Here is a 56,661-nt window from a genome sequence, read left to right on the forward strand (position 1 = left end):
GGGCCGGGGTTTTTTGGGGGGGGGGCGGCGCGGGGGCCACCCCCCCCGCCCCCCCCCCCCCCCCGGCGGCCGCCCCCGGGGGGGGGGGCCCCCCCCCCCCCGGGGGGCCGCCCCACCACCGCGTCGTGGTCTCCTCGCGTCCTCTCGGGTCAGCCGAACGTCGCCTTCTCCAGCCAGAGTTCCAGCAGCTCGCGGTCGCCGAGCACCTGGAGTCCGGGGGCGTCCGGCGGAAGCCTGCGGTAGAAGGCCAGTAGCACGTCCGTGAGCGGCCCGCGCAGTGCCACGGTCGCCTTCTCGTGGCCGCGGCGCCAGATGACGCCGTCCTCCGGAAGCTCGACCAGCCACTCCGCGTTCAGGTCGGCCGCGGTGTCCGTGGCGTGCAGGTGGATACTCCGGCCCGGCGCCCGCAGTTCCCTCGTCGGCCCGTCCGGAAGGACCCGCTGCACGAACCGCACGATGTCCAGCCACTCGTCGATCGCGTCCGCCGCCACGTCGGCCGCGACGGCTTCGAAGGGCCGGTCCGCCGCGAGTGCCGCGTCCGCCCCGTGGACGACGAGTTCGTGGGTCGTCCGGCGGGCCCAGAAGCCCGCGGTGTGGTTCCCGGACCACGACCACGCCCGCCCGTCCGGCCCGGCCTCGCGCAGCGCGCGCACGACCGCCTCGCCGGACTCCCCCAGCCATGCCTCCAGCGCGGCCGCGTCCCCCCGCGTCCCGGGTCCTTCCGAGCCCGGCGCCCGGTCCAACGGGACCTCCTCCCCGGCACGGGTGCGGACGATCAGTTCCGTCCAGCGCAGGGCCCGGCCGACGTGCCGCACCAGGTCCTCCAGGGTCCACTCCGGGCAGGTCGGCACGGTGGCGGACAGGTCGGCGCCGGAGGACAGCACGGACCCGAACCGGGCTACCTGACAGGCGATCTCGTCGCAGTAGCGGTCATGGGCGAGGAGTGTCATGCCCGTCACCCTACGAGCGGGACGATCCCTGGAGCACGGCGATTTCCGCCGCGTCGAACTCCACCCCGACGGCGTCCCCGACCTCCGGCGCCGCCCGCAGCGCGCACGCCGCCTCCAGGCGCGGCGCGTGCTCGGGCTGGAGGTGGACGGCGACGTGGGTGCCCCGGAAGGTGCGGGCGGTGACCGTGCAGCGCAGGCCCTCGTCGGCGGGCACCAGCCGGACCCCGGCGGGCCGTACGAGCAGGGCGTGCGTGCCCTGCGGGGCGTCGTCGGGGACCGGCACCTTGCCCCACGGGGTGTCCGCGGCCTGCCCGGCGACGGTCGCCTCGACGACGTTGTCGAAGCCGAGGAAGCGGGCCACGAAGGCGTCGACCGGCCGCTGCCACACCTCGAGCGGTGTCCCCGACTGGGCGATCCGCCCGTCCCGCATCACGACGACCCGGTCGGCGAGCGCGAAGGCCTCGCCCTGGTCGTGGGTCACGGCGAGCACGGTGGTGCCCAGTCGCCCGAACAGCTCCCGCAGCTCCACCACGAGCCGCTCCCGCAGCGAGCGGTCGAGCTGCCCCAGCGGCTCGTCCAGCATCAGCAGCCGGGGCCGGGGCGCGAGGGCGCGAGCCAGCGCCACCCGTTGCTGCTCACCGCCGGAGAGCGCGGCGACGGACCGGTGAGCGGCACCCGGCAGCCCGACCAGTTCCAGCAACTCCCCGACCCGATCACGCTGTTCGGTACGGGACGCGCCACGCATCCGCGGCCCGAAAGCGATGTTTCCGGCCACGTCCCGCTGCGGGAAGAGCTGGTGGTCCTGGAACATCAGCCCGACCTCGCGCTTGTGCGCGGGCACCCCGGACTGGTCCCGTCCGTCCAGCGTCACCCGTCCGGCGTCCAGCGGCTGGAGCCCGGCGACCGCCCGCAACAGGGTCGACTTGCCGCTGCCGCTGGGTCCGAGCACGCACACCACCTCGTGCTGGGCGACACCGAGGTCGACGGCGTCGAGCACGGCCCGCCCGCCGAAACGGACGGTCGCGCCCTCAAGGCTCAGCAGCATTCCCAGCACTCCCGCACTTCCAGAAACTCCCGCATCCCTAGAACTCCCCGCTCCGGTCGGTCCGCAGCCGCTCCAGCACCACCAGGGCCACCGCGCACACCAGCATCAGAATCGTCGAAAGGGCCATGGCCTGGCCGTAGTTCATGTCACCGGGCCGCCCCAGCAGCCGCGCCACGGCCACCGGCAGCGTCGGGTTGTCGGGCCGCGCGATGAACACGGTCGCCCCGAACTCCCCGAGCGACACCGCGAAGGCGAACCCGGCCGCGACCAGCAGCGCCCGCCGCACCATCGGCAGGTCGACCTCCCGCCACACCCGCCACGGCGACGCCCCGAGCACGGACGCCGCCTCCCGCAGCCGTGCGTCCACCGCCCGCAGCACCGGCAGCATGGTCCGTACGACGAAGGGGACGCCGACCAGCGCCTGCGCGAGCGGCACCAGGAACCAGGACGACCGGAGGTCCAGCGGGGGTTCGTCCAGCGCGATCAGGAACCCGAAGCCGACGGTCACCGCGGACACCCCGAGCGGCAGCATCAGCAGCGCGTCGAAGCCGCGTACGAAGCGGCCCGCGTCGCGGCGGGTGAGCGCGGTGGCGGCCAGCGCGCCGATCACCACGGCGATGGCGGTGGCGGCGGCAGCGTACTGGAGGGAGTTGCCGATCGCCTCGATGGGCGGGACGAGGAAGGTGCCGCCGTCCTCGCGGGTCAGCGCCCGGTAGTAGCCGAAGCCGGGTGCGCCCAGCGACCGCTCGACCAGCACGGCGAGCGGCAGCACCAGTAGCACGGCGATGGTGACCAGGACCCCGGCCAGCAGGGCCCACTGCCCCGTCCCGCGCGGCCGGCGCGCGGTCGCGGCCGCGTCCACCAGCCTCAGGGCCGTCTCCCGCCGCCGAACCGTCCAGGCGTGCACGGCGAGGACGGCGGCCACCGCGGCGAACTGGATCAGCGTCAGCACGGCGGCCGTGGACAGATCGAAGATCTGGGAGGTCTGCCGGTAGATCTCCACCTCCAGGGTGGAGAAGGCCGGTCCGCCGAGGATCTGGACCACGCCGAAGGAGGTGAAGGTGAACAGGAACACCATCAGCGCGGCGGCGGCCACGGCCGGTGCGAGCGCGGGCAGTGTCACCTGCCGCCAGGCTCTCAGCCGCGAGGCGCCGAGCATCCGCGCGGCCTCCTCCTGCCGCGGGTCGAGTTGCGACCAGAGGCCGCCGACGGTGCGTACGACGACGGCGTAGTTGAAGAAGACGTGCGCGAGCAGGATCGCCCACACGGTGGTGTCCAGCCGTACGCCCCACAGCTCGTCGAGCAGTCCGCCACGCCCCACCAGCGCCAGGAAGGCCGTACCGACGACGACCGTCGGCAGCACGAACGGCACGGTCACCACCGCCCGCAGCACCTGCTTGCCGGGGAAGTCGAAGCGGGCGAGGACGTAGGCACCCGGCAGGGCGATCAGCAGGGTGAGCGCGGTGGAGGCCAGCGCCTGCCAGGTGGTGAACCACAGCACGTGCCGCACGTCGGACTGCGCGAGCACCTCCCCGATCCGCCCGAACCGCCAGGTGCCGTCGATCTCCAGTCCGCGCGCGACGATCGCGGCGACGGGGTAGGCGAAGAACACCGCGAAGAACGCGACGGGCACGGCCATCAGGGCCAGCCGCGCCGCGTTCCCCGTGCGTCGCCGGCGCCCGGCTACTTGAGTACGAGTGAGGTCCACGACTTGACCCACTGGTCGCGGTTGTCGGCGATCTTCGCCGGGTCCATGGTCCGCGGGTCCTCGGCCTGCGGCCCGAACTTCCGGAACGCCTCGGGGATCTCCGCGCCCTCCCGCACCGGGTAGACGAACATGTTCAGCGGCATGTCGTCCTGGAACTCCTTGCCGAGCAGGAAGTCGAGGAGTGCCTTGCCGCCCTCGGGGTTCCCGGCGTTGCTCAGCAGACCCGCGTACTCGACCTGGCGGAAGCAGGTGCCGGTGGCGACACCCGTCGGCGCCGTGGCCGGCTGCGGATCGGCGTAGATGACCTCGGCGGGCGGGGACGAGGCGTAGGAGACGACGAGCGGGCGGTCGCCCTTGGCCTTCTTGCCGCCGGACGAGCCGGAGAACTCCTCGTTGTAGGCCTGCTCCCAGCTGTCGACGACCTTGACGCCGTTCGCCTTCAGCTTCTTCCAGTAGTCCTGCCAGCCCTCGTCGCCGTACTCGGCGGCGGTGCCGAGCAGGAAGCCGAGGCCGGGCGAGGAACTGCCCGCGTTCTCGGTGACGAGCAGGTCCTCGTACTCGGGCTCGACCAGGTCGTCGAAGGAGTCCGGCGGGGTCAGCCCGTGCTCGCTGAAGTACGCCTTGTCGTAGTTGACGCAGACGTCGCCGGTGGTGACGGGGGTGACCCGGTGCTCGTCCTGGTCGGCCCGGTACTCGGGGAGGACCAGGTCGGAGCCCTTCGCCTCGTACGGCTGGAACAGCCCGTTGTCGAGGGCGCGGGAGAGCAGTGTGTTGTCGACGCCGAAGAAGACGTCGCCCTGCGGGTTGTCCTTGGTGAGGACCGCCTTGTTGACGGCCTGCCCGGCGTCGCCGTCCTCCAGGACCTGGACCTTGTAGCCGGAGCTCTGCTCGAAGGCGGCGATGACGTCCTTCGACACGGCCCACGAGTTGTGGCTGACCAGGGTCACGGTCTCGGAGTCGCCGGCGCCCCGGCTGTCGCCGCCGGACGACGATCCGCACGCGGACAGGCCGGCGACCATGCCGAGGCCGACGGCCAGGACGGTGGCCTTCTTGGTGATGCTCACTGAATTCCTCCTGGGAGACCAGGAGAAGACGCGGCCCCGCCCGGGACCCCTGGCGAGGGTCCCGGGCAGGGCGCAACAGCTCGAGTGGTGACCGATCTCCCTACCCAGAATGACCTGGGCCAGGTTCGGAGGGTCTGCGGCCCGGTGCCGCACTCTCAGCGCTGTGGCGCTCCCCTGTCGGAATATGAAGATGTGGTTCTGTATGACGTACGCAGCTGTCGTACGACGAGGTGCTGACGTCGGTCAGGTTACCGCTCGCTCGCGGCGAGCTGACCACACGCCCCGTCGATCTCCTGCCCACGGGTGTCCCGGATCGTCACCGGCACACCATGCGCCGCGATCGCCTCCACGAACGCCTTCTCGTCCTCGGGCCGCGACGCGGTCCACTTCGAGCCCGGCGTGGGGTTGAGCGGGATGAGGTTGACGTGCACGGGCCTGCCCTTGAGCAGCCGCCCGAGCCGGTCGCCACGCCACGCCTGGTCGTTGATGTCCCGGATCAGCGCGTACTCGATCGACAGCCGGCGTCCGGACGTGGCCGCGTACTCGAACCCGGCGTCCAGCACCTCACGCACCTTCCAGCGCGTGTTGACGGGGACGAGGGTGTCGCGCAGCTCGTCGTCGGGCGCGTGCAGCGAGATGGCGAGGCGGCACTTGAATCCCTCGCCGGTGAAGCGGTGGATGGCCGGGACGAGACCGACGGTGGAGACGGTGATGCCGCGCTGGGAGAGGCCCAGCCCGTCGGGCTCGGGGTCGGTGAGGCGGCGGATGGAACCGACGACCCGGTTGTAGTTGGCGAGGGGCTCGCCCATGCCCATGAACACGATGTTGCTGAGCCGGGCCGGTCCCCCCGGGACCTCGCCGTCCCTGAGCGCCCGCATGCCGTCCACGATCTGGTGCACGATCTCGGCCGTCGACAGGTTCCGGTCCAGGCCGGCCTGTCCGGTGGCGCAGAACGGGCAGTTCATGCCGCAGCCGGCCTGGGAGCTGATGCACATGGTCACCCGGTCCGGGTAACGCATGAGGACGGACTCGACGAGCGTCCCGTCGAACAGCTTCCACAGCGTCTTGCGCGTGGTGCCCTGGTCGGTCGACAGATGCCGCACGACCGTCATCAGCTCGGGCAGCAGCGCCTCCTGGAGGCCCTGGCGCGCGCCGGCCGGGATGTCGGTCCACTGCTGGGGGTCGTGCGCGTACCGCGCGAAGTAGTGCTGCGAGAGCTGCTTGGCGCGGAACGGCTTCTCGCCGATCGCGGCGACGGCCTCCTTGCGCTCCGCGGGCGTGAGGTCGGCGAGGTGCCGAGGCGGCCGCTTCGCTGCGCGGGGCGCGACGAAGGTGAGCTCACCTGGGGCGGGACGGGCCACGGTTGGACAACTCCTCATGACGACGGGCCTGTGGCGAATCCCCGCTCACGCGGGGACGACGGCAGAGCCATGCCGAAGCCAGGAGACCTCACCGGACAACCCCCGCGTGGGCGGGGAAACACGAAAGGGCCCGCGACCGTGCGGGCCCTTCCAGACTACCTGAACGCTGTCAACCCGATCCGACGAAGATCACCAGCAGCAGCCACACCACCGGCGCCGTGGGCAGCAGCGAGTCCAGGCGGTCCATGATGCCGCCGTGGCCCGGGAGCAGCGTGCCCATGTCCTTGATGCCGAGGTCCCGCTTGATCATGGACTCGCCGAGGTCGCCCAGCGTGGCGCTGACGGCGACGACGAGGCCGAGCAGCAGGCCCTGCCACCAGGTGCCGCCGTCGATCAGGAACTGCATGCACAGCGCGCCCGCCACCATCGCGAACGCGACCGCGCCGAGCAGGCCCTCCCGGGTCTTGCCGGGGCTGATGCGCGGGGCGAGCTTGGTCCTGCCGAAGCGCCAGCCGACGGCGTAGGCGCCGGTGTCGCTGACGACCGTCAGTATCAGGAAGACGAGGACACGCCATGCGCCGTCGTCCGCCATGAGCATCATCGCGACGAACGTGGCCAGGAAGGGCACGTAGAACGCCGCGAAGAGGCCTGCCGTGACGTCCCTGAGGTAGCCCTCCGGCGGCTCGGTCATCCGCCATACGAGGACCGCGAGTGCCGTGAGCGCCATGGCGACCCACGCGCCCTCGGAGCCCCGGACGTACCCGGCGACCACCATCGCCGCGCCGCCGATCGCGAGCGGCACGAGGGGTGCCTTGATGCCCTTGCGCTCCTGGAGCCGCTTGGTCAGCTCCCACAGGCCCACCACGACGGCGACCACGATCACGCCGACGAAGACGGCCTTGACGACGAACAGCGACGCCACGATCACGGCGGCCAGTCCGAGGCCGACCCCTATCGCGGCACCCAGGTCACGCCCCGCGGTCTTCTTCTGCGGCTGCGGCTGCGGCTGCGCCGGCTGGGGGGCGTCGGGCATGGGCTCCGGATTCTGCGGCACCGCCGCATACGGCCGCGCCGACGGATTCTCACCGCGGTACGCGTCGTCGCGCGGCGGCTCGTCTCGGAACAGGGGACCGCTCAGCCGAGCGGTCCCCTGGTCGTCGTCCTGGTCTCCGCCGTGTTCAGGTACGCCGGGCACGATGGGCATGGGGCGAGTCTGCTGCGCGTAGTGCGCGTCGTACGTGGGACCCGCCGGGGCAGCGCCCCGGACAGGTCCCTGGTCGGACGGCCCCCAGTACCCGGCTTGTGGCGGCGGCGCTCCCCAGGAAGAGTCGTTCATCAGACCTCGAGCAGCTCCGCTTCCTTGTGCTTCAGGAGCTCGTCCACCTGGGCGACGTACTTGGCGGTGGTGTCGTCGAGTTCCTTCTCCGCGCGGCGGCCCTCGTCCTCGCCGACGTCGCCGTCCTTGACCATCTTGTCGATGGTGTCCTTGGCCTTGCGGCGCACGGAGCGGATGGAGACCTTGGCGTCCTCGGCCTTGCTCTTGGCGACCTTGATGTAGTCGCGGCGGCGCTCCTCGGTGAGCTCGGGGAACACCACCCGGATGATGTTTCCGTCGTTGCTCGGGTTGACGCCCAGGTCGGAGTCGCGGATCGCCTGTTCGATGTTGCGCAGGGCGCTCTTGTCGAAGGGGGTCACCACGGCCATGCGCGGCTCGGGCACGGAGAACGAGGCCAGCTGGTTGATCGGCGTCAGCGCGCCGTAGTAGTCGGCCACGATCTTGTTGAACATCGCCGGGTGCGCACGGCCGGTGCGGATCGCGGCGAAGTCCTCCTTGGCGACCACGACGGCCTTCTCCATCTTCTCCTCGGCCTCGAGGAGGGTCTCTTCGATCACCACTTGCTCCTGCGTGTCTTGAGTAGGCCCGGCTGCGGTTCCCTGTCGGGGCGGCGGCCGGCTGCGTCGCGTTCTTCCTGCACGGTTCCCGACCGTCGGGACATTGTCCATCCCCCGGCCCGGCCCCGTCCCGTCCGTCCCCCGGACAGGTGGCGTCCGCGGACGGGGGGTGGTTCGCCGGTCAGTCCCGGCTGCTTTGGTCACCCACAAGCGTGCCGATCTTCTCACCCTTGACGGCGCGGGCGATATTGCCCTCCTTCAGGAGCTCGAAGACCACGATCGGGAGGCTGTTGTCGCGGCAGAGCGTGACGGCCGTGGCGTCGGCGACCTTCAGGTCGCGGGTGATGACCTCGCCGTAGCCGAGCGCGTCGAACTTCACGGCGTCGGGGTTGGTCTTCGGGTCGGAGTCGTAGACCCCGTCCACGCCGTTCTTGCCCATGAGCAGGGCCTCGGCGTCGATCTCGAGAGCGCGCTGGGCGGCGGTGGTGTCGGTGGAGAAGTAGGGCATGCCCATGCCGGCGCCGAAGATGACCACGCGGCCCTTCTCCAGGTGACGCACGGCGCGCAGCGGGATGTACGGCTCGGCGACCTGGCCCATGGTGATGGCGGTCTGCACGCGGCAGTCGACGCCCTCCTTCTCCAGGAAGTCCTGGAGGGCCAGGCAGTTCATCACGGTGCCGAGCATGCCCATGTAGTCGGAGCGGGCGCGGTCCATGCCGCGTACCTGCAGCTCGGCGCCACGGAAGAAGTTGCCGCCGCCGATGACGATCGCGACCTGCGCGCCGTCCCGGACGACAGCCGCGATCTCGCGGGCGATGGCGTGCACCACGTCGGGGTCGACGCCCAGGCCCCCACCGCCGGAGAAGGCCTCTCCGGACAGCTTCAGCATGAAACGGCCGCGTACTTTGCCGTCGTCGCTCTTCTCGGCCTTGGTGGTGGTCATGGAGATCTCGCCTCTTTTACGTGGGTCACACACGAAGAAGGCCACTGCCGGTGGGGCGTGATTCGCATCCCATACGCGGCAATGGCCTCCTCGTCAGATCTGCTGTCGCCCGGCGCCACACGCGCGTACCCGAAGGCGTACGCGAACGGCGCCGACGACTGCTGTCGACCCTACCGGGGTCGCACGTCCGTCGCGGTACGGACTCAGATGCCGACCTTGATGCGCGAGAAGCGCTTCAGGGAGACACCGGCCTCGTCCAGAACCTTCTGGACGGACTTCTTGTTGTCGAGCGCGTAGGGCTGGCCCAGCAGCGTGGCGTCCTTGAAGAAGCCGTTGAGGCGACCCTCGACGATCTTCGGCAGGGCGGCCTCGGGCTTGCCCTCGGCGCGGGTGGTCTCCTCGGCGACGCGACGCTCGGACTCGACGACCTCGGCCGGGACGTCCTCCTTGGAGAGGTACTTCGGCGCGAAGGCGGCGATGTGCTGGGCGACGCCCTTGGCGATCTCGGCGTTCGGCTTGTCCAGCTCGACGAGGACACCGATCTGCGGGGGCAGGTCGGGCATCGTGCGGTGCATGTACGCGGTCACGAAGCCGCCGGAGAACTGCGCGAAGCGGTCCAGGACGATCTTCTCGCCGAGGTTGGCGTTGGCCTCGTCCACGAACGCCTGGACGGTCTTGCCGGGCTCGATCTCGGAGGCGAGCAGCGCCTCGAGGTCGGCCGGGGCGGCCTTGGCGACGTGCTCGGCGATGGCCTTGGCGACGTTCTGGAACTTGTCGCCCTTGGCGACGAAGTCCGTCTCGCACTTCAGCTCGACGAGGACACCGGAGGTGTTGTCGTCGGCGATGATCGAGACGACGGCGCCGTTCTCGGCAGAGCGGCCCTCGCGCTTGGCGACGCCCTTCTGACCCTTGATGCGGAGCGCCTCGACGGCCTTCTCGACGCTGCCCTCGGCCTCGTCCAGTGCCTTCTTGCAGTCCATCATGCCGGCGCCGGTGAGCTCACGAAGCTTCTTGACGTCGGCGGCGGTGTAGTTCGCCATGAGTCTGTGAATCTTTCTGGAAGTGTGGAAGATCGAAGATCTGCGGGATCACGGACCTGCGCGTGGAGCTGCGGGTCCATGACCTTCCACCGACCTACGGGTGGACGGCGGGAGCGGTTTCGATGTCACCGCTCCCGCCGTCCACTCCGACGGGACGGTCAGGCCTGCTCGCCCTCGGCGGCCGGAGCCTCGGCGGCGGGCGCCTCTTCGGCCGGAGCCTCGGTGGCCGCGGCCTCGGTGGCGGGGGCCTCCTCGGCGGGGGCGGCCTCGGCGGGGGCGGCCTCGGCGGCCGGAGCCTCGGCGGGCTTCTCGGCGGTCTCGGCGTCGGCCGTCTTCTCGGCCTTCTCGCCCTCGAGCAGGTCGCGCTCCCACGCGGCGAGCGGCTCGCCGGCGGCCTTGTCACCCTTGTCGCCGGCAGCGGCGCCGGAGCGGGCGATGAGGCCCTCGGCGACGGCGTCGGCGATCACGCGGGTGAGCAGGGTGACGGAGCGGATCGCGTCGTCGTTGCCCGGGATCTTGTAGTCGACCTCGTCGGGGTCGCAGTTGGTGTCGAGGATGGCGACGACCGGGATGTTGAGCTTCCGGGCCTCGCCGACCGCGATGTGCTCCTTCTTGGTGTCCACGATCCAGACGGCGCTGGGCACCTTGGACATCTCGCGGATACCGCCGAGGGTCTTCTCCAGCTTGGCCTTCTCGCGGGAGAGGACGAGCAGCTCCTTCTTGGTGAGGCCGGAGGCGGCCACGTCCTCGAAGTCGATCTGCTCGAGCTCCTTCAGGCGCTGCAGGCGCTTGTAGACGGTCGAGAAGTTGGTGAGCATGCCGCCCAGCCAGCGCTGGTTGACGTAGGGCATGCCGACGCGGGTGGCCTGCTCGGCGATGGCCTCCTGCGCCTGCTTCTTCGTGCCGACGAACATGACCGTGCCGCCGTGGGCGACGGTCTCCTTGACGAACTCGTAGGCGCGGTCGATGTACGACAGCGACTGGAGCAGGTCGATGATGTAGATGCCGTTGCGCTCCGTGAAGATGAACCGCTTCATCTTCGGGTTCCAACGACGGGTCTGGTGACCGAAGTGGACGCCGCTTTCCAGCAGCTCCCGCATCGTGACGACGGCCATGGCCGTATCTCCTCGAGTTCTCGGTTGTGCCGCGGAAGCCGGACGGCTCCCGCGCCTGACGCCCGCGATGCGCCTGCCGCAAAGGACCGAGGGGCGCTGACACCAGCCTGGACGGGCCTCGTGTCGGGGCGTGCGAAGTCGACCCGGTGACCCGGATCGCCATCAGAAGTGTACGGGACCCACGGGGTACCGGGTGACGCGGCTGTCCACAAGTGGGGAACGGTGCACAGGTCCGGGCGCGATCGGTGCCGGCGCGGGACGGTTCTCGCATGCGAGCGAGGCGATGTGCGGGTGCGTGTATGTGGGTGATCGTGCTGCTGGCCGTCCTGGCCCCGGGACCGACACCGGCCGTGTCGGCCGTGTCGGCCGTGTCGGCACCGGGGGCGGTGGCGGCGGACGCCGGGCCGGTCCCGGGCCCGGGCCCGGTGGTGCCGACGGTGGCCCGCCACTGGCCGGTCGGCGGCCGGCCCCCGGTCCTGCGGGGCTGGGAGCCTCCGGCGACCCCGTACGGCCCGGGCCACCGCGGCGTGGACCTCGCCGCGGCGGACGGTGCCCCGGTACGGGCGGTGGCGGCGGGGAAGGTGTCGTTCGCGGGGCGGGTGGCGGGGCGGGGCGTCGTCTCGGTGGAGCTGACGGGAACGGGTGACCCGCCCCTGCGGACGACGTACGAGCCGGTCGAGGTGGCGGTGAGGAAGGGCGACGAGGTGGCGGCGGGCGAGGTGCTCGGCACGGTGGAACCGACGGGCTCCCACTGCGCGGCCTGCCTGCACTGGGGCCTGCTGCGGGGCGACGTCTACCTGAACCCCCTGCGGGTGCTCCCACCGTGGCTGCTCGCCGGGGGCCCGTCGAGGCTGCTGCCGGTCCTGGGAGTCCCCCTGCCCGCCCCCACGCGGGCACGGACGGCTTCCCCGGCGCCCTGACGGCCTGGCCGCACCTTCACGGTCGGCACGGTGATCCCGAGGCCCCGTCCGCCCGGGCGGTCAGCCCCGCACGCCCCGCAACGCCATGGAGACCGCCGCCTCCGTGATGGCCGTCGGCTCCTCCGCCGCGCCCAGCTCGATCCGGCGCACGGCCGCGTCCACGACTCCCTGGAGCAGCATCGCCGCCAGCCGCGGCTGGGCGTGCCCCTTCTCCCCCAGCGCCTCGACGATCATCGCGATCAGCCCGCCGTGCGCCGCCCGGATCTTCTCCCGCGCGCCGGCGTCGAGCTCGCTGGCGGAGATGGCCACGACGGCCCGGTGCCGCCGGTCCCCTACCAGGTCGAGCTGCTTGCGCACATACGCCTCGACCTTGCCCTCGGGGGTCGCCTCGCGCTCCATCGCCGCCTCGACCTCCGCGGCCCAGACCGGGAAGTCGACGGCGCACAACTCCTCGACGACCGCCGCCCGCGACCGGAAGTACTCGTAGACGGACGACCGGGCAAGACCCGTCCGTTCGGCGAGGGCCGGGAAGGTCAGCGCCTCCGTCCCGCCGTCGGACAACAGGGAGCGTGCCGCGTCCAGCAGGGCGGCACGCTGCATCGACCGGTGCTCGGCCACGGAGGCCGCTCGAATCCTTGGCACGCCACCACTTTACGGACGCACCGCCCGGGACGGGAGTCACTCACCCGACCGCACGACCGCCGACTGTGTCACCAGTGGGGCCGACCGCGAGCCATAACACCAGGTCAGCGGCCGAAACTCGCCAGCTTCGCCCGCAGCTGCAACACCGACTTGGTGTGAATCTGGCTGACCCTGCTCTCCGTCACACCCAGCACGTTCCCGATCTCGGCGAGTGTGAGGCCCTCGTAGTAGTACAGCGTGACGACGGTCTTCTCCCGCTCGGGCAGCGTGTTGATGGCGCGCGCCAGGAACCGCCGCAGTTCCCGGTCCTCGGCGACCTCCACCGGATTGTCGGCGGCGGTGTCCTCCAGCGTGTCCATGAGGCTGAGCCGGCCTCCGCCCTCGCCCCCGGCGTGCAGCAACTCCTCCAGCGCCACCACGTTGGCCAGCGACAACTGGCTGAACACCGCGTGGAGGTCCTCCACCGCGATCCCCATCTCGACGGCCACCTCGCTCTCCGAGGGGGTGCGGCGCAGCCGTGCCTCCAGCGTCGCGTACGCGCGCTCCACGTTCCGCGCCTTCTGCCGGACCGAACGCGGGATCCAGTCCAGCGCCCGCAGCTCGTCGATCATCGCGCCCCGGATCCGGGTGATCGCGTACGTCTCGAACTTGATCTCCCGGTCGACGTCGAACTTCTCGATCGCGTCGATCAGTCCGAACACGCCCGAGGAGACGAAGTCCGCCTGCTCGACGTTGGGCGGCAGTCCCACGCTCACCCTGCCCGCCACGTATTTCACCAGGGGCGAGTAGTGCAGGATCAGCTGTTCCCGCAGCCGCTCGTCCCCCGTCGCCTTGTACGACCGCCACAGCTCGTCGAGCGTCGAGGGGGCGGGCGGTCGCACGCTGCCACCGTCGCGGGCGGCTGGGGGGAGCGCCGCCCGGTCGGACCCGGAGGTGTGCTGGGGCATTCGTCGCCTTGTGCCGTTCTGCCGTGATGTGGTGTGCCTGGGTGAGGCCGCCGGTCTGCTGTCTACGTGGGGGTCATCGTGAGCGTAGCGTGACTGGACTGTCGCGGTGCGCGAAGAGCGGGGCGGGACCGTACGCAGATACGTTCCGCTGAACGCTCCACAGGGGACACGATGATCGCTCTACGTGATCACTCGAGTACCTCAACTGCCACTGTTCCCAAGGGCGTCGGGGTTCCCCCGGACGGCCGAACACGCTGGGTCAGTACGGAGCGCGGCCGTCGCGGACCGACATCATCATCTGGCGTGTCAACTTCCAGCCGTCGCCGTGTCGTTCGACGTATCCAAGCGCTCGAAGCTCGTACAGTCTCGCGATGGCGTCGTCCCGCGTGGTCTGTGCGCGGCGCGCCACCTCGGCCGCCGCCGCCACCCCGCGTGCGGGGAGCCCGGCCAGTACCTGGCGAGTGCGGGGTTCCAGCAGGTCGGTGGGGAGCACCGGCCCGCGCCGGTCCGGGGGCAGCTCGCCCATGTCGCCGACCAGTTCGACGACCTCGGCCGCGTCGTTGACGAGCACCGCGTCGCCGCGCAGCAGCTCGTGCACCCCCGCCGACAGCGCGCTGGTGGCCGGTCCTGGCACGCCCATCGTGTGCCGGCCCAGGCGCTGGGCGGCCCGTGCCGTGACCAGCGAGCCACTGCGGTAGGCGGCCTCGACGACCACGGTGCCCCGGGTGAGCGCGGCGATCACACGGTTGCGCAGGATGAACCTGCTCGGCGTCGGGTGATCGCCCGGCGGCAGCTCCCCGACGACCAGTCCCTGCTCCGCGATCCGGGTGATCAGACCGCTGTGTCCGGGTGGGTAGGGGCGGTCGACGCCACAGGCGAGGACGGCGGCGGTGGCGCCGCCCGCGCCCAGGGCGCCCCGGTGCGCGGCGCCGTCGACCCCGTAGGCGCCGCCGGACACGACGACCCAGCCGCGTTCGGCGAGTCCGGCGGCGAGGGTGGCCGCCATGTGGGCGCCGTAGTCGGTGCAGGCCCGGGCGCCGACGACGGCCACCGACCTCAGCGCCCACACACGCAGACTGGGCCCGCCGCGCACCCACAGCCCGAGGGGCCTGGCGTCCCCCAGGTCGTCGAGCTGCCGCGGCCACTCGGCCGCCCCGGGGGCGACGAACCGCACTCCCGCGGTCCGGGCGACGGCGAGGTCCCGGCGCGGCTCGGCCCGGCCCGCCCGGGCGCACAGCCCGGCCCACCGCTTCTCGCTCACCCCCGGCAGGGCCCGGCCGCCCTCGCGCAGCCTCCGCACCACCTCCGCGACGCCGCGCTCCCGCACCCACCGCCCGCCGGTCTCGTCGCCGGGCTCGAGCACCCGGGTGAGAAAGACCCGGCCGAGCGACTCGTCGTCCGCCTGCCCGCCCGACACCTCTCCGTCGCCGTCGCCCGGCCCGTCGCCCCCGCCCCGGGTCGCGCTCCCACCTCGGGGGTCGACCTCCCGGGGCACGGCGTCTCCTCGGGCGGCGCCGCCGCTTCGGGGGGAGGCGTCGCCCCGGGGCACGGCATCACGCCCCGACACGGTGTCCAGGCGGGAAGCGGTGTCACCCCCGCGGGCGGCGCCGTGCGCGGCCGGATCGTCGTCCTGGGAGACAGTGCGGCCTCCCTCGGCCATGGCGTCGTCCTCGGGTACCGCCTCCGCCCCGGTCACGTCAGCGCTCCGAGGACCATGGGGACGCCCCTCGGTACCCCCGTGCGCAGTTGCAGCGCCAGGGCGACATCTCTCGCGTCGGGCCGGTCGTGGCCGACGAGATCCGCGACGGTCCAGGCGACACGCAGGACCCGGTCGAGGCCGCGGGCGGTGAGCACGCCCCGCTCCAGGCTGCTCTCCGCGTCCTCCAGCGCACCGGGCGCGGCGCGCCAGCGGCTGCGGAGCTCCCGTCCGGGCACCTCGCTGTTGGAGCGCCACGGGGTGTCCGCGAGGCGCGCGGCCGCCCGGTCCCGGGCCGCCCGCACCCGGTCGGCGACCGTCGCGGTGGTGTCGCCCCGGACAGCCGTATCGGCCAGCTGGCTGCGGGTGACCCGGTCCACCTCGACCCGGAGGTCGACCCGGTCGAGAAGCGGGCCGGACAGCCTCGCCTGGTAGCGGCGGATCGCCGAGGACGGGCACTCGCACAGGTCCTCCTTCCGCGAGAACCGTCCACAGGGACAGGGATTGGCGGCCAGCACCATCAGGAACCGTGCCGGGAACCGCACGACGCCCGCACTGCGCGCGATGACGACGTGCCCGGACTCCAGCGGCTGACGCAGGGCATCCAGCGTGCGGCTGCTGAATTCTGGCGTTTCGTCCAGAAAGAGCACACCTCGGTGGGCCAGCGACACGGCGCCCGGCCGTCCGATGCCGGGACCACCGCCGACCAGGGCCTGCATCGTGGCGGAGTGGTGCGGCGCGCAGTAGGGAGCCGCGTCGATCAGTGGCTTGCCCGGCGGCAACAGACCCGCCACCGAGTGCACCGCGGTGACCTCCAGCGACTCCGCCCGGCAGAGCCTGGGCAGGACGGCGGGCAGCCGTTCGGCGAGCATGGTCTTCCCGGCGCCGGGTGGCCCCTCCAGGAACAGGTGGTGGCCGCCGGCCGCGGCGATCTCCACCGCCGTGCGTGCCGGCTCCTGGCCCACGACGTCGGCGAGGTCGTGGCCGTGGTCGTGGTGCGTCGCTCCCGTGCCGCGCATCCCGGTGGCGGCGCCCGTACCGGGCATGCGCAGGCCGGCGAGGAGCGGGTCGGGCCGGCCCTCCTGGTCCGGTTCCTCCTCCGGCACGGGCTCGTCGGCGAGGATCGCGATGAGCTGGCGCAGACTGCGTACGCCGAGCACCGACACACCGGGCACCAGGGACGCCTCGGCCGCTGCGCACTCCGGGACGACGACCTGCTCGTAACCTGCCTCCGCCGCTGCCAGCACCGCCGGCAGGATGCCGCGCACCGGTCGCACCCGTCCGTCCAGGCCCAGCTCCCCGATCATCACGATGTCGGCGAGCACCCGGGGGTCGATGCGCTCGGCGGCGCCGAGGACCGACGCGGCGACGGCAAGATCGAATCCGCTGCCGCTCTTGGGCACCGACGCCGGGCTGAGTCCCACCGTCAGCTTCTTCTGCGGCCACTCCGCACCCGAGTTGACCACCGCCGCCCGCACCCGGTCGCGGCTCTCGGTCAGGCTCTTGTCCGGCAGCCCCACCAGCGTGAAGGCCGCCACTCCGGGTTCGAGGTCGGCCTGCACCTCGACCACCACGCCCTCGACGCCGACGAGCGCCACGGAGCACGTACGCGCGAACCCCATCACGCCACCCCCCGCGCGTGCTCGACCACGGGTGCACCGCGCTGCGGGAGGAGCACACCGACCAGGTCGATGCGGACGCCACCGGGCGGGGCCCCGCCGTGGGTCTGGATCCAGCGTTCGGCGAGCCTTCGCAGCCGCTCCGCCTTCTCGGGGGTCACCGCGGCCATCGGGTGCTCGAAGGAGCCGCCCCTGCGGGTCTTGACCTCGCAGACGACCAGGGCGTCGCCGTCCCGGGCGACGATGTCGATCTCGCCGGTCCGGCCGCAGCGCCAGTTGCGCTCCAGGACCGCCATCCCGGCCTCGGCCAGCCGGCGGGCGGCGAGTGTCTCGCCGTACTTGCCCATCGCACCTCGTGCGTTCATGTCGGCACCACCTCCGGCGCCAACGATGAGGGCAGCTCAGCGAGCTATTGGATCTTGGTGGACGATCAGACGGCTGTGGACAAGCCCGTCACCCACACGAGTGAAACCTGTTGCCTGTCAGCCGCTGGGAAGCTCCAGGTCGCTCTTGTTCAACTCCTCGATGTTCACGTCCTTGAACGTCAACACCCGCACCTGCTTCACGAACCGGGCCGGCCGGTACATGTCCCAGACCCAGGCGTCGGCCATGGAAACCTCGAAGAACACCTCGCCCTGGACCGAGTGCACCTGCATCTCGTAGTCGTTGGTGAGGTAGAAGCGCCGCTCGGTCTCGATCACGTACTTGAACAGACCGACGACATCGCGGTACTCCCGGTAGAGCTTGAGCTCCATCTCGGTCTCGTACTTCTCGAGGTCCTCGGCGCTCATGGCATGTTCCCCTTCAGCCGTGCGGTCCCACCATTGTGCGCCAGTCCCGTGTACCCCTAGACGATTTCGGTGTCCAGGGTCACCGGCCCGGCCGGGGGCCCTTCGTCGAGCAGCTTGCGCAGCAGCCCGGCGAGTCTGGTCGGATACACCGTCTCATGTGCCCGGGTCAGTTCCTGACACGTCCACCAGCGCGATCCGGCGACACTGCGCCGCTCCAGCTCGGTCAGGCCCGCGGCCTCGGTCGAGGTCTGGGTCGTACGGGCCAGGTAGTACCACTCGTCCTGGTCCCAGCGGCGCCCCGCGAAGGGGAAGGAGCACCTGCGCCGCCACAGCACCGGGCCGAGTTCGATGTCGGTGATGCCGGTCTCCTCGACGAGTTCCCGCCTGGCGGCCTCCTCACGGGTCTCGTCGCCCTCCACGCCACCGCCGGGGGTGAACCACCAGTCGTCGGCCGGATCGTCCGGTTCGTGCCCGTGCAGCAGCAGGATGCGGTCGTCGGGGTCGAGCAGCACCACCCGTGCCACCCTGCGCAGCCCGCCCGCGTAGGAGTCCTGCCCCGCCCGCGTCGGCTCAGCGGGCACCGGTGGCCCCTGTCCCGGTCCGGGCGCGGGAGGCGGCGGCCCGCTTGGCGAAGGGACCGTAGGCCGCGCCGCCGAGTATCAGCACGGCCCCGGCGATCACCAGCGCAACGACCGTCCGCAGCGGTCCCGGCGAGGAGAGACCGCCCAGCGTCTCGAAACCGGTCGGCCGCTCCAGCATGCCGTTCATGGGCCAGACCACGGCGTCGACACGGGCGTCCACGGCCCCGCGCGACACGGTGCCGCCGGCGGCGTCGGCGAGGTGGGCGGTGGAGTCCAGGGAGGTGTCGCGCTGGTCGCCGAGCAGGAACAGGCGGCCCTCGGGGACGGTCACGGTCGGGAAGCCGCTGAGCTGGGCCGGCGTTCCGTCGGGCAGGTACGTCTCGTCGACGTCCTTGCCGTTGACCTTGAGCCGGCCCTCCTGGCAGCAGGAGACGGTGTCCCCGCCGACCGCGACCACGCGCTTGACCATCGGGGCGTTGGCCCAGGCCTCGTCCTCGAAGACGACGACGTCACCGCGGCGGACGTCCCCGCCGTCGATGCGCTGGGCCAGCACCCGGTCGCCCGCGTCGATCGACGGCGCCATCGAGCTGGTCGGCACGGTGTAGGGGCGGTAGACCACCGCTCCCCAGGCGAAGCCTCCGAGGAACAGAGCCAGCCCCAGCGCCACGGCGAGACCGGACAGTCGCTGCCCGGCCCGGCTGCCCGCCGGGCCCTTGTCCGTGCCGCCGCCGGGCGGGGCCGTACGTGTCGTGCTCTCGCCACCCATGGATCCGCACCTTACCCGGCAGTACCCGAACGGGGCAGCCCCTCCCGGAGGCCTGGCCCGGGAGGGGCTGGAAGGGCTGCTTCTCAGGAGGGGGCGTACGGTCCCGAGCCGCTCAGCGGGTTTCGGCGGGTGCGACGCGCCTGCGGCGCCACCAGACGACCGGGACGATCCCGGCGAGGGCGAGCCCCTGGGGCGCGACCGACAGCGCGGCGGCGGCCGACGACTGGGCCTGCAGGCTCTCCTGGTCGAAGGTGTCGGGGACCGGCAGGTTGTCCCAGCGGTTCATCGGCCAGGCGATCACGATGGCACGGCCGACGACCTCCTTCACCGGGACCATGCCGCCGTGCTCGTCCGACTGGTTGTAGCGGGAGTCCCGGGAGTTCTGCCGGTGGTCGCCCATGACCCAGATGGAGCCCTCGGGGACCTCGACCTTGAACTGGCCGCCCTGGTCGTCGACGCTGCACGGCGTGTTGTTGGGGTAGACGTAGTCCTGCTCGTTCAGCGCCTTGCCGTTGACCTTGAGGGGGCCGGTCCCCTTGCACTCGACGGTGTCGCCGCCGACTCCGACGACGCGCTTGATGAGGTCCTTCTCGTCCGCGGACGGCATCAGGCCGATCCAGCTGAGGACCGTCTGCAACGCGTTCGGGTCGGGCGTCGGCTCGCCGGCCAGCCAGTCGTCCGGGTCGTGGAAGACGACGATCTCACCGCGCTCGGGTTCCGAGCCGAACCAGGGCGTGAGCTTGTCGACCAGGACACGGTCACCGATCGTGAGGGTGTTCTGCATCGAGGCGGACGGAATCGAGAACGCCTGGACCAGGAACGTCTTGATCAGCAGCGCGAGTACCAGCGCGATGCCGATCAGGATCGGCAGCTCCTTCCAGAAGGAGCGCGGCTTCTTGGCCGCGGGAGGTGCCGCCGGGGGCGTCCCGCCCACTCCCTCGTCCTGCGTTCCGCTCTGTTCGTCCGTCACCCTGCCGTCCTCGGTCCCGGAGTCGTGCCCGGAGGCCGGTGCGCCGTCCGCCGCCGGGCCGGCCCTCTCCACGGGGCGTCCGCGGTTCTCCTCGCCGTCGTGTCCGGACCGTGCGCCAACCGCCACATCCCCCACGCCAACTCCTTACTTTCTGCCGCCGCCTGCCCCGTACGCGGTGCAGGCCCACCACTCCCATAACGAGCGGGAGTTCCGCAGGGGTCGGGAGTCGAATCATCGTGTTCGGATCGTAGGGGGCAACCCTATGCGACAGCCGGGGGGCGGCAGTCGAACCGGAGGCCGAGTCGGACACGGACGCATACGTTTTCGGTTCGTCCAGGGTGGTCCAGTGCCCGAACGGCCAGGCGATCACCATGGCCCGGCCGACCACCTCGTCCTCGGAGACCGTGCCGAAGTCGGTCTGCTGGTGGGAGCGGGAGTCGGCGGAGTTGGACCGGTGGTCGCCCATCACCCACAGCCGTCCCTCGGGGACCGTGACGTCGAACGGCGTCCTGGACGGGGCGTCGCCGGGATGGAGGTAGTCCTCGGTCAGGGGTACGCCGTTGACGGTGACCCGGCCCCGGGTGTCACAGCACTTGACCCGGTCCCCACCCACGCCGACGACCCGCTTGATGAGGTCCTTCTCGTCGTCGGACGGCAGCAGGCCGATGAAGGAGAGGCCTTCCTTGACCTGCTTGACGACAACGGGATCGTCCTTCTCGGCGGCCTGCTCGCCCTGCAGCCAGCCGCCGGGGTCGCGGAAGACGATGACGTCCCCGCGCTGCGGCTCGGAGCCGAACCAGGGGGTGAGCTTGTCCACCAGGACCCGGTCACCGATCTGGATGGTCTGCTCCATGGAGCCCGACGGGATCACGAACGCCTGGACGAGGAAGGTCTTCAGCACCAGCGCTATCAGGACGGCGACGCCGACGAGGAGAGGTATCTCCTTGACCGCGCCGCGTCTGCGGCGCCGTTTGACCTTGCGCTGCAGCTTGCGCCGCTCGGCACGGGACCGGCCTCCGGACGACGCGCCGCCGGTGCGCCGTGAGCCGGTGGGCAGCAGGTTCTCCGTGGGGCTGCTGGGCGCCCCGCGCGGTTTGCCCCGGCTACCCATCGGCGCCCTCGGCGTGCCCGGGCCGGTGCGCGTCAGCGGCCGGCCCGTCCGCCGCGGCCGGTCTGTCCGCCACCGTGGGTTCGGCCGCCACGGTCGGTTCGGCCACCGCAGTCGGTTCGGCCACCGCAGTCGGTTCGGCCACCGCAGTCGGTTCGTCCGCGACGTCGGCCGGCCGGCCCGTGTCCGCATCCGCGCCCGTGTCCGGCACGCGCGCGTAGGCGTCGGGCCGGTCGAGGTGGGTCGCGTGGTCGAAGGGCCAGACGATCCAGTCGGCGCGGCCGATCACCTCGTCCACGGGGATCATGCCGCCACCCGGCGAGCCCAGGTGGTCGCGGGAGTCGCTGGAGTTGGCCCGGTGGTCGCCGAGGACGAAGAGGGTGCCGTCGGGAACGACGACGTCGAAGCGCACCGTGGACGGGCGGTCACCCGGGTACAGGAAGGCGGACTCGTCGACCGACTGGCCGTTCACCCGGACCCTCCCCTCCCTGTCGCAGCACACCACATGGTCGCCGCCCACACCGACAACGCGCTTGATGTAGTCGCCCTGCCCGAAGAGCCCGGTGCCGTCGAACACGACGATGTCGCCCCGCTGCGGCCGGTCACCGAAACGGTACGCCAACTTGTTTACGAGAACCCGGTCGCCGATCCTCAATCCCCGCTCCATGGATCCGCTGGGAATCTGGAAGGGCTGTAGCACGAAGGTACTGAGCAACAGCAGGAACAGCAGCAGGGTCAGGAGGGTCACGGTGATCCGGCCGCCCGGCACCCAGTCCGTGATCCGCCCCGCAAACGCGGAACGCGACCGTTCCTCCGGGCCCTCCGTGTCCGAGGGGTGCTCGGAGCCGGAAGGGCGGGAGGAGCGGTCGCGCTCCGTGGGCTGTGCTTCGGTGTCCATCGGGGCCAGATGCTATCCGGCCCCGGCGTGGACCTCTCAGCGCGCTCAGTTGTCGCGCTTCTCCTTGATCTTCGCGGCCTTGCCGCGCAGCTCGCGCAGGTAGTAGAGCTTGGCGCGACGGACGTCACCGCGGGTGACGAGCTCGATCTTCTCCACGATCGGGGTGTGCACCGGGAAGGTGCGCTCGACGCCGACGGAGAAGGAGACCTTGCGGACCGTGAAGGTCTCGCGCACGCCGGCACCCTGGCGGCGGATGACTACGCCCTTGAACTGCTGCACACGGGAGCGGTTGCCCTCGATGACGCGGACGTGGACGTTGACGGTGTCGCCGGGGCGGAAGGCCGGGACGTCACTGCGCAGCGACGCGGAGTCGACGGAGTCGAGCAGGTGAGACATTTCGTCTGCTTTCCTCGCTGATGCCACAGGTCATCAACGGAAACTAGGTGTTTCGGAATCTGGGACGTGCGGGTCGGGACGGGCGTCGTTTCCCCCTGTGGCAGGGGCGCGCTCCGGACGGACGCACAACAGCGCCCTATTCTTCCACGCCCGGCGTCCTACGCCAAAACCGGCCGTACGGCTCCCCCTCCGGGTCGGGTTCCCAGCCCAGGATGGAGAGCATCTCGCGGTCCTTCTTGTCGAAGGCACCGGGGTCGCACCGCTCGATCAGGTCGGGCCGGTTGGCCGTCGTACGCCGCAGGGCCTCGTCGCGGCGCCAGCGGGCGATCTTCCCGTGGTGGCCGCTGAGCAGTACGTCCGGGATGCCGCGGCCGCGCCACCGCGGCGGCTTGGTGTGGACGGGCCCCTCCAGCAGGTTGGCCATGACGCCGGGGGCGAAGGAGTCGTCCCGGTGGGACTCGGCGTTGCCGAGGACGCCGGGCAGCAGCCGCGCCACGGCCTCGGTCACGACGAGTACGGCCGCCTCGCCGCCGGCCAGGACGTAGTCACCGATGGACACCTCGTACACGGGCATCCGGGTCGCGTACTCGTCGATGACACGGCGGTCGATGCCCTCGTAGCGGGCGGGCGTGAAGACCAGCCAGGGCCGCTCGGAGAGCTGGACGGCGAGTTCCTGGGTGAAGGGCCGGCCGCTGGGCGTGGGCACGATGAGGGCGGGCTCGCCGGAGCCCGTCTCGTAGCCGTCGGCCAGGACGGAGTCCAGCGCGTCGCCCCACGGCTCGGTCTTCATCACCATGCCGGGGCCGCCGCCGTAGGGCGTGTCGTCGACGGTGTTGTGCCGGTCGTAGGTCCAGGAGCGCAGGTCGTGCACGTGCACGTTCAGCTGTCCACGCGCGCGTGCCTTGCCGACGAGGGAGACGTTCAGCGGTTCCAGGTACTCGGGGAAGATCGTGACGACGTCGAGCCGCATCACGCCTCTTCCTCCGACGATCCCGCGGGGGCGTCCGCCGAGGAGTCCCGCGCGGAGGCGATCTCGGCCCGGTCGTCGATCAGCCCGGGCGGCGGGTCGATGACCGCGCGCTGCTCGTCCAGGTCGATCTCGGTGACGATCTCCGACACGAACGGCACGTAGACCTCGCTGCCGTCGGGGCGCTCCACCACGAAGAGGTCCTGCGTGGGCAGGTGGGAGATCTCGGTGATCCGGCCGACCTCCTCACCGTCCTTGGTCACCACGTCGAGGTCGATCAGCTGGTGGTCGTAGTACTCGTCGTCGTCCTCGGGACGCTCGTCCGGGTCGACGTCGGCGATCAGGAGGGTGTTGCGCAGCGCCTCGGCTCCGGTGCGGTCGTGGACACCGGCGAAGCGCAGCAGGAGACGGCCGCTGTGGACCCGGCCGGTCTCGATGGTGAGCGGCCCGGTGGAGGCGGGGTCGGTGGCCAGTACGGCACCGGGCCCGAGCCGCAGCTCCGGCTCGTCGGTGCGGACCTCGACGGTCACCTCGCCCTTGATCCCGTGGGCGCGGCCGATACGCGCGACTACCAACTGCACTGTGCTTGATCTCCTGTCGGAACTACGACGAACCGGTCACGGCTCGTACAACGCCGGTCATGGCTCGTGCGACACCGGTCACGGCACGTACGACACCGGTCATGGCGCACACACGACACCGATTCACGACGCACGCGACGCCCGCTCACGACGCATACCGCGCCGGCTCCCCGCGCATACGCCTACGGTCACGGCTGTACGACTACGGGCCGGGGACGGCCCAGTGGCCCTCCCCGGCCCGAGCCGGTGCTGCGTTCGGCGTCAGCGGACGTGGTCCACGTCGACGAGGTCGACGCGAACACCACGGCCGCCGATGGCGCCCACGACGGTGCGCAGAGCGCGTGCGGTGCGGCCGTTGCGGCCGATCACCTTGCCGAGGTCGTCCGGGTGGACCCGGACCTCGAGCACACGCCCGCGACGCAGGTTGCGCGAGGCGACCTGCACATCGTCAGGATTGTCGACGATGCCCTTCACGAGGTGCTCGAGAGCCTCCTCGAGCATGCTCAGGCCTCGGTCGACTCGGACTCGGCGGCAGCCTCGTCCTTCTTGTCGGCCTTCTTCTTCTGGGTGATCGCCTCACCCTTGCCCTCGTCGTCGCCACCGATCGCCTCGAAGGTCGGACGGGCCGACTTCTCGGCCGGCTGCAGCAGCGGCGCCGGGGCGGGCTCGCCCTTGAACTTCTGCCAGTCGCCGGTCTTCTTCAGGATGGCGAGCACGGGCTCGGTCGGCTGGGCGCCGACACGCAGCCAGTACGCGACACGCTCGGCGTCGACCTCCATCACCGACGGGTTGTACGTCGGGTGGTACTTGCCGATCTCCTCGATGGCCCGGCCGTCACGGCGGGTACGGGAGTCGGCGACGACGATGCGGTAGTGAGGCGAACGGATCTTGCCCAGACGCTTCAGCTTGATCTTGACTGCCACTGGAGTGGGTTCTCCTGGTTTTGACGTGATTGGGCACGGCGAGAGAGCCGCGTGGGGTTGCGGTACCCGAGTGCCCGATGGACGCGTCAGCCGGAGGAGAGAGGGGTCCTGTGCGACTGTCGAGTACAGCTAGCCATTGTGCCACACGCGGGCGGGCCCCTCAGACCGAGGCCCTCCCGGAGGCGGACCGGCGGACCGAGGGCACCGCGCCCGGGTCCGGCTGCCACGAGCAGCCGGACCGTCAGCTCGCCGCCGCGCCGACCACCTCCGGAATCCGGAACGGCTTGCCGCAGCCGCCGCACATGATCGGTGCCTGGGCCAGGACCGACGGGACGACCCGTACGTTGCGTCCGCAGTCGCACACCGCCTTCACGCGCACCCCTCCCCCGGAGGAGCCGTGCCGGGCGGCCGGACCGCGGAAACTCCGGACGGAGTCGGTCGCGGTCGCGGCGGTGTGGGCCTTCAGCGCGCGCTGAAGGCGTTCCATCGTCGGGCGGTAGCGGCGCTTCGCCTCGGGAGTGAGCGTGACCAGTGAGAAGCCGCTGCTCGGATGCGGCTCCTCGGGGTGGTCGAGGCCCAGCTCCTCGGCGATCGCGAGGAATCGTCGGTTGTGGTAGCGCCCCGCGCGGGAGGTGTCGCGTACTCCACGCGCGGCGGCGATGCCGTGGACTGCCTCATGGAGCAGTCGCTCGAAGGAGAGCTCGTGCCCGCAGGCGGACGACGACTCTCCGATCAGGGACTCGGGCGCGGCAAGATCGGGCAGCTCGGTGTGGTGCCGCTGAATGTCGGCCCACGCCTGCGCCAGCTCTGCGGCGAGAACAGGTGGTGTCGTGCTCACGTAATGACAACGAGCCGGAGTACCGCTGTGTTCCTATTCCGGGGCATCCCAAATAATTTGCACGTACCCGTCAGTTGCCGCTGATGCGTCCCGACGAGGGCGGGTGCGCTGATCTGCGGAGAAGCCTCACAGCTCATACCAAGCTGGTGCGTAGTCCGACGTACGCGCCGGCGCGTAGGCCCTGTCCACGCGCCGGGAGGCGTGTGACCCGCGGGTGCGCAAGGGGCGTTTCGGCCGCCGTCCGCCCGGAAGCACGCCACCCGATCGGGCGCGTCGACGGGTGCGACGTTACCGGGTGTACCGCCGGCGTGCGGCACCGCCCCGCCGCCTGTCGGCCCCCGTCCCCGCGGGGCCACCGCCGGGCTCGCCGACCATGGCCGGAACCGCCTCGTCGGCGCCACCGCCACCCGCTGTCATCACCGAGGGGCGCGATCAGGCCATCCGCCGGAGGGGCCGGGACGGGGCTACCGGGGGTACCACGCGGCCAGGCGCACGTTGCCGGGAAGTGAAATCTCGCCACGGGGACGGGGTCCGGGCAAACCGGCCCCCGCTACCACTGGACGCCACGGCGAGCCCGGAGTTTCCTGGCATACGGGGGAAGTACGAGCGCACTGCACGGGGGCCACGGAATCGGGCACAGCGGCAACACTCGGCGATTGGGGCGCTTTCCTATGACACCTACGCTCGTGCGGCAGCACTCATCCCACTCGGGGACGACGCCTCGTGTGGACCCAGGTGCACGCGCGCGTGACTGGTCCGAAATCCAGGAGCGGATGCTCGTACCGCTCTACGAGGCCGTCTACGAGCGACTGGACGTGGGCGGCGGCACACGGATGCTGGGTCTGGGCTGCGGTTCCGGCCTGGCCCTGCTGATGGCCGCCTCGCGGGGCGCCGCGGTGACCGGGGTCGACTCCCGCTTCCCGGAACGCCTGCCCCTGGCGCGGCAACGGCTGCTTCCCGCAGTGTCCGGCGATCCCGTGTCGCCCGACACGCGGGACACACGCGCGCGCGTGGACGGCGTACAGGTGGACGGCGCACGGGCGGACGGGGCACGGGCGGACGGGGCACGGGTCGTCGAAGGCAGGCCCCGGGACGCGGCGGACCCGTCGGCCCCGGCCTTCGACCTGGTGACCGCCTTCGAGCCCATCGGGTGCCTCGCGGGCGACTCGGAGGGGCTGGGCGAGCTGCTCGCCCAGGCGACGCCGCTCGCCGGGCGCGGGGCCGCCGTGGTGCTGGCGGGGTGGGGCCCTCCGGAACGGTGCGCCACGACGTCGGTGCTGCGGGTGGCCACCAGACTCGCGGACCCGCTGCGCGGCGCGGGCAGCTGGCGCCCCGCCCTGCGCGACGACCTGGAGGAGGTCGCCCAGCGGGCCGGCCTCAGGCCGGACGGTTCGGGACGGGTGGCGTGCCCGTTCGGATACGCCGACGCCGGCAGCGCGGTGCGCGGGCTGCTGTCGACCGGGCTGTTCGACGCGGCCATCGCGGCGACCGGCCAGGAACAGGTCGACAAGGAGCTGGCGGAGGCCCTGCATCCGCACCAGCGGCCGGACGGGACCGTGTGGATGCCGAACGTGTTCCGGTACCTGATCGCCCGTCTTCCCTGACGACCGGTTCCGATCGGGTGTGCGCGGGGTTTCTCCCGGTGGATCCTGGCCCTCTAATCTGATCCACCGTTCGGGGGAACAGACACAGCTGCGTACGGGAGCCCTGTAGTGCCGCACCTCAAGACCGCGCCGCGTCTCGCCGCGCCCGTCGCCGTCCTCGCCCTGGCCCTCACCGCGTGCGGGGGCGGAGACGACGCCGGCGCGACGGGCCCGGCGAGCCCCGGGGTGTCCGCCGCTCCCTCCCGGGCGGCCTCGGGCGGCGACCTGGCGACGGGCGAGAGCGCGACGGGCAAGGTCGCGGAGGGCCCCGGAGAGGTCACCTACGAGGTCGTGGCCCGGAAGGTGGAGGTCGGCACGGAGGCGGAGGCCGCGAAGGCTGTGGCGGACGCGGCGGACGCCGAGGGCAGGGTGCTGGCCGTCGCTCACGTCGAGTACACCCACAAGGGCGGCCCGGCCCTCACCGAGGGCTCCGACGTGCACGACGGCACCACGGTCTTCGCCGACGGGCAGCGCGGCGGCGTCCTCGTCGGCGGCGCCTCGGACGACGCTCCGGGCTGCGAGGACCCGTACGACGTGCGGAGCTGGAAGCAGGGCGAGAGCCATGTCTTCTGCGAGACGTACCTGGTCCCCGCGGACGCCACGAGCGTGGAGGTGCACTGGGAGGAGCGGGACGGCGAGCCCTACGTCTGGAGGTACTCGCGGAGGTAGGAGCGGTGCTCACGTCTCCCGGGCGTCCTTCGCCGGCCGGGTGATCCCGGCGATCCGGTACGCGTCCGCCTCCTCCAGCGTCTCGTTCGCCAGCAGCGCCTCGGCCAGCGCGTCGAGCTGCCCCCGGTGGTCGGTCAGCTTGCGGACGGCCTCCGCGTAGCACTCGTCGACGACCCGCCGCATCTCCCCGTCGATGGCGTCGAGGGTCCCCGGGGCGGCGGCCGGCCCGTAGGCCTGCTGGGCGTCGCCGGGGAGGGCGGAGAGCCGGCCGACCCGCTCGCTCATGCCCCAGCGGCCGACCATGCCGCGCGCGATCCGGGTGACCTGTTCGAGGTCGCTCTCCGAGCCGGTGGTGATGACGTCGTACACCACCTGCTCGGCCGCCATGCCGCCGAGCGCGCCGATGATCCGGCCGCGCAGGTACTCCTCCGTGTACGCGTACTTGTCCGCGTCCGGCGTCGACAGCGTCACCCCGAGCGCCCGCCCGCGCGGCACGATCGTGATCTTGCGGACGGGGTCGGCGCCCGGCCGCAGCATGCCCAGCAGGGCGTGCCCGCTCTCGTGGTAGGCGGTGCGCCGGCGCTCCTCCTCGGGCATCACCAGCGGGCGTTCGGCGCCCAGCTGGACCTTCTCCATGGCCTCGGAGAGGTTCGCCTGCGTCACCCGGTCCTGCTTCCGCTTGACCGCGAGCAGCGCGGCCTCGTTGGCGAGGTTGGCGAGTTCGGCGCCGGTCATGCCCGGGGTCGTACGGGCGACCTGGGCGAGGTCGACGTCCGGGGCGAGCGGGATCTCGCGGGTGTGGATCTCCAGGATCGCCTTCCGGCCGCCCCGGTCCGGCGGCGAGACGGTGACCACCCGGTCGAAACGGCCGGGGCGGGTCAGCGCCGGGTCCAGGATGTCGGCGCGGTTGGTGGCGGCGATGACGATCACGCCCTCGGCGCCGGAGAAGCCGTCCATCTCCGTGAGGATCTGGTTCAGCGTCTGTTCTCGCTCGTCGTGGCCGCCCATCCCGGAGCCGCCGCCACGGGCCCGGCCGATGGTGTCGATCTCGTCGATGAAGATGATCGACGGCGCCACCTTCCGGGCCTCGGCGAACAGCTCCCGCACCCGGGAGGCGCCCACGCCCACGATCATCTCGATGAACTCGGACGCGGACGCCGAGAAGAACGGCACGCCCGCCTCGCCGGCGACCGCGCGCGCGAGGAGCGTCTTTCCGGTGCCGGGCGGACCGGACAGCAGGACCCCGCGGGGCATCTTGGCGCCCATGCGGCGATACGCGTCGGGGTTCTTCAGGAAGTCGACGACGTCGCTGAGCTCGCCCTCCACCTCGTCGATCCCGGCCACGTCGGCGAACGTGGTGCGCGGCTCGCCGGCTTCCAGCTCGACCGGCCTGGGCGGTGCCTTGCGGCCGAGCATGCCGCCGGCCCCGCCACCCAGGGCGCCCCGCATACGCCGCGCGACGACGACCCACAGCACCACCAGGAGCAGCATCGGGGCCAGCGAGATCAGCAGGTTGACCAGGAGACTGCGCTGCTGGACGACCGGCTCGGCCGTGACGGTGACGTCGTGCTCGGTCAGGTCGTTCCAGAGCTGGTCGTCCGCGAAGGTCGGCCGCTCGGTCATGAACTTGGTGTACGTCCCGTCACCCTCGGGATTGTCCCGGGCCTTCTTCAGCTGGCCCTGGATCGCGTCGCCCTTGGCATAGATCTTGCTGACGTTGTCCTCGTCGACCTGTTTGCTGAACTCCGTGTAGGAGATGGTCGGCTCGTCGCCCTCGTTGAAGAAGGAGAGCACGAGGTTGGCGATGAGGAAGACGATCAGCGCGGCCAGGACCAGGTTCCACCAGCCGCCACGCGGCCTTCTGCCGCCGGGCGGCGGCTTGGGGGGCTCGTCGGGCGTGCCCTCGGTGCGCCAGGGCGGCTCGGGGGCCTTGCGCGGCGGGGACGGGTTGGTCATATCCGGACGTTACGACAGGAAAGCCGTCCGGGCATGTGGGTGTACGGCGCTGGGGGCGCCCCTCCGGTGAGGGGCGCCCCCAGCGCCGTACGGTCCTGTCCTGCGAACCGGTCGGGCGGTCAGCCCATGAACTTCTTGAACTCGTCCGGCAGCTCGAAGTTCTGGTCGCCCTGCTGGGGCAGTCCGAAGGCGCCCCCGTTCTGCGCGGCGGCGGCGCGGCGGTCGGCCTCCTCCTGCTCCTGCTGCTTGCGCTTCATCGGGTTGCCGGAGCGCTGCTTGCCCTTGGCCTTCTTCTGCTGCTTCTTCTGCCGGCCGGGTCCGCCGCCCATGCCCGGGACGCCCGGCATGCCCGGCATGCCGCCGCCCTGGGCCATGCGGGACATCATCTTGCGGGCCTCGAAGAACCGCTCCACGAGCGACTTGACCGCGCTGACGTCGACGCCGGAGCCCTTGGCGATACGGGCGCGGCGGGAGCCGTTGATGAGCGTCGGCTCCTGGCGCTCGGCCGGGGTCATCGACTTGATGATGGCGGCCGTGCGGTCGACGTCGCGCTCGTCGAGGTTGTTGATCTGGTCCTTCATCTGGCCCATGCCCGGCAGCATGCCGAGCAGCTTGCTGATGGAGCCCATTTTCCGGACTTGCTCCATCTGGGCCAGGAAGTCGTCCAGGGTGAAGTCCTGGCCCTTCTTGGACGCCAGCTTGGAGGCCATCTTCTCGGCCTCTTCCTGGCTGAACGTCTTCTCCGCCTGCTCGATCAGGGTGAGCAGGTCACCCATGTCGAGGATGCGGGAGGCCATCCGGTCAGGGTGGAACGCGTCGAAGTCCGTGAGCTTCTCGCCGTTGGACGCGAACATGATCGGCTTGCCGGTCACCGAGGCGATCGACAGGGCCGCGCCGCCGCGTGCGTCGCCGTCGAGCTTGGAGAGCACCACGCCGTCGAAGCCGACGCCGTCGCGGAAGGCCTCGGCGGTGTTGACGGCGTCCTGGCCGATCATCGCGTCGACGACGAAGAGGATCTCGTCCGGGGAGACGGCGTCGCGGATGTCCGCGGCCTGCCGCATCAGCTCCTGGTCGATACCCAGACGGCCGGCGGTGTCGACGATGACCAGGTCGTGGACCTTGGACTTGGCGAACTCGATGGAGTCCTTGGCGACCTTGACCGGGTCACCGACGCCGTTGCCCGGCTCGGGTGCGTAGACCGCGACGCCGGCGCGCTCGGCGACGACGCTCAGCTGGTTGACGGCGTTGGGGCGCTGGAGGTCACAGGCGACCAGGAGCGGCGAGTGGCCCTGCTCCTTGAGCCACCGGCCCAGCTTGCCCGCGAGGGTGGTCTTACCGGCACCCTGGAGACCGGCCAGCATGATCACGGTCGGGGGCTGCTTGGCGAAGCGCAGGCGGCGGGTCTCGCCGCCGAGGATGCCGACCAGCTCCTCGTTGACGATCTTGACGATCTGTTGGGCTGGATTGAGAGCCTTGGAGACCTCGGCGCCCAGGGAGCGCTCCTTGACCTTCTTGATGAAGGCGCGCACGACGGGCAGGGCGACGTCGGCTTCGAGGAGCGCGATGCGGATCTCGCGGGCCGTGGCGTCGATGTCCGCCTCGGTCAGCCGTCCTTTGCCCCGCAGGGATTTGAAGGTGGCTGACAGGCGGTCGGAGAGAGTATCGAACACGGCGGCGTAGGTCCTCGCGTCGGCGTTGGTGTGGGTCGCCCTCCAGGGTATCCGGCCCGGCAAGCAAAGTGTCCCTGCCCGTTACGGAGAGCGGGCGGGGACTGGTGCCCCGCGTGTGCGCGGAGCAGGATCGGCGCGGAGCACACCCGACAACGCGGGACTCGGCCACAAGGTCACGCCCGCAGCGACTCCTCCAGCTCCCTGGCCACGAACGCCGCATCGTCGCCCGGCAACGGCGCACCCTCGCCCCGCGTCACGTAGAAGGCGTCGACCGCGTTCGCCCCCAGCGTCGACACATGCGCGCTCCGCACCCGCACCCCCGCCCCCTCCAGTGCCCGCCCGAGCCGGAACAGCAGCCCCGGCGCGTCCTGGGCTCGGACCTCGATCACCGTGGCCAGCCGGGAGGCGGCCGGCGCGACCGTCACGCGGGGCGGCGGCGGCTCCACGCCCCTGCGCCGTGGGTAGGCGGCGTCCCGTTCGGCGAGCCGGCCGGCGATGTCCAGGCTGCCGTCCAGGGCCCTGACCAGGTCGGCACGCAGGCGGGTGGCCTGGGGCAGGGAGCCGTATTCGGCGGCGACCCGCCAGTCCAGCAGCAGGACCGAGCCCTCGACACCGTCCGGCAGCGGAAGGGACCGCAGCTCGGCGGTGCGGACGGTCAGCCGGTGCATGGCCAGCACCCCGGCCACCGCCGGAAGCACGCCCGCCTGGTCGGGTACGGCGATCAGCAGCTCCACGCCGAGCGGCTCCGGATCGGCGGCCCGCTCCGCGGCCGCGGCCTGCCTCGGGTCCGCGGCCCGGTGGGGACCGGCCGACGGCTCGGTCTGCGCGCGCAGCGCCAGCACCGGTCCGCCGGTACGGAACGCCTCGACGGCGAGCCGCTCCTGTTCCGCGGTGGGCGTGGCGGCCTCGGGCTCCGCCGGCCGGTCCCCCGCGAGCACCGCCGAGACCCGTTTCACCAGGTCGGCGACGAGGGAGCCGCGCCAGGACGACCAGGCGGCCGGCCCGGTGGCCAGCGCGTCCGCCTCGGTCAGGGCGTGCAGCAGCTCCAGGGTGTGCTCCGTGCCGACCGCTTCGGCGACCGCGCGCACGGTGGCCGGGTCGTCGAGGTCGCGCCGGGTGGCCGTCTCGACGAGCAGCAGGTGGTGGCGTACGAGGGTGGCGACGACACCCACGTCCGCGCGGTCGAAGCCGATGCGGGCGGCCACGTCCCGGGCGATGGTCTCACCGACCACGGAGTGGTCGCCCGGCCAGCCCTTGCCGATGTCGTGCAGCAGCGCGGCGACCAGGAGCAGGTCGGGCCGGTGGACGCGGCGGGTGAACCCGGAGGCGCGCACGGCGGTCTCGATCAGGTGCCGGTCGACGGTCCACAGGTGGACGGCGTTGCGCTGCGGGCGGCAGCGCACCCGCTCCCAGTCGGGCAGGAGCCGGGTGATCAGCCCCTCGGCCTCCAACGCCTCCCAGACCTCCACGGTGGGCCGGCCCGAGCCCAGCAGGGTCACCAGCTGTTCCCGCGCCTCGGCGGGCCAGGGCGCGGGCAGCGGACGGACGGAGGCGGCCAGGCGCCGCACGGCGTGCAGGGAGAGCGGGAGCCCGGCCTGCGCGGCGGCGGCCGCGGCCCGCAGCGGGAGAACGGGGTCGCGTTCGGGGCGCGCGGTTCGGGCGAGCACCACTTCGCCGTCCTGCTCGACGACGCCCTCGGCGAGCGGGGAGCGTTCGGCGACCGGTTTCCCGCCGCCGCCCAGCAGGGCGCGCAGCCTCGGCCGCACGGAGCGCGCCCGCAGTACGCGCCCCACCTCGCGCCAGGTGACGTCGCCGGCGTACGAGATGACGCGCGCGGCCTCGTAGACCTGCCGCAGCAGTGTGTCGGCGTCCAGCAGGCCCAGCTCGGCCGCCACCTGGTCCTGCTCCTGCAACGCCAGCCGGTCGGTCGCCCGGCCCGTGGCCAGGTGGAGCGCGTCGCGTACGTCGAGCAGTCGGCGCCGGGCGTCGGCGAGGCCCTCGCGCGGGGCGTCGGCCAGCCAGGAGGCGGCGACGGCGCGCAGGGCGGTGGCGTCGCGCAGGCCGCCCCGCGCCTCCTTGAGGTCGGGTTCCAGCAGGTACTGGAATTCGCCCTGGCGTTCGGCGCGCCCGGCGCAGAGTTCCTGGAGTTCGGGGAGGCGTCTGGGTGCCTGGTTGCGCCAGTCGGCGAGGACGGTGGTGCGCAGTGAGGCGGTCAGTCCCAGGTCGCCGGCGAGGTGGCGGGCGTCCAGGAGGCCGAGCTGGACTTTCAGGTCCTCGCCCGCGGTCTTCCGGGCCTGAGCCGCTGTGCGGACGGAGTGGTCGAGGGCGAGGCCGAGGTCCCAGACGGGGTACCAGAGACGGTCGGCGAGGGCGGCGACCGCCTTGTCGTCGCTGCCGTCGTGGAGCAGGAGCAGGTCCAGGTCGCTGCGCGGGGAGAGTTCGCCGCGCCCGTAACCGCCGACGGCGATCAGACAGACGCCCCGGGGCGGGGGGCTCGCCGCGGCGAAGAGGTCCGACAGCCAGTCGTCCGTCAGTTCGGCGAGGGCCGTACGGCGCGGCGGCCCGGACCGCGCCCCCTCGGTGAGGAGGCGCAGCCGGGCCGCCGCGTAGCCGCCGGGTCCGGAGTCCTCCGCTTCTTTCGTCACGTCCGTACTCGTCACCCGGCGACTCCTGTTCGTCCGTCGTGTCAGAGGGCGTCGGGGCCGCGTTCGCCGGTCCGGACCCGTACGGCCGTGTCGACCGGGACCGACCAGACCTTGCCGTCGCCGATCTTGCCGGTGCGGGCCGCCTTGACCACGACCTCGATCAGCTGCTCGGCGTCGTCGTCCTCGACCAGCACCTCGATTCGGATCTTGGGCACCAGGTCGACGGTGTACTCGGCGCCCCGGTAGACCTCGGTGTGGCCGCGCTGGCGGCCGTAGCCGCTGGCCTCGGTGACGGTCAGGCCGTGGACCCCGAAGGCCTGGAGGGCCTCCTTGATCTCGTCGAGCCGGTGCGGCTTGACGACGGCGGTGATGAGTTTCATGCGTCCACCTTCTTGCTCTGGGCCGTCGCGGCCGTGGAGGCGGCCGGCGTGGCGGTCGTCCGGGCGGCGCCGCCGCCGGCGCCGCTGAAGTCGTACGCGGTCTCGGCGTGCTCGGCCTGGTCGATGCCGGCCACCTCGTCGTCCTCCGGCACCCGCATGCCGATCGTCCTGTGCAGGATGAAGGCGAGGATCGCGGAGACGACCAGGGAGTAGGCGAGGACGCCGAAGACACCGGCGCACTGCTTCCAGAACTGGTCCAGGCCGCCGCCGTAGAAGAGGCCCTCGACGTCGGACTGGCCCTTGCCGGTGGCGAGGAAGCCGACGAGCAGGGAGCCGAGGATGCCGCCGACGAGGTGGACGCCGACGACGTCGAGGGAGTCGTCGTAGCCGAACCGGTACTTCAGGCCGACCGCCATGGCGCAGAGCACACCGGCGACGACACCGACGGCGATGGCGCCGAGCGGGGAGACCGCGCCGCCGGCCGGGGTGATGGCGACCAGGCCGGAGACGGCACCGGAGGCGGCGCCCAGGGTGGTGAAGGCGCCGTGGCGGATCTTCTCGTAGGCGAGCCAGCCGAGGACGGCCGCGCCGGTGGCGACCTGGGTGTTGACGAACATCAGCGCGCCCACGCCGTCGTCGTTGCCGAGCCAGGAGCCGGCGTTGAAGCCGAACCAGCCGAACCACAGCAGGCCGGCGCCGAGCATGACCAGCGGCAGGCTGTGCGGGCGCATCGGGTCCTTCTTGAAGCCGACCCGCTTGCCGATGACCAGGATCACGCCGAGCGCGGCGGCACCGGCGTTGATGTGCACGGCCGTACCGCCGGCGAAGTCGATGACGCCGAGTTCGAAGGCCCAGCCGCCCGCGCCCCACACCCAGTGGGCGACCGGGAAGTAGACGATCGTGGCCCACAGGGTGATGAACAGCGCCCAGGCCGTGAACTTCACCCGGTCCGCGAGGGCGCCGCTGATCAGGGCGGGCGTGAGGACGGCGAACATCAGCTGGAAGACCAGGAAGACGAAGACGGGGATGGTGTAGCCGTCCCACAGCTCGGTCAGGCCGATGTCGCTGAGCCCGACCCAGTCGGAGTTCCAGCCGATGACGCTGCCGGTGTCGGTGCCGAACGCCATGGAGAAGCCGTACAGCACCCACAGGACGGTGACGATGCCGAGGCTGATGAAGCTCATCATCAGCATGTTCAGGGTGCTCTTGACGCGGACCATGCCTCCGTAGAAGAAGGCCAGGGCCGGGGTCATGAGCATCACCAGGGCGGAGCAGATGAGCATGAAGCCCGTGTTGGCGGCAGAGAGCTCCGTCTCTGCGGCGAGCGTGATGGCTGGAGCCATCGGCGTCTCCTCGTCGTTGGTACGGCCCCGTGCGGGCGAAGCCTGAGCGGGCTGTGAGGGGTGGGCCGGTTATGCGCCATGAGATTGGCGCAGCGCGGTTTCGGTGGACGCCCCTCGTTGTTTCGCCGCCGTGACGAAGGCGCCGTGCGTGTTACGCGTCGGTGAACTGCCGGATGCGGGGCCGCGCGATCGCCGTCGTGACGCGGCGTCCCGGCCGGGGACACGAGCCGGCCGCGGCGGCCTCCGAGTGACCTGGCATGGGGGAGCCGAGTCGGGCAGTTCGGGAGGGCCGGCCGCGGCCGGGGCTGGTGGGGTCAGACCGCTTCGGCGGTCTCCGGGAGCTCGACGGCGAGCCGTTCGGTGAGGTCGACGACCTCGCCGAGGTCGCCGAAATCGCGTACGGCCGTGTCGACGGTCTTGCGGATGCGGGTGTTGACTCGTTCGGAGCGGACCTTCTTGGCGATTCTCATGGCCTCGACGGCCAGGCCGGTGCTCTCCTCGGGCTCGCGGCGCAGCAGGTGCACGGTGGCCATGCCGATCAGGTTCAGCGCGTAGGAGCGCTGGTGCTCGTCGTCCTTGGCGAACAGCTCGACCGCGCGGCGCATCAGCGGCTCGGCCAGCGAGGCGTAGGCGGGGCTGCGGCCGGCGACGTAGGCGAGGTCGCGGAAGGAGTGGCTGTTCTCCCCGTGCAGCTCGGCCTCGGAGAAGAAACGGATCCAGTCGGGGTCCGGCTCGTCCCACTCGTCGGCTTCGGCGAAGGTGTCCTCGGCCATGCGCACCGCCCGCTTGCAGCGGCCGGGCTGGCCCATGTTGGCGTAGGCGCGGGCCTCCATCGCGTACAGCATCGACTGGGTGCGGGGGCTCGCGCAGTCCCGGCTGCCGTACTGCGCGAGGTGGATCAGCTCCAGGGCGTCGTCGGGCCGGCCGAGGTGGATCATCTGGCGGCTCATGCTGGAGAGGACGTACGAGCCGAGCGGCCGGTCGCCGGCTTCCTTGGCGGCGTGCAGGGCGAGGACGAAGTACTTCTGCGCGGTGGGCTGTAGTCCCACGTCGTACGACATCCAGCCGGCCAGCTCGGCGAGTTCGGCGGCGACCTTGAACAGCATGGACCGGGTGGCGTCCGTCTGGGGCTCCTGAAGCAGGTCGGTCACCTCGTGCAGCTGGCCGACCACCGCCTTGCGGCGCAGGCCGCCGCCGCACTGGGCGTCCCAGCGGCGGAACATCACGGCGGTGGACTCCAGCAGGTCCAGCTCCGGCCCGGACAGGCGGCCACGCGCGCGCGTGGTGGGCGCGGGCTCGCGTCCGGACGCGGTGGCCGGGGGCGCGGGGACGAGCCAGCGCTGCATGGGCTCGATGAGGGACGGGCCCGCGGAGAGGGCCAGCGAGCTACCGAGGAAGCCGCGCCGGGCGAGCATCAGGTCGCTGCGCGAGAACTCGCTGAGCAGGGCCACGGTCTGCGGGCCCGTCCAGGGCAGGTCGACGCCGGTCGCGGAGGGCGTCGGGCGGGTGGAGCGCAGGCCCAGGTCCTCGACGGAGACGACGACGCCGAAGCGCTCGGAGAACAGCTCGGACAGGATCCGCGGGATCGGCTCGCGCGGGTTCTCGCCGTCGAGCCAGCGGCGCACGCGTGAGGTGTCCGTGGAGATGTGGTTGGCGCCCAGCTGGCGTGCCCGGCGGTTGACCTGGCGGGCCAGCTCGCCCTTGGACCAGCCGCTGCGGGCGAACCAGGAGGTGAGCAGCTCGTTGGGGCGCTTTTCAGCGGGCGACGCGCTTCCCGCGCCCGTACCGCTTCCGCCGTTGCCACTCACTGGAACGCCCCCATCCCTGAGACCACCTGTCGCCGAGTGCGCCAAGCCCTATCAGAATGCCGGTGTTCACGGTCGTCCGTCCGGCGGATGCCACCCTTCGAACGGGAAGCCGAGTTGCCTCCGGCATACCCACAAGTGCATGTGCCCCAAGGCTCCATGCACACAAAGTAATCCCGTGATCACGGTCCAGCCATGGCGATTGCGGAATCGCCACCATTCGCCACCCCTTCGGGTGAACTCCCAGTGGCCCGCACACGATTCACTTGACATAGGCCAACCGCGAGTCGGCGCAACGGTGCACACCGGGGCGTGCGCGGTCTGGCGCACCACCCGAACTGCTTCCGGGCGCCGCGTGAACCGCGCCGGACTGGGGAGTTGCAAGCAGAGAGTCACGTCGCACGTCCGCTGCGTAACCGCCGCTGCGTCGGACCCGTTGGAGGGGGCATGGGCTTCACGATCGGCATCGGCAGCAGTCGGGGCGCGCGCGTCACCCGGTCCGGCACACGTCGCCGGGGCCGCGCGTCGGCGTGCACCGTCGTGGCCGAGTTCACCGGGCTGTGGGGCTGGGCCGTGGTGCCGGGGGCCCGGGCCGCCGCGGGCGTCTGCTCCTGCGGCCGGCGCGACTGCCCGGCGCCGGGCGCGCATCCGCTGGACCTCGCGCCCGAGGTGCCCGCGGGCGCGACGCTGGACGAGGCCGGCGAGGCCTGGGCCCAGGTGCCGGGCGCCGCCGCGATGCTGCCGGTCGGGCGGTCCTTCGACGTCATCGAGGTGGCCGAGCCCGCCGGACTGCGGGCACTGGCCCGGCTGGAGCGCATGGGCCTCCCGCTCGGCCCGGTCACGGCGACGCCGCAGGGCCGCGCCCACTTCTTCGTCGCCCCGGGCGCCGCCGCCGAGCTGCCCCGGCTGCTCTACCGCCTGGGCTGGGACGACCCGTCCGCCCTGGACCTGCGCGGCCTCGGCCCGGGTACGTACATCACGGCCCCGCCCTGTGACCGCGGCGGCCTGGGCCCGGTGCGCTGGCTGCGGCCGCCGGCCCTCGACTCCGCGACCAGGCCGCCGACGGCCCGGCTGCTGCTGGGGACACTGGCGTACGTGGCCCACCGGTCGCGGGCGTAGGGCCGACCGGACCGACGCCCACCCACCCGGGTTGCGGTCACAGCGAAGTGCCCTCCCCTCGCACGGGCACCGGGCCCGGCGCCCACCCGCCCGGCCGGGCACGGCGAAGCGCCCGTCCCCCGGTCACGGGAGGCGGGCGCTTCTTCGTACGGGGACGCGTGCCCCGGGGGCACGCGCGCCGGCGTCACTCGCCGATGAGGGCGTCCACGAACGCCGCGGGCTCGAACGGCGCCAGGTCGTCCGCGCCCTCGCCGAGTCCGATCAGCTTGACCGGCACGCCCAGCTCGCGCTGCACGGCGACCACGATGCCGCCCTTGGCCGTACCGTCCAGCTTGGTGAGCACGATGCCGCTGATGTCGACGACCTCGGCGAAGACCCGGGCCTGGATCAGGCCGTTCTGACCGGTGGTGGCGTCGAGGACGAGCAGCACCTCGTCCAGCGGCGCGTGCTTCTCCACGACGCGCTTGACCTTGCCGAGCTCGTCCATGAGGCCGGTCTTGGTGTGCAGGCGGCCGGCGGTGTCGATGAGCACGACGTCCGAGCCCATCTCCTTGCCCTCCTTGACCGCGTCGAAGGCCACGGAGGCCGGGTCGCCGCCCTCCGGGCCGCGCACGGTGTGGGCGCCGACCCGATCGCCCCAGGTCTGGAGCTGGTCGGCGGCGGCGGCACGGAAGGTGTCGGCGGCGCCGAGGACGACGCTGCGGCCGTCGGCGACCAGGACACGGGCGAGCTTGCCGGTGGTGGTGGTCTTGCCGGTGCCGTTGACGCCGACGACCATCACGATGCCGGGCTTGGTGTTCGCCGGCTCGGTCTTGACCTCGCGGTCCATGTCGGGGCCGAGGAGGGTGATCAGCTCCTCGCGCAGCAGCGTCCGCAGTTCGTCGGGCGTGCGGGTGCCGAGCACCTTCACCCGCTCGCGGAGCCGGTCGACCAGTTCCTGGGTGGGCTGCACGCCGACGTCGGCGGTGAGCAGCGTGTCCTCGATCTCCTCCCAGGTGTCCTCGTCGAGGTGCTCCCGGGAGAGCAGGGTGAGCAGGCCCTTGCCGAGGGCGTTCTGCGAGCGGGAGAGACGGGCACGGAGCCGGACCAGACGGCCGGCGGTGGGCTCGGGAACCTCGATCCGCGGGATCTCGAGCTCTTCGACGACGGGCGGCTCCTCGACGGTGGCGGGAGCGGTGCCGCCGTCCGGAAGGTCGACCTCCTCTATCGTCCGGCGCGGTTCGTCGCGCGGTGTCTCGGCCTCTTCGCCGACGTGCGGCTCGGCCGGAGGGGCGGTGATGTCGGGCGTGGCGGGAGGCGGCGGAGGCAGCTGCTTCTTGCGGCGACTGCCTACGATCAGCCCGCCGAGCGCGCCGATCACGACCACGGCGATGACTACAGCAAGGATGACGATTTCCATAACGGCTCCAGTATGCGTGACCCCTGCCCCGGCCCTTCATTGGTCAGCGGGGCGGGCGTGCCCCCGGGCCGGGCCGGGCGTCCGCCTGGCTCATGGCCGGCAGGAAGCCCGTTCGGGCGGAGTCACGGCTTGCGTGGCTCATGCGGGGAACCGTGCCGCGCCGTTCTCATCACTGTGGCTTCCTCCAAAGGACAAAGGCCCCTGGAGGGAAGGAGTCGGATCAAAGTACGATGGAAGAGGCCACGTCAACGCGCGTAGAGTCCCGACCGCCCCCTCTTCTCCCACGATCGAGGCACGGACCCCCCACATGAGCAAGACCTCCGAGACCGAAGGCGCCCTGGAAACCCGCGGCATCGAGCAGGTGCCCGACCAGGAGCGCACCGCCCGGACCCGCGAGCTTTTCCCGACCTGGGTCGGTGCCAACATCAGCGTGCTGCTGCTCACGATGGGCGCGAGCCTCGTCGTGGCGTACCGGCTCAACTTCTGGCAGGCGCTCGTCGTCGCGGCCGCCGCGCCGGTGGTGTCGTACGGCCTGGTCGGGCTGATCGGTATCGCGGGCAAGCGCGGGGGTGCGCCCGGGATGGCGCTGTCCCGGGCGGTCTTCGGCCAGCGGGGCAATCTGCTGCCGGGTTCGCTGATCTGGGTCGCCCGCTGGGGCTGGGAGACGATCAACGCGGTGACCGGCGCCTACGCCCTGCTCACCGTGCTGGACATCGTGTTCGGCATCCGGGCCAACAGCGTGCTGGACATGGTCACGCTGCTCGCCTTCGTCGTGGCGACGTTCGCGATCTCCGGGCTGGGGATCAACGCCGTGCAGAAGTGCAACAAGTACGCGGCGTACCTCTTCGGCGCCTTCTCGGTGCTGGTCCTCGGCTACCTGGTCGTCGACACCGACTGGTCGGCGGTCTTCGACCGGTCCGCCGGTTCGGTGGCGGCGATGATCACCGGTGTCGGTCTGATCGCGGCCGGTGGTGTCAGCTGGATCCCGTCCGCCCCGGACTTCACCCGGTACCTGCCGCGCACGGCATCCTCGAAGGGCATCGTGGGCGTGACCATCGGCGGCGCCGGCATCGTCGTACTGCCCATGGTGCTGATGGGTATGGTCATGGCCGTCTCCACGCCGGACCTGGCCTCGGCCGCGGACCCGGTCTCCTTCCTCGGCGAGATCCTGCCGACCTGGATCGCGGTGCCGTACCTGCTGATCGCGCTGATCGGCATGCTGCTGATCAACTCGATGTCGATGTACTCGGCCGGCTTCACCGCGCAGACCCTGGGCATCAAGGTCCCGCGGCACTGGGCGGTCTCGGTCAACGCCGTGATCTCGCTGGTCTTCGGCGGGGTGCTGATGCTGGTGGCGACCAGCTTCATGGGCTCCTTCATCGCCTTCCTTTCGCTGCTCGCGGTCGCCTTCTCCGCCTGGGTCGGCGTCTTCGGCGCGGACATGCTGCGCCGCAAGGAGTACGACGGCGAGGCCCTCGCCGACACCGGCCGCACCAGCGCCTACTGGTACCGCGGAGGCTTCTCCCCCGCCGCCGTCGCCGCGTGGGCGGTGGGGCTGGCCGCGGGCCTGATGTTCACGACGTCCGACTGGTTCACCGGCCCCCTCGCCGCGAACAACGTCATCGGCGAGTACGGCCTCGGCTGGGTGGCCACGGTCGTGATCTCCGGTCTGCTGTACGCGGTGCTGCCGAAGCCCGCCGTGGTCGTTCCCGCGTCGGCGGCCTCGGACGGGGCCGGGCGGCACGAGGCGGCGACCGTCTGACGTACGCGGCCGACGCCCCCTTCTCCATCCGGCACCGAGGACTGCTTCTCGAGCGGCGCGGGGTGGGGCGGGGGGCGTCGTGCGTCCCGCTTGCCCGTACACCCCGTCCCAACGGTGACAACCCGTTGCCCGTCCCGTCCCGGGGTGGTTGCCCGCGTCCATGAGTCTGCTGGTGGATGTCTTCGTCCGGGAACCGGACGGTTCCAGGCGTTTCCCGGACGAGGACGCCTACGACTCCGGCGGTTTCGAGTCCTGGCGCGCCACGGTGCGGGGTCGGACCTGATTCGTTCGCTGGGCGCCCGTCTCCTGCCAGGTCCCGGCCGAACGGGATCTGGAGGTGGAGCACGAGCAGGTGCCGGACCTGTTGCGCGAGGTCGCCCTGTCGCGGTCCCAACTCGACCGGATAGCGACCGGCACCGGCCATCCTCGGCCGGTGCGGGAACACCGGGGTCGGATCGAGGACCGTCTGCGCATCATCGACGAGTCCGCCCGGCAGGCCCTTAAGATCGGCGGCGGAGTCGTCATCTGGTGAGCCGGCCGCCGGGTCCGGACGTACGACACCGCCGCCCCCGGCCCGGGCGGTTGGCCGGGACGGGGGCGGCGGACGGTACGGGGAGAGGGGCGGCGGGGACTTGGCCCTTCTCCCCGGATTCGGGGGTGGGGCGGTCAGCCCATCTCCTCCAGGGCCTTGCCCTTCGTCTCCTTCACGAACTTCAGGACGAAGGGGATGGAGAGCGCGGCGAAGATCGTGTAGATCACGTAGGTACCGGAGAGGTTCCACTCGGCCAGCGACGGGAAGCTCGCGGTGATGGCCCAGTTGGCGATCCACTGCGCGGCGGCGGCCACACCCAGGGCCGCGGCGCGGAGCCGGTTCGGGAACATCTCGCCGAGGAAGACCCAGACGACCACACCCCAGGACAGGGCGAAGAAGAGGACGAACAGGTGGGCGGCGATCAGGGCGACCCAGCCCTGCGTGGCCGGGAGCTTGCCGTCGACCAGGTCGAAGGAGAACGCCCAGGCCTCCAGCGCCAGGCCGATCACCATGCCGACCGAGCCGATGAGGGCGAGCGGCTTGCGGCCGACCCGGTCCACGAAGATCATCGCGATCACGGTGCCGACGATGTTGATGATCGACGTCGTGAACGAGTAGAAGAACGACTGGGTCGGGTCGACGCCGACCGACTGCCACAGCGTCGAGGAGTAGTAGAACGCGACGTTGATGCCGACGAACTGCTGGAAGACCGAGAGGCCGATACCGATCCAGACGATCGGCTTGAAGAAGAAGCTGCCGCCGAGCAGGTCCTTGAAGGAGGACTTCTCCTCACGGTGCATGGCGTGCTCGATCTCGGCGACGCGGGCGTCGAAGTCGACGTCCTTGCCCTCGACCTCCTGGAGGATCTGCTTGGCGCGCTCGTGCTTGCCGACGGAGACCAGGAAGCGCGGGGACTCCGGGATGGCGAAGGACAGCAGGCCGTAGAGGACGGCCGGGATGACCATGACGCCGAGCATGACCTGCCAGGCCTCCAGGCCCATCAGCTCACCGCGCTGGTCACCGCCGGCGGCGTTCAGCAGACCCCAGTTGACCAGCTGCGAGACCGCGATGCCGACGACGATCGCGGCCTGCTGGAAGGAGCCGAGCCGGCCGCGGTAGGCGGGCGGGGAGACCTCGGCGATGTAGGCGGGGCCGATCACCGAGGCCATGCCGATGGCGAAGCCGCCGACGACGCGCCACATGGCGAGGTCCCACAGCGCGAAGGGCAGTGCGGAGCCGATGGCGCTGACGGTGAAGAGGACCGCCGCGATCTGCATGCAGCGGATGCGGCCGATGCGGTCGGCGATGCGGCCGGCGGTCGCGGCGCCGATGGCGCAGCCGATCAGCGCGATGGCGATGACCTGGGCCAGTACCGCGGAGCCGACGTCGTAACGGTCCCGGATGGCCTCGACGGCACCGTTGATCACGGAACTGTCGTAGCCGAACAGGAAACCGCCCATCGCGGCCGCCGCCGCGATGAAGATGACGTGCCCGAGATGATCGGGATGAGCCGTCCTGGCTCCTGAATTGGGCGCCTGCGATGTGCTGGCCACGTGTACTCCTCGGGCTACCGGCAACGCTGCCGGGGTGGTTCGCCTTCGAGATACCACTGAAAGGGACCTGAAGGTAAAAGCAACGTTGCAGAGACTATGCCTTCAAGTGTCGAAGTCAATAGGTCGAGAGATGTGAGTTTGGAGATGCGTGACGGCGATGTGGAGGCTTATGTGTTCAAGAGTTGAAGCTAGCGTGCTCTCAACTAACGCAGCCGCTGACTGATGACCTTCGACACGCCGTCACCCTGCATGGACACGCCGTACAGTGCGTCGGCGACCTCCATCGTCCGCTTCTGGTGCGTGATGACGATCAGCTGCGAGGCCTCCTGCAGCTCCTGCATGATCCGGATCAGCCGCTGCAGGTTGGTGTCGTCGAGCGCCGCCTCGACCTCGTCCATGACGTAGAACGGGCTGGGCCGCGCCTTGAAGATCGACACCAGCATCGCCACGGCGGTCAGCGAGCGCTCCCCGCCCGACAGCAGCGAGAGCCGCTTGACCTTCTTGCCCGGCGGCCGGGCCTCGACGTCCACGCCCGTGGTGAGCATGTTGTCGGGCTCGGTCAGCACGAGCCGCCCCTCACCGCCCGGGAACAGCCTGCCGAAGACGCCTTCGAACTCCCTTGCGGTGTCCCGGAAGGCCTCGGTGAAGACCTGCTCGACGCGCTCGTCGACCTCCTTGACGACCTGGAGCAGGTCGGCGCGGGTCTTCTTCAGGTCCTCGAGCTGCTCGCTGAGGAACTGGTGCCGTTCCTCCAGCGCCGCGAACTCCTCCAGGGCCAGCGGGTTGACCTTGCCGAGCTGCTGGTAGGCGCGTTCGGCGGCCTTCAGCCGCTTCTCCTGCTCGGAGCGTACGAAGGGCCGGGGGCGGTTGCGCGGGTGCTCCGGGTCCGCCGGGAGCTCCTCGCCCTCGGCGGGGGGCGAGGGCGGCACCTCTTGATGGGGGCCGTACTCGGCCGCGAGCCCCGCCGGTTCCACACCGAGTTCCTCCAGCGCCTTGGTCTCCAGCTGCTCGATGCGCAGCCGCTTCTCGGCGCCGAGTACCTCGCCCCGGTGGACTGAATCCGTCAACTTGTCGAGCTCGGCCTTGAGGTCGCGCCCGGCGGTGCGCGCGGCGGCCAGCTCCTGTTCGCGCCGGGCTTTGGCGGCCTCTGCGGCGGTGCGCTCCTGGTCGGCGCGGGTCAGGGAGACCTCCACGTGCGCGAGCAGCTGCCGGGCGCCGGCGGCGACCGCCTCGGCCACTGCCGCCTCGTGCCGCATCCTGGCCCGCCGCTGTTCCGCACGCGCGCGTGCCTCGCGCTCCGCGCGGGCCGCCCGGTCCAGGGAGTCGGCCCGCCCGGCCATCCCCTTGACCCGCTCCTCGTGGGTACGGACCTGGAGGCGGGCCTCCATCTCGGTCTGCCGGGCGTTGGCGCCGTCGGCGGCGAGCCGGTCGCGGGCGGAGGTGTCGGGCTCTTCCTCGACGGGCATCTCCTCGGCGACGGCGAGCCGCTCCGCCAGTTCCTCGACGTCCGTCAGCGCCTTGTCCAGCGCCTCCTGCGCCCGGGCCGCCGCGGCGGCCGACCGCTCGGCCTCCCCCGCCGCGCCCCGCGCCTGTCCCGCGAGCCGGCCCAGCTGCTGGGCCACGGCCGACTTCTCGCGGTCGGCGGACCGGCGCCGCTCCCCCAGCTCCTCGACGAGTGCCGCGCCCTCCCGGCGCCGCCCGACGGCCACCTCCTGCGCCTTCGCGAGTTCCTCGCACCGCGCGCCCAGCTCCTCCAGCTCGGCGGCGGCCTGGTCCACGGACGCCTGTACCTCCAGCAGGCTGGGCGCACCGGCGGAGCCGCCCCGCGCGAAGTGCGCGCCCAGCAGATCGCCCTCGGCGGTGACGGCGGTCAGCTCCGGGTGGGCGTAGACCAGGTCCTCGGCGTCCTCCAGGGTGGCGACGACCACGATCCCGCGCAGCAGCCGCCGTACGGCGGGCATCAGGTCGGCCGGCCCACGGACGAGATCGGCGGCGTACGGCGACCCGGCGCCACGCGGCTCCCGCGCCACCTCGCCACCCGGCTCCCGCGTCACGTCGCCACGCGACCCCGGCGCCACGTCACCACGCGGCCCCGGCCCTACGTCGTCGGGGGCACCGGCGAGCAGCAGGGCGGCGCGGCCGGCGTCCTGCTTGCGCAGCAGGCGGATGGCGTCGGCGGCCGCCGACGGGGAGGTCACCGCGAGGGCGTCTGCTGCGGCACCGAAGGCCGTGGACAGGGCGGCCTCGTGGCCGGGCGACACGGTGAGGAGCCCGGCCGCCGGACCGAGCAGGCCGGCGAGCCGGTCCTTCGCGGCGAGCAGGGCGCCGGTACCGTCCTTGCGGCGCAGTCCGAGCGCGAGGGCCTCGCGGCGGGCGTGTGTCGCCGCGCGCTCGCGTTCCGCCGCGGTGGCCGCCTCCCGGGCGGCGCTCAGGGCGGCCTCCGCCTCGGCCAGTGAGCGCTTGGCGGCCTCGTGCCGTTCGGCGAGTTCCTGGTCGTCGGCGTCGAGGCCGTCGACCTCTGCCTGGAGCACCTCGTACTCCTCCTGCGCGGCGGCGGCCCGCTCCCGGGACTCGTCCCGCGCCTCGGCCAGCCGCTCGATCTCGGCCTGGGCCGAGGCGGCGCGGGAGCGGGCGGTGCCGACCTGGCCGCTGAGCCGGGCCAGCCCCTCGCGGCGGTCGGCGATGGCGCGGGCGACGTCCTTGAGCCGGCGGTCCTCCAGAGCCAGTTCGCGTTCGAGGTCGGCGCGGTGGGCGACCGTGTCCTCCAGGGCGTACTCGGCCGCCTCCAGGGCCGCTTCGAGTTCGGCCTCCTGTTCGCGGACGCGGGCGGCCTCGCGCTCCAGGTCCTCGGGATCGCGGCCGCGCCGCTCCTCGGGGGGCGCGGAGGTGGCGCTCTTCACGCGCGCGTCGGCCAGCGAGATCGTGCCGCGCATCCGTTCGGCGAGCTGGGACAGCTCGTACCAGGTCTGCTGGGCCCGCTGGAGGCGCGGGGTGAGCCGGCGCACCTCGTCCTCCAGGTCCGCCTCGCGGCGCAGCGCCCTGCCCAGCTCGGCCTCGGCGGCGTCCTTGCGTTCCTTGAGCGCGGCCTCGTCGGCGATCTCGGCCTGGAGCGCCTCGCGCAGCCGTACGAGGTCGTCGGCGAGGAGCCTCAGCCGCGCGTCCCGCAGGTCGGCCTGGATGACGGCGGCGCGCCTGGCCACCGCCGCCTGACGCCCCAGCGGCTTCAGCTGGCGCCGCAGTTCGTCCGTCAGGTCCTGCACGCGCGCGAGGTTGGCCTGCATCGCGTCCAGTTTCCTGAGCGCCTTCTCCTTGCGCTTGCGGTGCTTGAGGACGCCGGCGGCCTCCTCGATGAAGGCGCGGCGCCCCATGGGGTCGGCGTGCAGGACGGAGTCGAGCTGGCCCTGACCGACGATGACGTGCATCTCTCGGCCGATGCCGGAGTCGGAGAGCAGTTCCTGGATGTCGAGGAGGCGGCAGGTGTCGCCGTTGAGCTGGTACTCGCTGCCGCCGTTGCGGAACATGATCCGCGTGATGGTGACCTCGGCGTACTCGATGGGCAGCGCCCCGTCGGAGTTGTCGATGGTCAGCGACACCTCGGCCCGGCCGAGCGGCGGGCGGCCGGTGGTGCCGGCGAAGATGACGTCCTCCATCTTGCCGCCGCGCAGCGACTTGGCGCCCTGTTCACCCATGACCCAGCTGAGCGCGTCGACGACGTTGGACTTGCCCGAGCCGTTCGGGCCGACGACGCAGGTGATGCCGGGCTCGAACCGGAGCGTGGTCGCCGAGGCGAACGACTTGAATCCGCGGAGGGTCAGGGCCTTCAGGTGCACGCCGTCGGACTCTACCTTTCACGGGTGTCTCACTCCATGAACCGGTGAACCGCCGCGGTTTCACCGGTGAACGCGCAGGGCACATCAGACGTTGAAGAGGGTGAAAGGATGCGCGGGGGAGGAAAAGGCGGGCGGGGCGGCGGACACGGGCGAAGGCGGGGGCAAGAAAGAAGGGACGCCGAAGCGTCCCTTGCAGACTCTGACACCTGAGCGGTTGTACGGGCGTGCCCAACCACTGCCGTGCCGTCGTGGAGCGATGCAGTGATCAGATCGATCAGCAGTGATCAGGTGAGCGCAGGCTCCGCCTGGTGTGCGTCAACGCTCTCCATGCTCTCCATGATCCTGTCGTGAGAAGCGGCAGCCGCCAACGCGTCGTTCTCCGCCTGGATTCGTCCGAGTTCGGATTCCAGGTCCTGGACGCGCTGCTGGAGCCGTCGCATCTCGGCGAGGAGTCGAGGGTCGGAGCCGCCGACGTAACCGAGAAGCGCCTTTGCCATGATGGATGGTCCTCCACAATGAGTGACCGACCGAAGCGGTGTGGGTCGTGAGGGAATCGCACCCGCGGTGCTTGGCACTTTGGAGTTTTTCCTGCCGTTCAACCATGCCAAACAGCTAAGGTGCGCGGGGCTTTCAGCGTCTCACCAAAAAGTTTGACGGTCAACACGATCACGCCCCGTATCGGCGGGCACCCGGGCGCACGCGGCCTGGGAACGGCGACGCGGCGATTCCTGCGGGCCCCTGGGGGCGTGGCGATCATCCTGCGTGCGGAGCCTGCCACGACAGGCCGTTCTTGGCAACCACCTGCCCGTTTCCGCTGCGGACACCCTTCCGGAGACGGTCGCACCGGGCGCCGGGGGCCTTCGGCACGGCCCGGCGTCAGCGGATGGCGAAGCCCTCGTAACCCCCGCGAGGTGTGTCCCAGATCTCGGTCACGCCGTCCACACGTCCGGGCGTGTCGTCACCGCGCAGCCAGTCGAGCAGCCCTTCGCAGCGCTCGCGCGGGCCCTCCGCGACGACCTGGACCCGCCCGTCGGCCAGATTGAGAGCAAAACCACTCATCCCGCCGAGCTCCAGCGCCCTGGCCCGCGTGAACCAGCGGAAACCCACTCCCTGGACCTGTCCGCGCACCCACGCGACCAGCCGTACATCCTCGCTCATGACTGCAACCTAACCAGTCAATGTCTCGCCGGGCACTTCACCCCCTTGCACCATGCGGTACCGTCCCCACCCAATGAAACTCACCTGAAACTCACTCCATCGTGTGAGTTCCGTGTCGATCTTGAGGACACATCGACCGCGAGGACACGTCCAGCGCGAGGACGAGGACGAGGAAGGCCAGAACATGGGACGCCACCGACGCTCCGCCGCCGGCCGCGCCGCCACGGGCCGCGCCGCGGGGGGCCATCAGACGGACGGTGCGACCGGCCGGGACCGCGACCCGCGGTCGCCGGACGCGGGTGACCGACCCACGATGGGGATCGCGCCCTATCTGAACCCCGAGGCGTACGCCGAGGTCCGGGCGAAGAGCGACGCGTACCTGTTCGCGCCGGACGGCCCGGACGGCGACGGGGCCGACGGCCGCCCCCAGGCCGGACGAACGGTCGCCTTCCCCAGTGGCGGCTTCACCCCCGACGACGGTCCGCGGCCCGCGAGCCCCTCGGGAACACGCCGCCGCCGCAGGAAGAGGGCCGCCACTCCCGTCCGCACGGGTCTGCTCGGTGTCTCCGCAGCGGTCGCCATCGGCACCGTGGCGGTGGCCACCGGAGCGGTGCCCGGCCTCGACAACTACCGGCTCGGCGGCGGCGGCGGTGGCGGCGGTGACCGAGTGCAGTCCCAGGACGCCCCGTCGAACATCCCGTCCGAACAGGGCGGCACCTCCGGCAGCGCCGAGGCCGGTCACGGCGGCGAGGCCCCCGCGAGCCGCGGCACCGACCGGTCGTCCTCGCCCGCCGGCTCCTCCGACCGCTCGGGGGCCTCCGAGTCCTCCTCGTCCGGCTCCTCCTCCCCCTCGCCGTCCGCGTCCTCCCCCTCGGCATCGGCGTCGAAGCCCGCCGCTGAGGCCGAGACCCCGTCGAAGACGGAGAAGCCCGAGAAGGCTCCGAGCGCCGAGCCGAAGCCCACGCCGTCGCGTCCGGCCGCCGAGGAGCCCCAGCGGCCCGGCGCGCCCGCCGCCGCGTCGGAGCAGGCCGTCGCCCAGGCCCAGGTTCTCAAGCTCGTCAACGACGAGCGTGCCAAGGTGGGCTGCAGCCCGCTGGCCGCGAACAGCGCGCTGCGCGAACTGGCCGAGGACTTCAGCGAGGCGATGGCCGCCGAGGGCTTCTTCGACCACACCGACCCCAGCGGCGCGACGCCCTGGGACCGGGCCGAGGCGGCCGGCATAAGCGGTCTCGGGGGCGAGAACATAGCCCGCGGTCAGGCCGACGCCCAGGCCGTGATGGACGCCTGGATGGACAGCCCGGGCCACAAGGCCAACATCCTGAACTGCGACTTCCAGACCCTGGGCGTCGGCGTCCACTTCGGCTCCGGCGGCCCCTGGTGGACCCAGAATTTCGGCTACTAGCCACACCCCTCCGGGCAGCGCGGGCCCTCGGGCGGCGCTGCCTTCGGCGCGGCGCTGCGCTCACGTACGCTGGATGTATGTCGACCACGCAGGAGCGCACGGAGGAGCAGGACCTCCCGTACGACGTGTTCTCCCGGGCCTGCCCCTCGCGCGGCACCCTGGAGCACGTCACCGGGCGCTGGGGTGCGCTGACTCTCGGCGCGCTGTACGAGAGTTCGTTCCGGTTCAACGAGCTGCGGCGGCGCGTCGACGGCGTCAGCGAGAAGATGCTGGCCCAGACGCTGCACGCGCTGGAGCGCGACGGCCTGGTGCACCGCGAGGCCCAGCCCACCAACCCGCCCCGCGTGGACTACGAGCTCACGGCCCTGGGACGCGAGGTGGCCGGGCGGCTGGCCGCCCTCATCCAGTGCGTCCAGGGGCGGATGGACGAGGTGCTGGCGTCGCGCGAGCGGTACGACGCGCGGCGTGCACCTACGGTGTGATCCTCGGCGTCCGCTGGCACTTCGGGCAGAAGTAGCTGGAGCGGTTCATCCAGGGCCGGCGGCGCATCGGCGTGGCACAGCGGCGGCAGGGCAGACCTTCCCGGCCGTACGCGTCGAGCGACCGGTCGAAGTAGCCCGACTCGCCGTTCACGTTGACGTAGAGGCTGTCGAAGCTGGTGCCGCCCACGGCGAGGGCCGCGTTCATCACGTCGCGGACGTGGCCGAGGAGTTCGGCGGTGCGGGGGCGGGTGAAGGTCGCCGTGGGGCGTTCGTAGTGCAGGCGGGAGCGCCACAGGGCCTCGTCCGCGTAGATGTTGCCCACGCCGCTGATCAGTGACTGGTCGAGCAGGGCCCGTTTGACCGTGGTGCGTTTGCGGCGCAGCGCGAGGTGGAACGCCGCGTCGTCGAAGAGCGGGTCGAGGGGGTCGCGGGCGATGTGCGCGATGACGTCGGGCAGTCCGTCGGGGGTGGTGTCGTGCAGGGACAGGCCGCCGAAGGTGCGCTGGTCCACGAAGCGCAGTTCGGTGGACCGGTCGTCGGTGAAGCGGACGCGCACACGCAGGTGTTTCTCGGCCGGTGCCTCGTGCGGCTGGACCAGTAGCTGGCCGCTCATGCCGAGGTGCGCCAGGATCGCCTGACCGGTGTCCTCCAGCGGCAGCCACAGGTACTTGCCGCGGCGGCTGGGCGTGCCGATGCGGTGGCCCTTCAGGCGGTGGGCGAAGTCGTCGGGGCCGGCGAGGTGCCGGCGTACCGCGCGCGGGTGCAGCACCTCGGCGTCGGCGACGGTCCGGTGGGCGACCCAGCGCTCCAGGCCGCGCCGGACGACCTCGACCTCGGGCAACTCGGGCATGGCATTCCCTCGGGTGGGCCGGTGGACGAGCCGAACGCCCGCCCCGGGAGTGGGACGGGCGTTCGGAACGTGCGATGAATCAGACGGCTCCGACGGTCGGGTGGACCGACGGAGCCGGCGGATCGACGGATCAGGCAGAGGCCGACGGGGCGTCGGCGCTCGGCGTGACCGCCGCTTCGGCGGCCGGCTGGGCCGTCGCTTCGGCTGCGGGCACCTTGGCCCGCTCGTCCGCCGCGGCCCGGATGGACCGCCACGCGGATTCCGCGGCCTGCTGCTCCGCTTCCTTCTTGCTGCGGCCGGTGCCGGTGCCGTACGAGACGCCTCCGACGCGGGCGGCAGCAGTGAAGGTCTTCTCGTGATCCGGGCCGGTCTCCGTGACCAGGTACTCGGGGACACCGAGCCCTTCGGTCGCGGTGAGTTCCTGGAGACTGGTCTTCCAGTCCAGGCCGGCACCGAGGTTCGAGGACTTCTCGATCAGCGGGTCGAACAGGCGGTGTACCAGTTCGGAGGCCGCGTCGAGGCCCTGGTCGAGATAGACCGCGCCGATCACCGCTTCAAGGGTGTCGGCGAGGATGGACGCCTTGTCCCGGCCCCCTGTGCCCTCTTCACCGCGGCCGAGCCGGATGAAGGAGCCGAGGTCGAGCCCACGGCCCACCTGAGCCAGCGCACGCGAGTTGACCACCGCGGCCCGCAACTTGGCCAGCTGGCCTTCGGGCAGGTCGGGGTGGGTTCGGTACAGCGTGTCCGTGACGACGAGGCCGAGGACGGAGTCTCCGAGGAACTCCAGCCGCTCGTTCGTCGGCAGACCGCCGTTCTCGTACGCGTAGGAACGGTGGGTCAGTGCGCGCACCAGAAGGGCGGACTCGAGCTGATAGCCGAGCCGCCCTTCCAGAAGCGTGTGGGACGAGGCCTGGGTGTCCGCCTTCTTCTTGGCGGGTGGGTCCGCCTTGGCGACTTCCGCCTTCTTGGGGACTGACACAGTGCCTCTCACCAGCCGCTCAGACCTCGAGGACCTGGCGCTTGTTGTAAGTGCCGCAAGACGGGCACGCGATGTGCTGCTGCTTGGGCTCGTGGCAGCGCTCGCACGCAACCAGGGTGGGGACCGCAGCCTTCCACTGCGACCGGCGGTGGCGCGTGTTGCTGCGCGACATCTTCCGCTTCGGAACAGCCACGGCTACTTCTCCTGCTTCTCGTCGACGCCAGGTTCGGCGCCGCTCATCTCGTCCTTCTCGCCGTCTCCGAGTGAACCGGCGAGTCCCTGCAAAGCCGCCCAACGAATGTCGACGGCGTCGTGGTGGTGGTCCGGGTCGTCCGCCAGGCGTACTCCGCACTCGGAGCACAGACCCGGGCAGTCTTCCTGGCACACCGGCTGCATCGGCAGTGCGAGCACCACCGCGTCGCGCAGCACGGGTTCGAGGCCGATCAGTCCGTCCTCGACGAAGAGCCTGTCCTCGTCGTCCTCGGCGTCGTCGCCCGGTTCCGCCACAGGGCGGCCCCGGTCGTCGGCGTCAGGGTACGAGAACATCTCCTGGAAGTCCGCCACAAGCTGCTGCTCGAGCGGCTCCAGACACCTTACGCACTCCCCCTTGGCCTTGGCACGGGCGGTGCCTGTGACGAGCACACCTTCCATGACCGACTCGAGCCGGAGATCGAGTTCCACCGGGGCGCCTTCCGGCACTCCGATGACTCCCTGGATACCGAAGTCCTTGGGAGCGTCGACCGTGCGGGTCAGGCGCTGCAGCGCACCGGGCCGCCGTCCCAGCTCGTGTGTGTCGAACACGAGGGGGTTTCGGTGGTCGAGGCGCGCGTTCAGAACCATTCCTGCTTTCGGTCTTTCGTAACTTGGGGGTGCCGCCCTCCGGTGTTCCCGGGCAGCGGCGATCGCGGACGTACACGCGACCGAAGAGCCAGGATACTGGACCATTCGCTCTCGGCCCAATCCGGCCCGGGAGCGGTGCGCGGGTCAGAGACCGCGCCCCTGTTCGTAGGCCCTCAGCTGCTCGGCACTGATCATGCCGGTGTCGAAGAGGCTGGTCTCGTCGAGTGCCTGCGGCGGGGCCTGCGGGGGCTGTGGCGGCTGCTGGGGCTGCTGGGGCTGCTGGGGCTGTGCGTAGTCCTGCCCGGCGCCGTCGTACGCCTGCTGCCGGGGGTCGTACTGGTAGGCGTACGGGTCCGCGGTCTGCTGCTGGTAGCCGTACGGCTCCTGCTGACCGCCGCCGTAGGCCTGCTGGTAGGCGGCGTAGGGGTCCGGCTGCTGCTGGGCGTAGCCGTAGGCCGGCTGCTGCGACGGCATCTCCGGCACCGCCTGGGCCGGTGGCTGCGCCGGTGCCTGTGCCGGCACCTGTGCCACCGCCGGCCGCTGCTCGCCGTACTCCCGCTGCCGGGGCTGTCCGGCGGGGGCGTCGGAGAGGCCCGCGAGGTAGTCCTCGTCGCTGGAGTGCTGGACGGTGCTCAGGTCGTCCGCGAGGGCGCCGAGGTCGTCGGTGGCGATCCGGCCGTGCAGCTTCTGGCGGCCCCGGCCGACCGCGTCCAGGGTCTTGGCCAGCACGGCCTCGAAGGCGCCGAGCTTGGAGTCGACGTAGGTGTCGGCGTCGCGGCGCAGGGTCTCCGGGTCGTGGCTGCGCTCGGGGGCGTCCTCGTCCTCGTAGCCGTTCTCGTCGAGGCCGGGTCCGGTGCCTAGGAGCTTCTCGCGGCCCCGGCCGACCGAGCCGAGGGTCTTGGTGAGGACGACCTCGAAGTTGGCGAGCTTGGAGTCGACGTAGTCGTCGGCCTCGGCGCGGACCTCCTCGGCCTCCTGGCGGGCCTCGGTGAGGATCCGGTCGGCCTCGGCCTGGGAGCGGCGGGCGACCTCGGTGTCGGCGATCAGGGAACCGCGCTCGGCGTGCGCGCCCTCGATGATCCGGTCGGCCTCCTGGCGGGCCTGCGCGACCATCTGCTCCCGGTCGCCGATCAGCTCCTGGGCCTGGGCGAGGGAACCGGGCAGTTCGGTACGCAGCTCTTCCAGCATCGAGAGCAGATCGGCGCGGTTGATCACGCACGAGGCCGACATGGGCATGGCGCGGGCGCCGGAGACCATCGCGGTGATCTCGTCGAGCTTCTTCTGCACGTCCACCGTGTGCTCGCCACTCTCTACAGCTGTGTTGGAGACGGACGGGACGACTGTACGACCCTGGGGTGTCCGGGGGACACCGGGTGACGGATTGTCAGCCTCCGGGAGCCGCGCGGGGTGCGCGCGAGGGCGGCGGTGGGGTGGGAACGGGGTGGGCTCAGTCCTGCTTCAGGCGCTCGGAGAGGACGTCGAGGACCAGCGGCGGCACCAGGTGGGAGACGTCGCCTCCCCAGGTCGCGACCTCTTTGACCAGGGAGGACGACAGGAAGCTGTAGGTGGGGTTGGTCGGGATGAACAGGGTCTCGACGCCCGAGAGGCCGTTGTTCATCTGGGCCATCTGCAGCTCGTAGTCGAAGTCGCTCACCGCGCGCAGGCCCTTGACGATGGCCGGGATCTCGCGCTGCTTGCAGAAGTCGACGAGGAGGCCGTGGAAGGACTCCACGCGCACGTTCCCGTACTCGGCGGTGACCTGGCGGATGAGGTCGATCCGCTCCTCGATCTCGAACAGGCCCTTCTTGGCCTGGTTGATCATCACGGCGACGTAGACCTCGTCATAGAGACTGGAGGCCCGGGCGATGATGTCGAGATGTCCGTTGGTGATCGGGTCGAACGACCCGGGACAGACGGCGCGGCGCACTTGAGTTCCCTCGCTCTCCGGTCCGGTCATCGTGCGTCTTCGCACGTAGAGGCGGCGTGACCGTACCAAAACGTTCCCTCGCCGTAGCGACGGGACCGGATCGCGTCGAAGCCGTGCGGCCAACGGAAGTCGCCGCCCCTGGTGCTGCGCTCCACGGTGACGAGCGCTTCCCCGGTGAGCCACCCCTCCGTGCGGAGTGTGAGCAGGATCTCCCGAAGATCGTCGTCCGTGACGGCGTACGGCGGGTCCAGGAAGACGATGTCGTACGGCTCGGCCGGTGCCGGGGTACGGATGATCTGTTCCGCTTTGCCCGCCCGGACCTCGGCGCCGGGCAGGCCGAGGGCCTTGACGTTCTCCCGGACCGTACGGGCGGCGCGGGCGTCGGCCTCGACGAGCAGGACGTGCCCCGCGCCCCGGGACAGCGCCTCCAGTCCGACGGCGCCGGAGCCGGCGTACAGGTCGAGGACCCGCTCGCCGTTCAGCGGGCCGCCGAGCAGGGACTGCCAGGTGGAGAACAGGCCCTCGCGCGCGCGGTCGGAGGTGGGGCGGGTGCCGGTCCCTGGCGGGACGGTGAGGCGGCGTCCGCCGGCCTTGCCGGCGATCACGCGGGTCATCTCGGGGTCCTTGTCGGTGTGCTCGGCGTGCTCGGGATGGACGGACGGTGTCCGTTCCCAGTGTCTCAGCCCTTCTCCAGGTACTGCTCCCTCTCCTCGTCCAGGAGGGCGTCCAGGGCCGTCCGCAGACCGGGCAGGCCGGCCAGCTCCGGGTCGGCTGCCACCACCGCCGCCGCCTCCTGACGTGCCTCGGCGATGATCTCCTCGTCCTCGATGACGGCGAGGACGCGCAGGGAGGTGCGGGCACCGGACTGGGCCTGGCCCAGGACGTCGCCCTCGCGGCGCTGTTCGAGGTCGATGCGGGAGAGCTCGAAGCCGTCGAGGGTGCCGGCGACGGAGTT

53 protein-coding genes, 2 pseudogenes and 1 riboswitch (1 of these 56 cut by a window edge) are annotated in these 56,661 nt (G+C 71.6%); of the genes and pseudogenes, 9 read left to right on the forward strand and 46 right to left on the reverse strand.

From position 1 onward, the window contains the following. Window positions 1-149: 149 nt before the first annotated feature. The 10 genes from ACH4NX_RS27410 to rpsB all read right to left on the reverse strand — a co-directional run bounded on the left by ACH4NX_RS27410 (window position 150) and on the right by rpsB (window position 11,119). Entirely contained in the window at window positions 150-950 is an 801-nt protein-coding gene (locus ACH4NX_RS27410) for a maleylpyruvate isomerase family mycothiol-dependent enzyme (protein WP_351398235.1), read from the reverse strand. A gap of 10 nt (window positions 951-960) precedes the next feature. Beyond that, a complete protein-coding gene (locus tag ACH4NX_RS27415; protein WP_398129032.1) occupies window positions 961-1,995 on the reverse strand; it encodes an ABC transporter ATP-binding protein in 1,035 nt (344 codons plus the stop codon). Between the two features lie 37 nt (window positions 1,996-2,032). Beyond that, a complete protein-coding gene (locus ACH4NX_RS27420; RefSeq protein ID WP_351398231.1) occupies window positions 2,033-3,634 on the reverse strand; it encodes an iron ABC transporter permease in 1,602 nt (533 codons plus the stop codon). A gap of 44 nt (window positions 3,635-3,678) precedes the next feature. Further along, window positions 3,679-4,767 (reverse strand): thiamine ABC transporter substrate binding subunit, encoded by a 1,089-nt coding sequence (locus ACH4NX_RS27425; RefSeq protein ID WP_398129033.1) that lies wholly within the window; start codon window positions 4,765-4,767, stop codon window positions 3,679-3,681. Window positions 4,768-4,846: 79 nt separating this feature from the next. After that, window positions 4,847-4,953, reverse strand: a riboswitch (TPP riboswitch). 62 nt (window positions 4,954-5,015) lie between these two features. Continuing rightward, window positions 5,016-6,128 (reverse strand): 23S rRNA (adenine(2503)-C(2))-methyltransferase RlmN, encoded by a 1,113-nt coding sequence (gene rlmN, locus ACH4NX_RS27430; RefSeq protein ID WP_398129034.1) that lies wholly within the window; start codon window positions 6,126-6,128, stop codon window positions 5,016-5,018. 169 nt (window positions 6,129-6,297) lie between these two features. Next, window positions 6,298-7,464, reverse strand: coding sequence for a phosphatidate cytidylyltransferase (locus tag ACH4NX_RS27435; RefSeq protein WP_351398225.1), 1,167 nt, complete (start codon window positions 7,462-7,464; stop codon window positions 6,298-6,300). After that, complete coding sequence (gene frr, locus ACH4NX_RS27440) at window positions 7,464-8,021, reverse strand: ribosome recycling factor (protein ID WP_279561962.1); 558 nt, start codon at window positions 8,019-8,021, stop codon at window positions 7,464-7,466. Before frr ends, ACH4NX_RS27435 begins: the two co-directional genes overlap by 1 nt. 181 nt (window positions 8,022-8,202) lie before the next feature. Next, on the reverse strand, window positions 8,203-8,964 hold the full coding sequence (gene pyrH / locus ACH4NX_RS27445; RefSeq protein WP_351398223.1) for a UMP kinase: 762 nt from the start codon (window positions 8,962-8,964) through the stop codon (window positions 8,203-8,205). A gap of 203 nt (window positions 8,965-9,167) precedes the next feature. Continuing rightward, window positions 9,168-10,004: a translation elongation factor Ts gene (tsf, locus tag ACH4NX_RS27450; protein WP_398129035.1), complete on the reverse strand. Its 837-nt coding sequence runs from the start codon at window positions 10,002-10,004 to the stop codon at window positions 9,168-9,170. A 158-nt stretch (window positions 10,005-10,162) separates the two neighbouring features. Continuing rightward, window positions 10,163-11,119 carry a 30S ribosomal protein S2 gene (rpsB, locus tag ACH4NX_RS27455; protein ID WP_398129036.1) on the reverse strand — a complete coding sequence of 319 codons (957 nt, stop codon included), beginning with the start codon at window positions 11,117-11,119 and terminating at the stop codon, window positions 10,163-10,165. 299 nt (window positions 11,120-11,418) lie between these two features. Between rpsB and ACH4NX_RS27460 the strand changes: the two genes are divergently transcribed. Continuing rightward, complete coding sequence (locus ACH4NX_RS27460; protein WP_398129037.1) at window positions 11,419-12,039, forward strand: murein hydrolase activator EnvC family protein; 621 nt, start codon at window positions 11,419-11,421, stop codon at window positions 12,037-12,039. Between the two features lie 60 nt (window positions 12,040-12,099). Here ACH4NX_RS27460 and ACH4NX_RS27465 read toward each other — a convergent pair whose 3' ends face one another. The 17 genes and pseudogenes from ACH4NX_RS27465 to ACH4NX_RS27545 all read right to left on the reverse strand — a co-directional run bounded on the left by ACH4NX_RS27465 (window position 12,100) and on the right by ACH4NX_RS27545 (window position 25,762). Beyond that, window positions 12,100-12,657, reverse strand: a complete 558-nt coding sequence (locus tag ACH4NX_RS27465; RefSeq protein ID WP_398129064.1) for a TetR/AcrR family transcriptional regulator — start codon at window positions 12,655-12,657, stop codon at window positions 12,100-12,102. 128 nt (window positions 12,658-12,785) lie between these two features. Continuing rightward, window positions 12,786-13,628: an RNA polymerase sigma factor WhiG gene (gene whiG, locus ACH4NX_RS27470; protein ID WP_345588802.1), complete on the reverse strand. Its 843-nt coding sequence runs from the start codon at window positions 13,626-13,628 to the stop codon at window positions 12,786-12,788. A 259-nt stretch (window positions 13,629-13,887) separates the two neighbouring features. Next, window positions 13,888-15,324: a DNA-processing protein DprA gene (dprA, locus tag ACH4NX_RS27475; protein ID WP_398129038.1), complete on the reverse strand. Its 1,437-nt coding sequence runs from the start codon at window positions 15,322-15,324 to the stop codon at window positions 13,888-13,890. Further along, on the reverse strand, window positions 15,321-16,946 hold the full coding sequence (locus ACH4NX_RS27480; protein ID WP_351398212.1) for an ATP-binding protein: 1,626 nt from the start codon (window positions 16,944-16,946) through the stop codon (window positions 15,321-15,323). Before ACH4NX_RS27480 ends, dprA begins: the two co-directional genes overlap by 4 nt. Then, complete coding sequence (locus tag ACH4NX_RS27485) at window positions 16,946-17,308, reverse strand: YraN family protein (RefSeq protein ID WP_351398210.1); 363 nt, start codon at window positions 17,306-17,308, stop codon at window positions 16,946-16,948. The genes ACH4NX_RS27480 and ACH4NX_RS27485 overlap by 1 nt, the downstream gene beginning before the upstream one ends. Before the next feature lie 117 nt (window positions 17,309-17,425). Further along, the gene (locus ACH4NX_RS27490; protein WP_003993268.1) at window positions 17,426-17,734 is read right to left on the reverse strand and encodes a DUF2469 domain-containing protein; all 309 of its coding nucleotides are present in this window, start codon (window positions 17,732-17,734) and stop codon (window positions 17,426-17,428) included. A 56-nt stretch (window positions 17,735-17,790) separates the two neighbouring features. Then, window positions 17,791-18,315: an NUDIX hydrolase gene (locus ACH4NX_RS27495; protein ID WP_351398208.1), complete on the reverse strand. Its 525-nt coding sequence runs from the start codon at window positions 18,313-18,315 to the stop codon at window positions 17,791-17,793. Beyond that, window positions 18,305-19,081: a signal peptidase I gene (lepB, locus tag ACH4NX_RS27500; protein WP_398129039.1), complete on the reverse strand. Its 777-nt coding sequence runs from the start codon at window positions 19,079-19,081 to the stop codon at window positions 18,305-18,307. Before lepB (ACH4NX_RS27500) ends, ACH4NX_RS27495 begins: the two co-directional genes overlap by 11 nt. A 112-nt stretch (window positions 19,082-19,193) precedes the next feature. After that, a complete protein-coding gene (lepB, locus tag ACH4NX_RS27505; protein WP_351398204.1) occupies window positions 19,194-20,186 on the reverse strand; it encodes a signal peptidase I in 993 nt (330 codons plus the stop codon). Beyond that, window positions 20,080-21,162 (reverse strand): annotated as a pseudogene (lepB, locus tag ACH4NX_RS27510) (signal peptidase I); the annotation flags it as partial. The gene lepB (ACH4NX_RS27505) and the pseudogene lepB (ACH4NX_RS27510), both read right to left, overlap by 107 nt. Before the next feature lie 193 nt (window positions 21,163-21,355). Then, a pseudogene (gene lepB, locus ACH4NX_RS27515) lies at window positions 21,356-22,057 on the reverse strand (signal peptidase I); the annotation flags it as partial. A gap of 45 nt (window positions 22,058-22,102) precedes the next feature. Continuing rightward, window positions 22,103-22,453, reverse strand: coding sequence for a 50S ribosomal protein L19 (rplS, locus tag ACH4NX_RS27520; protein ID WP_030041016.1), 351 nt, complete (start codon window positions 22,451-22,453; stop codon window positions 22,103-22,105). A gap of 136 nt (window positions 22,454-22,589) precedes the next feature. Next, window positions 22,590-23,423, reverse strand: a complete 834-nt coding sequence (gene trmD, locus ACH4NX_RS27525) for a tRNA (guanosine(37)-N1)-methyltransferase TrmD (RefSeq protein WP_351398199.1) — start codon at window positions 23,421-23,423, stop codon at window positions 22,590-22,592. Further along, window positions 23,423-24,001, reverse strand: a complete 579-nt coding sequence (rimM, locus tag ACH4NX_RS27530) for a ribosome maturation factor RimM (protein ID WP_351398197.1) — start codon at window positions 23,999-24,001, stop codon at window positions 23,423-23,425. Before rimM ends, trmD begins: the two co-directional genes overlap by 1 nt. Before the next feature lie 261 nt (window positions 24,002-24,262). After that, complete coding sequence (locus tag ACH4NX_RS27535) at window positions 24,263-24,502, reverse strand: RNA-binding protein (RefSeq protein WP_003973401.1); 240 nt, start codon at window positions 24,500-24,502, stop codon at window positions 24,263-24,265. Between the two features lie 2 nt (window positions 24,503-24,504). Next, the gene (gene rpsP, locus ACH4NX_RS27540) at window positions 24,505-24,924 is read right to left on the reverse strand and encodes a 30S ribosomal protein S16 (RefSeq protein WP_279561948.1); all 420 of its coding nucleotides are present in this window, start codon (window positions 24,922-24,924) and stop codon (window positions 24,505-24,507) included. Between the two features lie 241 nt (window positions 24,925-25,165). Beyond that, the gene (locus ACH4NX_RS27545) at window positions 25,166-25,762 is read right to left on the reverse strand and encodes a hypothetical protein (protein ID WP_279561947.1); all 597 of its coding nucleotides are present in this window, start codon (window positions 25,760-25,762) and stop codon (window positions 25,166-25,168) included. A 671-nt stretch (window positions 25,763-26,433) separates the two neighbouring features. Between ACH4NX_RS27545 and ACH4NX_RS27550 the strand changes: the two genes are divergently transcribed. Then, the gene (locus ACH4NX_RS27550; RefSeq protein WP_351398194.1) at window positions 26,434-27,366 is read left to right on the forward strand and encodes an SAM-dependent methyltransferase; all 933 of its coding nucleotides are present in this window, start codon (window positions 26,434-26,436) and stop codon (window positions 27,364-27,366) included. Window positions 27,367-27,474: 108 nt separating this feature from the next. Continuing rightward, on the forward strand, window positions 27,475-28,074 hold the full coding sequence (locus tag ACH4NX_RS27555; protein WP_398129040.1) for a hypothetical protein: 600 nt from the start codon (window positions 27,475-27,477) through the stop codon (window positions 28,072-28,074). Window positions 28,075-28,083: 9 nt separating this feature from the next. On the opposite strand, the gene ftsH is transcribed toward ACH4NX_RS27555, so the two are convergent. The 6 genes from ftsH to ACH4NX_RS27585 all read right to left on the reverse strand — a co-directional run bounded on the left by ftsH (window position 28,084) and on the right by ACH4NX_RS27585 (window position 37,876). Then, entirely contained in the window at window positions 28,084-30,030 is a 1,947-nt protein-coding gene (gene ftsH / locus ACH4NX_RS27560) for an ATP-dependent zinc metalloprotease FtsH (protein ID WP_351398190.1), read from the reverse strand. 119 nt (window positions 30,031-30,149) lie between these two features. Then, window positions 30,150-31,700 carry a signal recognition particle protein gene (ffh, locus tag ACH4NX_RS27565; protein ID WP_351398188.1) on the reverse strand — a complete coding sequence of 517 codons (1,551 nt, stop codon included), beginning with the start codon at window positions 31,698-31,700 and terminating at the stop codon, window positions 30,150-30,152. Window positions 31,701-31,873: 173 nt separating this feature from the next. Further along, window positions 31,874-34,360, reverse strand: a complete 2,487-nt coding sequence (locus ACH4NX_RS27570) for a [protein-PII] uridylyltransferase (protein WP_398129041.1) — start codon at window positions 34,358-34,360, stop codon at window positions 31,874-31,876. Window positions 34,361-34,386: 26 nt separating this feature from the next. Then, entirely contained in the window at window positions 34,387-34,725 is a 339-nt protein-coding gene (locus ACH4NX_RS27575; protein WP_019328769.1) for a P-II family nitrogen regulator, read from the reverse strand. Further along, on the reverse strand, window positions 34,722-36,068 hold the full coding sequence (locus tag ACH4NX_RS27580; RefSeq protein WP_398129042.1) for an ammonium transporter: 1,347 nt from the start codon (window positions 36,066-36,068) through the stop codon (window positions 34,722-34,724). The genes ACH4NX_RS27575 and ACH4NX_RS27580 overlap by 4 nt, the downstream gene beginning before the upstream one ends. A 314-nt stretch (window positions 36,069-36,382) precedes the next feature. Further along, window positions 36,383-37,876 carry a hypothetical protein gene (locus ACH4NX_RS27585; protein ID WP_398129043.1) on the reverse strand — a complete coding sequence of 498 codons (1,494 nt, stop codon included), beginning with the start codon at window positions 37,874-37,876 and terminating at the stop codon, window positions 36,383-36,385. 444 nt (window positions 37,877-38,320) lie between these two features. Here ACH4NX_RS27585 and ACH4NX_RS27590 point away from each other — a divergent pair, with 444 nt between their 5' ends. Beyond that, window positions 38,321-38,992 carry a bifunctional DNA primase/polymerase gene (locus ACH4NX_RS27590; RefSeq protein ID WP_398129044.1) on the forward strand — a complete coding sequence of 224 codons (672 nt, stop codon included), beginning with the start codon at window positions 38,321-38,323 and terminating at the stop codon, window positions 38,990-38,992. A gap of 184 nt (window positions 38,993-39,176) precedes the next feature. Here ACH4NX_RS27590 and ftsY read toward each other — a convergent pair whose 3' ends face one another. Further along, window positions 39,177-40,391: a signal recognition particle-docking protein FtsY gene (gene ftsY / locus ACH4NX_RS27595; RefSeq protein WP_351398177.1), complete on the reverse strand. Its 1,215-nt coding sequence runs from the start codon at window positions 40,389-40,391 to the stop codon at window positions 39,177-39,179. A 307-nt stretch (window positions 40,392-40,698) separates the two neighbouring features. Between ftsY and ACH4NX_RS27600 the strand changes: the two genes are divergently transcribed. The 3 genes from ACH4NX_RS27600 to ACH4NX_RS27610 all read left to right on the forward strand — a co-directional run bounded on the left by ACH4NX_RS27600 (window position 40,699) and on the right by ACH4NX_RS27610 (window position 42,685). Continuing rightward, on the forward strand, window positions 40,699-42,153 hold the full coding sequence (locus ACH4NX_RS27600) for a cytosine permease (protein ID WP_351398175.1): 1,455 nt from the start codon (window positions 40,699-40,701) through the stop codon (window positions 42,151-42,153). A gap of 160 nt (window positions 42,154-42,313) precedes the next feature. Further along, window positions 42,314-42,436, forward strand: coding sequence for a hypothetical protein (locus ACH4NX_RS27605; protein ID WP_351398173.1), 123 nt, complete (start codon window positions 42,314-42,316; stop codon window positions 42,434-42,436). A 54-nt stretch (window positions 42,437-42,490) separates the two neighbouring features. Beyond that, window positions 42,491-42,685 carry a hypothetical protein gene (locus ACH4NX_RS27610; RefSeq protein WP_398129045.1) on the forward strand — a complete coding sequence of 65 codons (195 nt, stop codon included), beginning with the start codon at window positions 42,491-42,493 and terminating at the stop codon, window positions 42,683-42,685. 134 nt (window positions 42,686-42,819) lie between these two features. Here ACH4NX_RS27610 and ACH4NX_RS27615 read toward each other — a convergent pair whose 3' ends face one another. The 4 genes from ACH4NX_RS27615 to ACH4NX_RS27630 all read right to left on the reverse strand — a co-directional run bounded on the left by ACH4NX_RS27615 (window position 42,820) and on the right by ACH4NX_RS27630 (window position 49,226). Then, entirely contained in the window at window positions 42,820-44,238 is a 1,419-nt protein-coding gene (locus tag ACH4NX_RS27615; protein WP_351398171.1) for a sugar porter family MFS transporter, read from the reverse strand. 203 nt (window positions 44,239-44,441) lie between these two features. Further along, entirely contained in the window at window positions 44,442-48,068 is a 3,627-nt protein-coding gene (gene smc, locus ACH4NX_RS27620; RefSeq protein WP_398129046.1) for a chromosome segregation protein SMC, read from the reverse strand. 284 nt (window positions 48,069-48,352) lie between these two features. After that, window positions 48,353-48,565: a hypothetical protein gene (locus ACH4NX_RS27625; protein WP_003973418.1), complete on the reverse strand. Its 213-nt coding sequence runs from the start codon at window positions 48,563-48,565 to the stop codon at window positions 48,353-48,355. Window positions 48,566-48,944: 379 nt separating this feature from the next. Next, window positions 48,945-49,226, reverse strand: coding sequence for an acylphosphatase (locus tag ACH4NX_RS27630; protein ID WP_053137648.1), 282 nt, complete (start codon window positions 49,224-49,226; stop codon window positions 48,945-48,947). 184 nt (window positions 49,227-49,410) lie between these two features. Between ACH4NX_RS27630 and ACH4NX_RS27635 the strand changes: the two genes are divergently transcribed. After that, window positions 49,411-50,628 carry a CAP domain-containing protein gene (locus tag ACH4NX_RS27635; RefSeq protein WP_398129065.1) on the forward strand — a complete coding sequence of 406 codons (1,218 nt, stop codon included), beginning with the start codon at window positions 49,411-49,413 and terminating at the stop codon, window positions 50,626-50,628. Window positions 50,629-50,705: 77 nt separating this feature from the next. Continuing rightward, window positions 50,706-51,110: a helix-turn-helix domain-containing protein gene (locus ACH4NX_RS27640; protein WP_351398166.1), complete on the forward strand. Its 405-nt coding sequence runs from the start codon at window positions 50,706-50,708 to the stop codon at window positions 51,108-51,110. On the opposite strand, the gene mutM is transcribed toward ACH4NX_RS27640, so the two are convergent. From mutM to recG, 8 genes are all read right to left on the reverse strand, one after another. Next, the gene (mutM, locus tag ACH4NX_RS27645; protein WP_398129047.1) at window positions 51,100-51,960 is read right to left on the reverse strand and encodes a bifunctional DNA-formamidopyrimidine glycosylase/DNA-(apurinic or apyrimidinic site) lyase; all 861 of its coding nucleotides are present in this window, start codon (window positions 51,958-51,960) and stop codon (window positions 51,100-51,102) included. The two genes, ACH4NX_RS27640 and mutM, sit on opposite strands and share 11 nt — an antisense overlap. 130 nt (window positions 51,961-52,090) lie before the next feature. Then, window positions 52,091-52,951, reverse strand: a complete 861-nt coding sequence (rnc, locus tag ACH4NX_RS27650; RefSeq protein WP_398129048.1) for a ribonuclease III — start codon at window positions 52,949-52,951, stop codon at window positions 52,091-52,093. 7 nt (window positions 52,952-52,958) lie between these two features. Beyond that, complete coding sequence (gene rpmF / locus ACH4NX_RS27655) at window positions 52,959-53,132, reverse strand: 50S ribosomal protein L32 (protein WP_003951102.1); 174 nt, start codon at window positions 53,130-53,132, stop codon at window positions 52,959-52,961. A gap of 2 nt (window positions 53,133-53,134) precedes the next feature. Further along, window positions 53,135-53,779: a YceD family protein gene (locus tag ACH4NX_RS27660; RefSeq protein ID WP_351398160.1), complete on the reverse strand. Its 645-nt coding sequence runs from the start codon at window positions 53,777-53,779 to the stop codon at window positions 53,135-53,137. Between the two features lie 144 nt (window positions 53,780-53,923). Continuing rightward, the gene (locus tag ACH4NX_RS27665; protein ID WP_398129049.1) at window positions 53,924-55,072 is read right to left on the reverse strand and encodes a cell division initiation protein; all 1,149 of its coding nucleotides are present in this window, start codon (window positions 55,070-55,072) and stop codon (window positions 53,924-53,926) included. A gap of 154 nt (window positions 55,073-55,226) precedes the next feature. Next, complete coding sequence (gene coaD, locus ACH4NX_RS27670) at window positions 55,227-55,706, reverse strand: pantetheine-phosphate adenylyltransferase (RefSeq protein WP_345596079.1); 480 nt, start codon at window positions 55,704-55,706, stop codon at window positions 55,227-55,229. Window positions 55,707-55,732: 26 nt separating this feature from the next. Further along, the gene (gene rsmD / locus ACH4NX_RS27675; protein WP_351398156.1) at window positions 55,733-56,320 is read right to left on the reverse strand and encodes a 16S rRNA (guanine(966)-N(2))-methyltransferase RsmD; all 588 of its coding nucleotides are present in this window, start codon (window positions 56,318-56,320) and stop codon (window positions 55,733-55,735) included. A gap of 65 nt (window positions 56,321-56,385) precedes the next feature. Beyond that, on the reverse strand, window positions 56,386-56,661 hold the end of the coding sequence (gene recG, locus ACH4NX_RS27680; protein ID WP_398129050.1) for an ATP-dependent DNA helicase RecG. Its footprint extends 1,941 nt past the window's final position; only the last 276 of its 2,217 coding nucleotides appear in the window; its start codon lies beyond the right edge, outside the window; its stop codon occupies window positions 56,386-56,388.

Origin of the sequence: Streptomyces sp. NPDC017225, assembly GCF_044331465.1 — a bacterium.
GTDB lineage: Bacteria > Actinomycetota > Actinomycetes > Streptomycetales > Streptomycetaceae > Streptomyces.

Coding starts and splice junctions, on each gene's coding strand:
- ACH4NX_RS27415 (WP_398129032.1), bottom strand. CDS start 1,995: ATGCTGCTGAGCCTTGAGGGCGCGACCGTCCGTTTCGGCGGGCGGGCC.
- ACH4NX_RS27640 (WP_351398166.1), top strand. CDS start 50,706: ATGTCGACCACGCAGGAGCGCACGGAGGAGCAGGACCTCCCGTACGAC.
- trmD (WP_351398199.1), bottom strand. CDS start 23,423: ATGCGGCTCGACGTCGTCACGATCTTCCCCGAGTACCTGGAACCGCTG.
- ACH4NX_RS27420 (WP_351398231.1), bottom strand. CDS start 3,634: ATGGCCGTGCCCGTCGCGTTCTTCGCGGTGTTCTTCGCCTACCCCGTC.
- ACH4NX_RS27485 (WP_351398210.1), bottom strand. CDS start 17,308: ATGAACGCACGAGGTGCGATGGGCAAGTACGGCGAGACACTCGCCGCC.
- ACH4NX_RS27550 (WP_351398194.1), top strand. CDS start 26,434: ATGACACCTACGCTCGTGCGGCAGCACTCATCCCACTCGGGGACGACG.
- ACH4NX_RS27580 (WP_398129042.1), bottom strand. CDS start 36,068: ATGGCTCCAGCCATCACGCTCGCCGCAGAGACGGAGCTCTCTGCCGCC.
- ACH4NX_RS27605 (WP_351398173.1), top strand. CDS start 42,314: ATGAGTCTGCTGGTGGATGTCTTCGTCCGGGAACCGGACGGTTCCAGG.
- whiG (WP_345588802.1), bottom strand. CDS start 13,628: ATGCCCCAGCACACCTCCGGGTCCGACCGGGCGGCGCTCCCCCCAGCC.
- ftsY (WP_351398177.1), bottom strand. CDS start 40,391: ATGGAAATCGTCATCCTTGCTGTAGTCATCGCCGTGGTCGTGATCGGC.
- ACH4NX_RS27600 (WP_351398175.1), top strand. CDS start 40,699: ATGAGCAAGACCTCCGAGACCGAAGGCGCCCTGGAAACCCGCGGCATC.
- lepB (WP_398129039.1), bottom strand. CDS start 19,081: ATGGGTGGCGAGAGCACGACACGTACGGCCCCGCCCGGCGGCGGCACG.
- rplS (WP_030041016.1), bottom strand. CDS start 22,453: ATGTCTCACCTGCTCGACTCCGTCGACTCCGCGTCGCTGCGCAGTGAC.
- pyrH (WP_351398223.1), bottom strand. CDS start 8,964: ATGACCACCACCAAGGCCGAGAAGAGCGACGACGGCAAAGTACGCGGC.
- ACH4NX_RS27480 (WP_351398212.1), bottom strand. CDS start 16,946: ATGGGGTTCGCGCGTACGTGCTCCGTGGCGCTCGTCGGCGTCGAGGGC.
- ACH4NX_RS27660 (WP_351398160.1), bottom strand. CDS start 53,779: ATGGTTCTGAACGCGCGCCTCGACCACCGAAACCCCCTCGTGTTCGAC.
- ACH4NX_RS27625 (WP_003973418.1), bottom strand. CDS start 48,565: ATGGCAAAGGCGCTTCTCGGTTACGTCGGCGGCTCCGACCCTCGACTC.
- ACH4NX_RS27590 (WP_398129044.1), top strand. CDS start 38,321: ATGGGCTTCACGATCGGCATCGGCAGCAGTCGGGGCGCGCGCGTCACC.
- ACH4NX_RS27435 (WP_351398225.1), bottom strand. CDS start 7,464: ATGAACGACTCTTCCTGGGGAGCGCCGCCGCCACAAGCCGGGTACTGG.
- ACH4NX_RS27635 (WP_398129065.1), top strand. CDS start 49,411: ATGGGACGCCACCGACGCTCCGCCGCCGGCCGCGCCGCCACGGGCCGC.
- mutM (WP_398129047.1), bottom strand. CDS start 51,960: ATGCCCGAGTTGCCCGAGGTCGAGGTCGTCCGGCGCGGCCTGGAGCGC.
- ACH4NX_RS27630 (WP_053137648.1), bottom strand. CDS start 49,226: ATGAGCGAGGATGTACGGCTGGTCGCGTGGGTGCGCGGACAGGTCCAG.
- rpsB (WP_398129036.1), bottom strand. CDS start 11,119: ATGGCCGTCGTCACGATGCGGGAGCTGCTGGAAAGCGGCGTCCACTTC.
- ACH4NX_RS27535 (WP_003973401.1), bottom strand. CDS start 24,502: ATGCTCGAGGAGGCTCTCGAGCACCTCGTGAAGGGCATCGTCGACAAT.
- tsf (WP_398129035.1), bottom strand. CDS start 10,004: ATGGCGAACTACACCGCCGCCGACGTCAAGAAGCTTCGTGAGCTCACC.
- ftsH (WP_351398190.1), bottom strand. CDS start 30,030: ATGACCAACCCGTCCCCGCCGCGCAAGGCCCCCGAGCCGCCCTGGCGC.
- ACH4NX_RS27410 (WP_351398235.1), bottom strand. CDS start 950: ATGACACTCCTCGCCCATGACCGCTACTGCGACGAGATCGCCTGTCAG.
- ACH4NX_RS27490 (WP_003993268.1), bottom strand. CDS start 17,734: ATGAGCGCCGAGGACCTCGAGAAGTACGAGACCGAGATGGAGCTCAAG.
- ACH4NX_RS27575 (WP_019328769.1), bottom strand. CDS start 34,725: ATGAAACTCATCACCGCCGTCGTCAAGCCGCACCGGCTCGACGAGATC.
- ACH4NX_RS27460 (WP_398129037.1), top strand. CDS start 11,419: ATGTGGGTGATCGTGCTGCTGGCCGTCCTGGCCCCGGGACCGACACCG.
- rsmD (WP_351398156.1), bottom strand. CDS start 56,320: ATGACCCGCGTGATCGCCGGCAAGGCCGGCGGACGCCGCCTCACCGTC.